Annotated in this window: 48 protein-coding genes (2 of these 48 cut by a window edge); 9 read left to right on the top strand and 39 right to left on the bottom strand. The window is 62.0% G+C overall.

Annotation, left to right across the window (positions count from 1 at the left end; all coding sequences use genetic code 11):
* Positions 1–389 carry the 5' portion of a DUF2165 family protein gene (locus LPJGGPFB_RS20810; protein ID WP_173421815.1) on the bottom strand. It extends 109 nt beyond the left edge of the window, so the window shows 389 of its 498 coding nt (coding positions 1–389); its start codon is at positions 387–389; the stop codon falls past the left edge of the window.
* A gap of 253 nt (positions 390–642) precedes the next feature.
* Here LPJGGPFB_RS20810 and LPJGGPFB_RS20805 point away from each other — a divergent pair, with 253 nt between their 5' ends.
* A complete protein-coding gene (locus LPJGGPFB_RS20805) occupies positions 643–1,026 on the top strand; it encodes an ArsR/SmtB family transcription factor (protein WP_173421814.1) in 384 nt (127 codons plus the stop codon).
* A 1-nt stretch (position 1,027) separates the two neighbouring features.
* Positions 1,028–1,522, top strand: coding sequence for an SRPBCC family protein (locus LPJGGPFB_RS20800; RefSeq protein WP_173421813.1), 495 nt, complete (start codon positions 1,028–1,030; stop codon positions 1,520–1,522).
* Positions 1,523–1,567: 45 nt separating this feature from the next.
* Here the strand turns inward: LPJGGPFB_RS20800 and LPJGGPFB_RS20795 are convergent, their stop codons facing one another.
* From LPJGGPFB_RS20795 to LPJGGPFB_RS20665, 27 genes are all read right to left on the bottom strand, one after another.
* Positions 1,568–3,580 (bottom strand): beta-galactosidase, encoded by a 2,013-nt coding sequence (locus tag LPJGGPFB_RS20795; protein ID WP_173422263.1) that lies wholly within the window; start codon positions 3,578–3,580, stop codon positions 1,568–1,570.
* Positions 3,581–3,707: 127 nt separating this feature from the next.
* A complete protein-coding gene (locus tag LPJGGPFB_RS20790) occupies positions 3,708–4,742 on the bottom strand; it encodes a LacI family DNA-binding transcriptional regulator (RefSeq protein ID WP_173421812.1) in 1,035 nt (344 codons plus the stop codon).
* A gap of 14 nt (positions 4,743–4,756) precedes the next feature.
* Entirely contained in the window at positions 4,757–6,460 is a 1,704-nt protein-coding gene (locus LPJGGPFB_RS20785) for an amylo-alpha-1,6-glucosidase (protein WP_173421811.1), read from the bottom strand.
* A 3-nt stretch (positions 6,461–6,463) separates the two neighbouring features.
* On the bottom strand, positions 6,464–7,276 hold the full coding sequence (locus LPJGGPFB_RS20780) for a carbohydrate ABC transporter permease (RefSeq protein ID WP_173421810.1): 813 nt from the start codon (positions 7,274–7,276) through the stop codon (positions 6,464–6,466).
* Positions 7,269–8,225 (bottom strand): carbohydrate ABC transporter permease, encoded by a 957-nt coding sequence (locus tag LPJGGPFB_RS20775; RefSeq protein ID WP_173421809.1) that lies wholly within the window; start codon positions 8,223–8,225, stop codon positions 7,269–7,271. The genes LPJGGPFB_RS20780 and LPJGGPFB_RS20775 overlap by 8 nt, the downstream gene beginning before the upstream one ends.
* A gap of 19 nt (positions 8,226–8,244) precedes the next feature.
* Complete coding sequence (locus tag LPJGGPFB_RS20770; RefSeq protein WP_173421808.1) at positions 8,245–9,477, bottom strand: ABC transporter substrate-binding protein; 1,233 nt, start codon at positions 9,475–9,477, stop codon at positions 8,245–8,247.
* A 20-nt stretch (positions 9,478–9,497) separates the two neighbouring features.
* The gene (locus tag LPJGGPFB_RS20765; RefSeq protein ID WP_173421807.1) at positions 9,498–10,646 is read right to left on the bottom strand and encodes an ABC transporter ATP-binding protein; all 1,149 of its coding nucleotides are present in this window, start codon (positions 10,644–10,646) and stop codon (positions 9,498–9,500) included.
* A gap of 202 nt (positions 10,647–10,848) precedes the next feature.
* Entirely contained in the window at positions 10,849–13,881 is a 3,033-nt protein-coding gene (locus LPJGGPFB_RS20760; RefSeq protein WP_173421806.1) for an aminotransferase class III-fold pyridoxal phosphate-dependent enzyme, read from the bottom strand.
* A gap of 17 nt (positions 13,882–13,898) precedes the next feature.
* The gene (locus LPJGGPFB_RS20755; RefSeq protein WP_173421805.1) at positions 13,899–14,606 is read right to left on the bottom strand and encodes an SDR family oxidoreductase; all 708 of its coding nucleotides are present in this window, start codon (positions 14,604–14,606) and stop codon (positions 13,899–13,901) included.
* Positions 14,587–16,242, bottom strand: coding sequence for an amino acid ABC transporter permease (locus LPJGGPFB_RS20750; protein ID WP_173421804.1), 1,656 nt, complete (start codon positions 16,240–16,242; stop codon positions 14,587–14,589). The genes LPJGGPFB_RS20755 and LPJGGPFB_RS20750 overlap by 20 nt, the downstream gene beginning before the upstream one ends.
* A 77-nt stretch (positions 16,243–16,319) precedes the next feature.
* On the bottom strand, positions 16,320–17,066 hold the full coding sequence (locus LPJGGPFB_RS20745) for a transporter substrate-binding domain-containing protein (protein ID WP_173421803.1): 747 nt from the start codon (positions 17,064–17,066) through the stop codon (positions 16,320–16,322).
* A gap of 26 nt (positions 17,067–17,092) precedes the next feature.
* Complete coding sequence (locus LPJGGPFB_RS20740) at positions 17,093–18,160, bottom strand: LacI family transcriptional regulator (RefSeq protein ID WP_234902948.1); 1,068 nt, start codon at positions 18,158–18,160, stop codon at positions 17,093–17,095.
* Between the two features lie 337 nt (positions 18,161–18,497).
* Positions 18,498–21,401, bottom strand: coding sequence for a DNA translocase FtsK (locus tag LPJGGPFB_RS20735; protein ID WP_173421802.1), 2,904 nt, complete (start codon positions 21,399–21,401; stop codon positions 18,498–18,500).
* Between the two features lie 350 nt (positions 21,402–21,751).
* On the bottom strand, positions 21,752–22,810 hold the full coding sequence (gene repB / locus LPJGGPFB_RS20730; protein WP_173421801.1) for a plasmid partitioning protein RepB: 1,059 nt from the start codon (positions 22,808–22,810) through the stop codon (positions 21,752–21,754).
* Between the two features lie 5 nt (positions 22,811–22,815).
* Entirely contained in the window at positions 22,816–24,075 is a 1,260-nt protein-coding gene (repA, locus tag LPJGGPFB_RS20725; protein WP_425513746.1) for a plasmid partitioning protein RepA, read from the bottom strand.
* A 271-nt stretch (positions 24,076–24,346) separates the two neighbouring features.
* Entirely contained in the window at positions 24,347–25,786 is a 1,440-nt protein-coding gene (locus LPJGGPFB_RS20720; RefSeq protein WP_173421800.1) for a M20 family metallopeptidase, read from the bottom strand.
* 206 nt (positions 25,787–25,992) lie between these two features.
* Entirely contained in the window at positions 25,993–27,537 is a 1,545-nt protein-coding gene (locus tag LPJGGPFB_RS20715) for an ABC transporter substrate-binding protein (RefSeq protein WP_173421799.1), read from the bottom strand.
* A 51-nt stretch (positions 27,538–27,588) separates the two neighbouring features.
* Entirely contained in the window at positions 27,589–28,446 is an 858-nt protein-coding gene (locus LPJGGPFB_RS20710; protein WP_173421798.1) for a serine hydrolase, read from the bottom strand.
* Position 28,447: 1 nt separating this feature from the next.
* Positions 28,448–30,076, bottom strand: a complete 1,629-nt coding sequence (locus LPJGGPFB_RS20705) for an ABC transporter ATP-binding protein (protein ID WP_173421797.1) — start codon at positions 30,074–30,076, stop codon at positions 28,448–28,450.
* Positions 30,073–30,891 (bottom strand): ABC transporter permease, encoded by an 819-nt coding sequence (locus LPJGGPFB_RS20700; RefSeq protein ID WP_173421796.1) that lies wholly within the window; start codon positions 30,889–30,891, stop codon positions 30,073–30,075. Before LPJGGPFB_RS20700 ends, LPJGGPFB_RS20705 begins: the two co-directional genes overlap by 4 nt.
* Positions 30,888–31,832, bottom strand: coding sequence for an ABC transporter permease (locus tag LPJGGPFB_RS20695; protein WP_173421795.1), 945 nt, complete (start codon positions 31,830–31,832; stop codon positions 30,888–30,890). The genes LPJGGPFB_RS20700 and LPJGGPFB_RS20695 overlap by 4 nt, the downstream gene beginning before the upstream one ends.
* 898 nt (positions 31,833–32,730) lie before the next feature.
* Positions 32,731–33,657 carry a nucleoside hydrolase gene (locus LPJGGPFB_RS20690; RefSeq protein WP_173421794.1) on the bottom strand — a complete coding sequence of 309 codons (927 nt, stop codon included), beginning with the start codon at positions 33,655–33,657 and terminating at the stop codon, positions 32,731–32,733.
* Complete coding sequence (locus LPJGGPFB_RS20685; RefSeq protein ID WP_173421793.1) at positions 33,658–34,632, bottom strand: ABC transporter permease; 975 nt, start codon at positions 34,630–34,632, stop codon at positions 33,658–33,660.
* Between the two features lie 3 nt (positions 34,633–34,635).
* Positions 34,636–35,685, bottom strand: coding sequence for an ABC transporter permease (locus tag LPJGGPFB_RS20680; protein ID WP_234902995.1), 1,050 nt, complete (start codon positions 35,683–35,685; stop codon positions 34,636–34,638).
* Positions 35,686–35,740: 55 nt separating this feature from the next.
* On the bottom strand, positions 35,741–37,282 hold the full coding sequence (locus tag LPJGGPFB_RS20675; protein ID WP_173421791.1) for an ABC transporter ATP-binding protein: 1,542 nt from the start codon (positions 37,280–37,282) through the stop codon (positions 35,741–35,743).
* Between the two features lie 59 nt (positions 37,283–37,341).
* Entirely contained in the window at positions 37,342–38,331 is a 990-nt protein-coding gene (locus LPJGGPFB_RS20670; RefSeq protein ID WP_173421790.1) for a BMP family lipoprotein, read from the bottom strand.
* Positions 38,332–38,637: 306 nt separating this feature from the next.
* Entirely contained in the window at positions 38,638–39,633 is a 996-nt protein-coding gene (locus tag LPJGGPFB_RS20665) for a LacI family DNA-binding transcriptional regulator (protein ID WP_173421789.1), read from the bottom strand.
* Between the two features lie 312 nt (positions 39,634–39,945).
* On the opposite strand from LPJGGPFB_RS20665, the gene LPJGGPFB_RS20660 reads away from it, so the two are divergent.
* Positions 39,946–40,341: a helix-turn-helix domain-containing protein gene (locus tag LPJGGPFB_RS20660; RefSeq protein ID WP_173421788.1), complete on the top strand. Its 396-nt coding sequence runs from the start codon at positions 39,946–39,948 to the stop codon at positions 40,339–40,341.
* 1,395 nt (positions 40,342–41,736) lie between these two features.
* Here the strand turns inward: LPJGGPFB_RS20660 and LPJGGPFB_RS20655 are convergent.
* The 5 genes from LPJGGPFB_RS20655 to LPJGGPFB_RS20635 all read right to left on the bottom strand — a co-directional run bounded on the left by LPJGGPFB_RS20655 (position 41,737) and on the right by LPJGGPFB_RS20635 (position 45,519).
* On the bottom strand, positions 41,737–41,916 hold the full coding sequence (locus tag LPJGGPFB_RS20655) for a hypothetical protein (protein ID WP_173421787.1): 180 nt from the start codon (positions 41,914–41,916) through the stop codon (positions 41,737–41,739).
* Positions 41,917–42,240: 324 nt separating this feature from the next.
* The gene (locus LPJGGPFB_RS20650) at positions 42,241–43,371 is read right to left on the bottom strand and encodes an FAD-dependent oxidoreductase (RefSeq protein ID WP_173421786.1); all 1,131 of its coding nucleotides are present in this window, start codon (positions 43,369–43,371) and stop codon (positions 42,241–42,243) included.
* Positions 43,372–43,429: 58 nt separating this feature from the next.
* Positions 43,430–43,918, bottom strand: coding sequence for a GAF domain-containing protein (locus tag LPJGGPFB_RS20645; protein WP_173421785.1), 489 nt, complete (start codon positions 43,916–43,918; stop codon positions 43,430–43,432).
* A gap of 95 nt (positions 43,919–44,013) precedes the next feature.
* Positions 44,014–44,916 carry a LysR family transcriptional regulator gene (locus LPJGGPFB_RS20640; protein ID WP_173421784.1) on the bottom strand — a complete coding sequence of 301 codons (903 nt, stop codon included), beginning with the start codon at positions 44,914–44,916 and terminating at the stop codon, positions 44,014–44,016.
* Between the two features lie 216 nt (positions 44,917–45,132).
* Positions 45,133–45,519, bottom strand: a complete 387-nt coding sequence (locus tag LPJGGPFB_RS20635) for a BRA0787 family protein (RefSeq protein WP_173421783.1) — start codon at positions 45,517–45,519, stop codon at positions 45,133–45,135.
* Between the two features lie 390 nt (positions 45,520–45,909).
* Between LPJGGPFB_RS20635 and LPJGGPFB_RS20630 the strand changes: the two genes are divergently transcribed.
* Positions 45,910–47,127: an SfnB family sulfur acquisition oxidoreductase gene (locus LPJGGPFB_RS20630; protein WP_173421782.1), complete on the top strand. Its 1,218-nt coding sequence runs from the start codon at positions 45,910–45,912 to the stop codon at positions 47,125–47,127.
* Positions 47,128–47,262: 135 nt separating this feature from the next.
* On the opposite strand, the gene LPJGGPFB_RS20625 is transcribed toward LPJGGPFB_RS20630, so the two are convergent.
* The 3 genes from LPJGGPFB_RS20625 to LPJGGPFB_RS20615 form a co-directional block, all read right to left on the bottom strand.
* Positions 47,263–48,489, bottom strand: coding sequence for an acyl-CoA dehydrogenase family protein (locus LPJGGPFB_RS20625; RefSeq protein WP_173421781.1), 1,227 nt, complete (start codon positions 48,487–48,489; stop codon positions 47,263–47,265).
* A gap of 139 nt (positions 48,490–48,628) precedes the next feature.
* On the bottom strand, positions 48,629–49,087 hold the full coding sequence (locus tag LPJGGPFB_RS20620; protein ID WP_173421780.1) for an RrF2 family transcriptional regulator: 459 nt from the start codon (positions 49,085–49,087) through the stop codon (positions 48,629–48,631).
* A 252-nt stretch (positions 49,088–49,339) separates the two neighbouring features.
* On the bottom strand, positions 49,340–50,383 hold the full coding sequence (locus LPJGGPFB_RS20615) for a substrate-binding domain-containing protein (RefSeq protein WP_173421779.1): 1,044 nt from the start codon (positions 50,381–50,383) through the stop codon (positions 49,340–49,342).
* A gap of 121 nt (positions 50,384–50,504) precedes the next feature.
* On the opposite strand from LPJGGPFB_RS20615, the gene LPJGGPFB_RS33505 reads away from it, so the two are divergent.
* The 5 genes from LPJGGPFB_RS33505 (at position 50,505) to LPJGGPFB_RS20595 (ending at position 55,638) form a co-directional block, all read left to right on the top strand.
* Complete coding sequence (locus tag LPJGGPFB_RS33505) at positions 50,505–50,633, top strand: hypothetical protein (RefSeq protein WP_282438138.1); 129 nt, start codon at positions 50,505–50,507, stop codon at positions 50,631–50,633.
* 101 nt (positions 50,634–50,734) lie between these two features.
* A complete protein-coding gene (locus LPJGGPFB_RS20610; protein ID WP_173421778.1) occupies positions 50,735–52,210 on the top strand; it encodes a sugar ABC transporter ATP-binding protein in 1,476 nt (491 codons plus the stop codon).
* A gap of 4 nt (positions 52,211–52,214) precedes the next feature.
* Positions 52,215–53,237 (top strand): ABC transporter permease, encoded by a 1,023-nt coding sequence (locus LPJGGPFB_RS20605; RefSeq protein WP_234902947.1) that lies wholly within the window; start codon positions 52,215–52,217, stop codon positions 53,235–53,237.
* Positions 53,238–53,269: 32 nt separating this feature from the next.
* Positions 53,270–54,313, top strand: a complete 1,044-nt coding sequence (locus LPJGGPFB_RS20600) for a substrate-binding domain-containing protein (RefSeq protein ID WP_173421776.1) — start codon at positions 53,270–53,272, stop codon at positions 54,311–54,313.
* Positions 54,314–54,384: 71 nt separating this feature from the next.
* Positions 54,385–55,638, top strand: coding sequence for an LVIVD repeat-containing protein (locus LPJGGPFB_RS20595; RefSeq protein WP_173421775.1), 1,254 nt, complete (start codon positions 54,385–54,387; stop codon positions 55,636–55,638).
* Between the two features lie 62 nt (positions 55,639–55,700).
* On the opposite strand, the gene urtE is transcribed toward LPJGGPFB_RS20595, so the two are convergent.
* The 3 genes in view from urtE to urtC are tightly spaced (at most 40 nt apart) and all read right to left on the bottom strand, a layout consistent with a single transcriptional unit that may run on beyond the window.
* On the bottom strand, positions 55,701–56,396 hold the full coding sequence (gene urtE, locus LPJGGPFB_RS20590; protein ID WP_173421774.1) for an urea ABC transporter ATP-binding subunit UrtE: 696 nt from the start codon (positions 56,394–56,396) through the stop codon (positions 55,701–55,703).
* 40 nt (positions 56,397–56,436) lie between these two features.
* Positions 56,437–57,201: an urea ABC transporter ATP-binding protein UrtD gene (gene urtD / locus LPJGGPFB_RS20585; RefSeq protein WP_173421773.1), complete on the bottom strand. Its 765-nt coding sequence runs from the start codon at positions 57,199–57,201 to the stop codon at positions 56,437–56,439.
* A 5-nt stretch (positions 57,202–57,206) separates the two neighbouring features.
* On the bottom strand, positions 57,207–57,671 hold the 3' portion of the coding sequence (gene urtC / locus LPJGGPFB_RS20580) for an urea ABC transporter permease subunit UrtC (RefSeq protein WP_173421772.1). The gene runs 699 nt beyond the window's last position; only the last 465 of its 1,164 coding nucleotides appear in the window; the start codon falls outside the window, past its right edge; the stop codon is at positions 57,207–57,209.

Raw genomic sequence — 57,671 nt, 5'->3', positions numbered from 1 at the left:
CCGAACCATTCACCACCCACCGACATGAAGCCGACCTGCCACACGAGAAAGCCGAGCGTCAGGCCTGATATCGCTACGGTCTTCGCCCGGTTGAACTCGCGCGCGCCACCGTTGAGGTTCGTCGCCAGCCGGTAGGCGCCGAGCCAGCAAAGCAATGCCGTCAGCGCCTCGGCCGCGATGATCGCGACGTAGAACAGGTTGTGCAGTGCCGGGCTGGTGATCGCACGGTACTTGATCGCCGCATCAGGGAAGATCGTATCCATCATCATCACATGCTGGACGAAGGCGAAGTTCGTCGCGTAGTCGGTGATGTTGCCGAAGGCGACGAGCGTCGAAAACAAGGCGATAGCAGCGACGGCTGCGGTTTTGGCAATTCGAATGATTTTCATGTCTGGTACTCCTGTCCACTGCCGGCACACCCGAAATCCGGGCCGAATCCTACCGGCATCAGTCCAGCCATAGCCCGCAGCAGCGCAAAACGGGGCTGCAACATGCCTCTTCCACAACTTGCAGGATGATGCATATGCACCCCGGCGGCAACGCCCGCTGAACACGCAGCGGCCCTTGCCCTTCCCTGTTGTCTTGACTCCAGCTACAGAATGCAACATAACCATTTAGTTCTAAAACTTATCGGTTATGTTGATGACCCCATCTGAACGCCTCGACGCCACCTTTTCCGCTCTCGCCGATCCGACACGGCGCGCCATCCTTGCCCGCCTGGCGCTGGGCGAGGCATCGGTTCTCGAACTTGCCGAACCCTTCGCCATGAGTCAGCCAGCGGTGTCGAAGCACCTGAAGGTGCTGGAGCGCGCCGGGCTGGTTTCGCGCAGCCGCGACGCGCAGCGCCGTCCCTGCCGGATCGAGATCGATCCACTCGCCGAGGCGACCGACTGGCTGGCGGAATATCGCAAGCTTTGGGAAGCGAATTTTGCCCGTCTCGACACACTGCTTGAGGAATTGAAGGCCGATGCCGCGGCTCACGGATCGGCTGGGAACCCTACCGATTTCACCACTAGGGAGGACTGACATGCGTGCAACGTCCAACAAACTCGTCGTCATCGCCCACGGCGACCGGGAAATTCGCATCATCCGCACGTTTGACGCGCCGCGCCGGCTGGTTTTCGACGCCTTCACCAAACCGGCGCTCGTCAAGCGCTGGCTGACTGGCCCGGACGGCTGGTCGCTGCCCGTCTGCGAAATCGACCTGCGACCCGGCGGAACGTTTCGCTATGTCTGGAAGAACACTGAGGGCACAGAGATGGGCATGGGCGGCACCTATCGCGAGATCGATGCGCCGGACCGGATCGTCCATGAGGAACTCTTCGACGAGGATTGGACCGGCGGCCGGACTGAAGTGACGACCCATTTTGTTGAGGATGGCGGGCGCACCACGGTGACGACGGCTGTCGTCTACTCCTCGACGGAGGCGCGCGATGCGGTCCTCAAGTCACCGATGGAGAGCGGCATTGCGATCGGCTACGACCGCCTCGAGGGCATTCTTGCCTCCGAACCAGTGAAATAGTCATGGAATGACCATGGGCGGAGTGATCCGCCCATGGTCCAACTCTCATTCCGTCCAGATCGCGACGTCAACGGGAGCGAGCTTGCGGCCGCCGACATGGAAGGTCGCGCCAGTGCCGGCTGGCACGTCAGCTGCCTCCTTGCCGTAGTTGAAGGCGAAGTTCAGCTTGCCGCGGCGGGTGATGCGCAGATCGCCGAGATCGGCAAGCGCTTCGACCGAAGCCCAGCCCAGCGCATCGTTGATCACCTTCTTGAGCAGGTCACCCTGGGCAGCCGCCGCCATATAACGCGCCTTGTCGTTGCCGACGAGGGCCGGGGCACCATTGCGGTACTCGCCTTCGAAAGTCGCCAGCACCGTCTCGCTGGTGCGCACCGTCTCCCGCCAGATGCCGGACGGATAGGTCTCGTTGCCGTAAAGTACGGTCTCGCCATGGAACTCCGGCAAGGATTCGACGCGAGCGACGCTGATATCGATAAGGGCTGCAAGCGGACCAGGCGGCAAACCCTCAGGGATGTGCATGTCCTCGGTCTTGCTGCCACTACGCGGTCCGAACAACACCTTGGCCTCAGACTTCGCCAGCTTCTCGACAAAGGCCTGGTTGGCGATGACGAGGTCTGGCGCCAGCACCAGCTGGTAGCCGTCGAGATCGGAATGCTGGCCGATGAAATCGACGTCGACGCCGAGGCGCGAGACGGTCGAGTACCAGTCGAGCGCCGTCGCTGCGGCCGAATAAGTCCGCCCCTGCGGCAGGGCGCGGGTTGCCCAGCGCGAGTTGTAGTCGAGCAGGATTGCGACCTTGGCCTTGCCGCGCGCCTCGCCCGTTGGCAGGCGCTTCATCTCTTCCACCACCTGCGCGACTTCGAGATAGCCCTGGTCGGGCTCGCTGTTGGGAAGCAGCAGGCCGGCATGGAACTGCTCCTGCGCAAACGGCACCTGCCGCCAGCGGAAATAGGAGACCATGTCGACACCATGCGCATAGGCAAGCCAGGTCCAAAGCCGAACCATGCCATCGGCCGGCGACTGGTTGTGTGCCGCCCAGTTCACCGGGCCCGGTTGCTGCTCCATCACCCAGACGCGGCCGCGGCCGACGGTACGGTAGAGATCGTGGTTGAAGGCGGGCTGGTCCGGATCGCCGACGCGCAGGTAGCGACCCTTGTCCTCCGGCGAAAGCCGACCGTTCAACAACCCGCCCATCGGGTAGACGTCCCAGGAGGCGATATCGATGTCTTCTCCGACCTTGTAGTGATCGAAGTCGGTGTTGTGCGACATGAAGTTGTGCGTCACCGGGCGGCCCGGCGCATGGCCGCGGATGATGTCGACCTGCGCCTTGTTGAAGCTCTTCACCTGGTCGGACGAGAAGCGGATGAAGTCGACGATATGGGTCGGGCTCGGCTCCTCAACGAGATTGTTCGGCAGCTCGATTTCGTCGAAGCTGTTGTAGTTCATCGCCCAGAAAGCCGTGCCCCAGGCACGGTTCAACTCTTCGGTCGTGCCGTAGCGCTCGGCGAGCCACAGCCGGAAGGCCCGCTCGGCTTCTGAGGAATAGCTGTAGATCGTGTCGTGATCGCCATATTCGTTGTCCGTCTGCCAGGCATGGACGAAGGCGTGTCTGCCGTATCGCTCGGCCATGGCGTCGGTAATCCGGGCTGCCTCGACGCGGTAGACGCGGCTGGAGAAGCAATAGTGACGCCGGGCGCCGAACTTGCGCACGACACCGTTGACGTCGACAGGCAGGATATCGGGGTGCCGGTCGATCAGCCACTTCGGTGGCGCTGCGGTCGGTGTGCCCAGGATGACCTTCAGGCCGGCGCTGCCGAGCACGTCGATCGCGTCATCCAGCCACTCCCAATGAAACTCGCCCGGCCGGGGTTCGATCTTCGCCCAGGCGAATTCACCGATGCGCACCCAGGCAAGCCCGAGTTCGACCATGCGGCGGGCATCGTCTTCCCATTTTTCGCGCGGCCATTGCTCCGGATAGTAGCAGACGCCGAGTTCGAGCATGTCGGTCTCCTGCTTGTCGGCGTTGAAACGGTTCGGTCGCGTCAGGGGCATATGCAAGATCAGGTCCTTCGTCATGCTCTCGGCCGGCTTCACCCGGCATTTCGTCTTCGATGCGGGCGCACTCATGGATATAAACGTTTATATCACCAGGCGCAGGCGTGTGGTCGTCGTGTCGTGTTCGGTCTCAGCGTTTCGAGGTCAGGCGGTCGTCGCAGCGCTCGATCAGCTTGGGCATCAGAAGCGTCTGCAGCGCTTCCGGCGGCTCACCCTCCATCCGGCGCAGGATGTAGGCACCGAGCAGGCTGCTCGGTTCGCTGATCGGCAGGTAGTAGGTGGTGATCGGCGGCGCAAAATACTGGCTGACGTTGAGATCGTCGGTGGCATTGATGACGGCGTCGCGGCCATGCACCAGCCCGCGCTCATGGAAACCGGAGAACGCGCCGAGCGCGGAGGCCTCATTGGCACAGATATAGGCGGTCGGCGGATTGGAAAGATCCGACATCGTCAGCACGTTTTCCCGCCCGAAAGCCGGCGTCAGCCGCCCATGCGCGACCAGAGCCGGATCGAAGGGCAGGCCGGCAACTTCGAGCGCGCGCCTGTAGCTTTCAAACCGGGTGATGCCGTAGCTCAAATCCGACAACGGGTTGAGAAGGGCGATGCGGCGATGGCCGCGCTCCACCAGCCGCGCCATCGAGACGCGGATCATCTGCTCGTTGTCGGCATCGACATAGGCATGCGGCGCGTTGTGAACGCTGGTGCCATAGGTAACGAAGGGAAAGTCCGCCGCCTGCATCGTCCGGATGCGCGGATCGTCGGCGCGCGTGCCGGAGATGATGATGCCGTCGGCCTTCTTCAGCGAGACGATCTGCTTGATGATCGCCTGGCTTTCCTCGAAATTCCTGACAGCATAGAGCGAGACGCGGTAAGGGCTGTCTTCCAGCGCCCAGGAAATGCCGCTCAAGAGCTGGGCGTATTCGACGCCTTCCCACTCGTTCTGCTTCGGCCCCGGCGCCGTCATGATCGCGGCGACCTGATAGGTCTTGCCGGTGCGCAACTGCACGCCATGCATGTTGAGTTCGTAGCCGACCCGCTCTGCGGCCTCGATCACGATCGCGCGCGTTTCCGGGCGAACCTGAGGCGAATGCTTCAAGGCCTTGGACACAGTGGCAATCGACAGCCCCGTTTCCTGCGCAATGGTCTTGATCGTCGGTCTCTGCATGGCGTCTCGGCTCATCACGGGTTGTCGTCGCTGAGCGATGCCGCCAGCAGGAGGTAGACTGCGGATGTCCAGGCGAATGCCCGATCGCGAAGGCCCCTCCCCGACCGCGCATCGAAGTTTTCGGCCATACCGTTTTTGCTGGCCAGTGAACAGAACTTTTCCGCGATTTCGCGGGTCAGCTCAATCTCCCCTTGCCGGCGAAGGCCGTCCCAGAGAAGCAATGTGGTCGGCGCCCAGATCGGGCCACGCCAATAGCCGTCATCTTCGTAGAACGGACTATTGGGGCTTTCCGTCGCCGGCCCCCAAGCGGTGATGAAGCCGCCAGAAACCAGACGTGCGACAAGCTTCTCGCGCATCTCGCTCGGCAGCCGCGCGCCCAGCAGCAGCGGCATGAACTGGATCAGGTTTTCGCCCGGCAAGATCCGGTCCGGCGCGCCCGCAAGCCGCGCGCCAAAAGTCTCGCCGGTCCAGAGCCGTTCGAACAGCAGCGCCTGCAGGGCATCCGCCTTGGCGTTCCATTCGGCGGCGCGCGCCGGATCGCTCTCCAGCAGGGTCGCAAGCGTCTCGCAGGCCAGAATGAGGAACACCGGTAAATCGGGCGAGATGACCGGGCCGCCTTCGGCAAAGAAGGTCGCATTGTCCCAGCCGCTGTCGTTGCCGTGGAAATAGCTCGGCAGCGACGTTGCATCGGCGCGGGCGCAGGTCAGCCAGTAGTCGACTTGCTTGGCGATCGCGTCGCGCAGATAGGCCTTGCGCTCAACGGTCAGGAAATCCGGATGCCTTGCCGCGATCAGCGACACTGCCCAGCCATGCACCGGCGGCTTGGTGAAGGCGAAAAGCACGTCGCGATCGTTGATGTAGTCGGGCAGCAGGCCAGAGGCGTCCTGGTGATCGAAGATCACCGCCAACTGGTCGAAGGCGAGATCCTGGTCGATCGCCGCCACCCCCAGGGCCGAAAACGCGTTGTCCCAGCTCCAGATGTTGATCATGTGGTTCTTGGACATGTAGATCGACGGCCGCGTCAGCTGGCCGCCAACAGGAACGCCATTGGCCCACAGCAGGTAGCTTGCCAGCCGATGCGCCTCGTCCTGGCCTTCAGCACCCTTCGGCACATTGGCATACCACTGTTCGAACTCGACAGTGGCGCCGGCAAGCGCGTCCGTGAAGCTCTGGAGCGGCGCCGTCGGCGGCACGGTGTGAAAGAAATCGACATTGCCCTCGAACGGACCTTTGCCCGTAAACGCGAAGGAGACGTCGGCCGAGTGGTCGCGCTGCCAGGCGCCCGACACGTCGATCGTGCCGGACACGGCACGGGGAATGAACTTGACGTTTTCGACGGCCGCCACCAGGCAATCATCACCGGCAGGGGTGCGGTAGACGTAGTCGTAGCGCGACCCTTCGAGATGAAAGCGCACACCGGCTTTCTCGCCGCTGAGATGCAGCCGCTCGCCTTCGCCGATCGCGAAGGTCAGCGATCCCGCGCCAACGTTGGCAACCAGACGCTCAGGCGAAAGCTCGAAGGTCGCCTCGGCCGGCTTGCCCGCCGCATCGAGGAATTCGACGCGGCAAAGGCGCCCCAGCGACGGCCGTTCGTCGCCACCGGCAACGAAGCGCAGGTAGAGGACGCGAGTGCCATCGCCGCCCGGAACCTTCATCATCGACAGCGTCAGAAACCGGCCCCTCCGGCTGAAGGGGATATGCTCGATATCGAACAGCATCGCTTATCCCTTCACCGACGATCCGACCGCGCCGTCCATGATGTAGCGCTGGGCGACGAAGAAGAGCGCGAGCGGCGGCAGGCAGAGGATCACCGTGATCGCGGCGATCGAGGTGGCGTCAACCTCATGCAGGCCCTTGAACATCGAAAGCCCGAGCGTCAGCGTGTATTTCGACTGGTCGTTGAGGAAGATCAACGGGCCGAGGTAGTCGTTCCAGGCGTTCATGAAGTGGAAGGTGCCGACCAGCACCAGCGCCGGCATCATCAGCGGCAGATGGATGCGCCAGTAGATGTCGAAGGCGTTGGCGCCGTCCATGCGTGCCGCCTCGTCGATCTCCATCGGCACGGTCATGATGTACTGGCGCAGCAGGAAGACGAAGAAGGCATCGGCGAAATAGGCCGGCACGATCAGCGGCTTCAGCGTGTTGATCCAGCCGAGCATGTTGAATTCCATGTAGAGCGGAATCATCTTCACGTCCCACGGGATCATCATGGTGGCGAGCAGCACGATGAACAGCGGATCGCGACCGGGAAAGCGGAAGCGGGCGAAACCATAGGCAACCAGCGAGCTCGAGATCAGCTGCCCGATGGTCGAGAACACGACGACGATGAGCGAGTTGCTCAGATAGGTGCCGAAGGGCTGCTTGTTCCAGGCGGCCGCAAAGTTCTCCCAATGCCATTCCGACGGCCAGAACACCGGCGGGAACTGGTAGAGATCGGCGGTGCTTTTGATCGCCGTCATGAAGGTCCAGTAGAACGGCGCGATGAACAGGGCCGACAACAGGATAAGCGCGGAATAGAGCAGCGTCTTACGCATGGCCTTCTCCATCGTTCTGGCGGACTTCGCCTTCGTAATAGACCCAGGCGGCCGACCAGCGCATGACGCCGAGGCTGAGCGCGAGCACGATGATGAACATCACCCAGGAGCCGGCGGCGGCATAACCCATGTCGAAATACTTGAAGGCGTTGTCGTAGATATACATGGCAAAGAAATAGGTGGAGCCGAGCGGGCCGCCCTTGGTCAGGAGCAGGGCGATGGTCAGCTGCTGGAAAGCGGAAATGATCGAGGTGATGAAGGTGAAGAGCAGCATCGGCCCGAGCATCGGCAAGGTGATGAACAGCATCTGCGCCCAGCCGGGAACGCCCGACACGGTCGCTGCCTCGTAAAGTTCCTTCGGGATGGCTTTGAGGCCGGTCAGGAGGATCAGCATGGTGCCGCCGAGACCCCAGAGGCTGGCGATGATGATCGCGACGATCGCGAGATTCGGATCGCCGAGCCAGTTCGGTCCGTCGATGCCGACGAACGACAGCATGAAGTTCAGAAGGCCGTATTCCTTGCTGTAGATCCAGCTCCAGATCGTCACCAGTGCGACGCCGGAAATGACGCTCGGCAGATAGAAGGCCGTGCGGAAGAAGCCGCTGGCAAAGGTGATGTTGTGCAGCATCAAGGCCAGCAGGAACGACATGACGATGTTGAACGGCACGTAGATCGCCGCGAACTTCACCGTGATCCAGAGGCTCTCCCAGAACTGCGGGTCGTCCATTATCATCGTGCGGTAGTTATCGAGACCGACGAAGGTCCGCTCACCGACGACGGGCCAGTCGTAGAAGCTCATCGTCAGCGAAAAGACCAGCGGTCCGAGCGTAAAGAACAGGAACCCGAGGATCCACGGGGAGATGAACAGATAGGGCGCGGCATGGCGCGCGATGGCGGAGCGCTTGCGCCTTGCCACCTTGGGCTCTGCCCCGGCATAGGTCATATCCATCTCCCCGTACTCCCTTTGCTTACTTGATCAGCCGCTTGGAACGGCTGACGGCATCGTCGAGATGCTGCTTGGCGTTGCCCTGGTCGATCATGGTTGCCTCGATGGCGCGCGCGAGATTGTCCTGCACCTTGCCCCAGTTGGCGTTCTTCAGGAACGCATGGGTTTCGGTGTTCGAGGTCGCGAGAATATCGAAGAACGGCTTGTAGATCGGATCCGCGGTCATGCCCTTCTCTTGCGCAACGCTGGTGCGCACCGGCAGGTCGTTGGTCCGCATGGCAACGGCTTCAGGCGACGAGAAGAACTTGACGAACTCCCAGGCGAGGTCCGGATGGGCTGCATCCTTGGCGATGGAGATCGCCGACACGCCAAGCGCGGAATGGGCGGTCTTGTCGCCGAACTTCGGCAGCGGTGCCACGCCGTACTTGATGCCCGACGCGTCGATACCGGACTTCGACCACATGGCGCTCTGGAACATGGCGATCTTGCCGCCCTTGAACAGCGTGCTGCCCGAGGTGTCGTCACCAAGGTTGAGCGTGATCGCTTCCTGCTTCTTGGCCATGTCACCGAACATGTCGAGGACTTGAGCAGCTGCATCGCTGTTCATGTAGCCGTCGATCTGCTTGCCGTCGTCGGAGATATACTTGGTACCGTTCGACCAGAGGAACTGCTCGAAGTCGTAAGGATCGGGCTTGGCATCGACGGCGAAGCCGTAGACCTTGTTCGGCTCGTCACGAAACTTCGCAGCCTTTGCGCGCAGGTCGTCCCAGGTCCAACCGTCCTTCGGCTCCTCGACGCCGGCCTTGGCGAACATGTCCTTGTTGTAGAAGACGACCTGGGTGGTGAAGCCCGAGGGCATGCCGTAGGTCTTGCCCTCGACGCGGGTGGTGTTCATCAGGCCCTGAGGAAAATCGTCCGGCTTGATCTCGGCAGCGTCCTTGGCGATCAGATCGTCGAGCGGCATCAGCGACGTGTAGTACTGCGGGAAGTTCCACATATACATGACATCAGGCGGGCTACCGGCGCCGAAAGCGGCGATCAGCTTCTGATCGTAACCATCAGCGTAGGGTTCGACCTGAACCTTCACGCCCGGGTGCTTTTCCTCGAACTTCTTGGCGATTGCCTGCTGGATCGCCAGGCTCTCGTCCGTGTCCCAGGTGGCAAAGCGCAAGGTCTCCTCCGCGCGGGCCGTGGCAACGCCGGCCATCGCCAATACCATGAGCGAACCGATGAGCGACTTCGTCTTGTTCTGCATGCTTCTCCTCCTCATTCGGGTCACGCGACCCTTTTGCTTTTTTCCTGATTGATCAGCATCTGCGTCTCGGGATCGAGCGCCCGCGCAATCGCCTTGCCGTCGGCATCGAACAGGTGGCAATGCTCAGGCGGAATGCGCAGATGGATGCGCTCGCGGTTGGCAACCGGATGCGTGCCACGCACGACCGCGGTCATGTCGGAGCCGTTCTCAAGGCCGATGTGCACGTGGCTTTCGGTGCCGAGACGTTCAACCAGACGGACATCGCCAACCAGATGGGCTTCCTCGGGCGAAACCAGTTCGAGCTTGTCCGGCCGAATGCCGATCGTCACCGGCTTGTCCTTGGCGACGACGGTCGAAGACAGCGTTTCGAGCGTCAGGTCCCGCACCAGGCCCCCACCCGAAAGCGTCAACTCCGAGCGGTCCTGGCGAACCACGTTCGCAGTGACGAAATTCATCCTCGGCGAGCCTATGAAGCCGGCAACGAACAGGTTGGCCGGCTGGTAGAACAGTTCGAGCGGCGTGCCAAACTGGCTGACCTTGCCCTTGTCCAGCACGACGACGCGGTCGGACAGCGTCATCGCCTCGACCTGATCGTGGGTGACGTAGATCATCGTGACGCCAAGGCGTTCATGCAGGGCCGCGAGCTCGACGCGCATGGTCACGCGCAGGCCGGCATCGAGGTTCGACAACGGCTCGTCGAGCAGGAACAGTTTCGGCTCGCGCACGATCGCGCGGCCGATGGCGACGCGCTGGCGCTGGCCGCCGGAAAGCTGCCGGGGTTTGCGGTGCAGAAGCTCGGAGATGCGCAGGATATCGGCGGCGTTGTTGACGCGGCGATCGATCTCGTCGCGCTTCATGCCGTTCAGCGCCAGACCGAAGGACAGGTTCTTGCGCACGTTCATATGGGGATAGAGCGCGTAATTCTGGAAGACCATGGCGATATCGCGCTTGGCCGAGCGCAGATCGGTGATATCGCGATCGCCCAGATGGATCGAACCGGAATCGAGCTCCTCAAGACCGGCGATCGACCGCAGGAGCGTACTCTTGCCGCAACCGGATGGCCCGAGAAAGCAGACGAACTCGCCGTCGGCGATATCGAGATTGATGCCCTTCAAGACTTCGAGCGAACCAAAGCCTTTGCGCAGATTTTCAATACGGATAGCTGCCAACGGGCCCTCCCCTGATGGCGAACATTGCGGCAGTCGGCTCGATAGTCACCTGCCGTACGTTCGTGTTAAACGTTTATATGGACGATAAAAACGTTTAACTTCGTTGTAAAGGGAAAAAATTGGCACTCAGGAAATTGCTGTGCACGATAAGAGCGGTCAAATGCGATACGGCCGGTTCATGACCGGCCGTATCGCATTTTGATCAAGGGCTTAGGCGCCCGAGCGTCTCGTCGAGAGCCTCGAGGAAATAATCACAATCCTTGGCGCTGAATGGCGCCGGTGGCTTCACCTTCAGCACGTTGTGATGCGGCCCCTCGCTGCTCAAGAGTATCCGGTGCTTGCGCTTCATTTCGGCAATGATGAAATCAAGCTCGCTTGCCGCCGGCTCCAGCGTCTCGCGGTCACGCACCAGTTCGATGCCGTTGAAGAGACCGTAGCCGCGCACATCGCCGATGATGGCATGGCGCTTGGCCAGCGCCCGGGCGCCCTCCATCAGCCTGATGCCGACGACCTGGCAATGGTGCATCAACCGCTCGTCGCGAATGACGTCCAGCACCGCAAGTCCGATCTCGGCAGAGACCGGATTGCCGCCGAAGGTGTTGAAATACTCCATGCCGTTTGCGAACGAGGCGGCGATCGCCTCGGTGGTGACGACGGCCGCCATCGGGTGCCCATTGCCGATCGGCTTGCCCATGGTGACGATATCCGGGACCACCCCTTGCGTCTGGTGCGCCCACATATGGCTGCCCACGCGGCCGAAGCCGACCTGCACTTCGTCGGCAAGGCACAGGCCGCCGGCGGCGCGCACATGGGCATAGGCTTCGCGCAGATAGCCTTCCGGCAAGGTCAGCTGACCGCCGGTGCCGAGAATGCCCTCGCTGAAGAACAGCGCCGGACGGCGCCCGTTGGCGGCGAGCGCCAGAACCTGATTGCGCACGTCGTCGGCATATTTGCGGCCGGCATCGCTGTCACCGTAGCGATAGCGACCACGATAGAGATCGGGCATTTCGGCAACCTGCACATGGGCCGGACGCCCCTCGCCGCCCCTGCCAGCAAACTTATAGGGGCTGACATCGATCATGCTTGAGAGATGGCCGTGATAGGCGTGATCGACGGTGATGACGTCGCGGTTGCCGGTGTAGGCGCGCGCCAGTCGGAGCGCCAGATCGTTGGCCTCGCTGCCGGAATTCACGAAGAAGCAGACGTTGAGCGGATCGGGAAACAGCGCGGCGAGCCGCCTCGAATATTCAACCAGCGTATCGTGCAGATAACGGGAGTTGGTGTTGAGCTTGCCCATCTGCGCCTGTGCCGCCTTGACCACGCGCGGATGGCAGTGACCGACGTGGCAGACGTTGTTGACCATGTCGAGCCAACGGGTGCCATCCTCGTCGATCAGGTGGGCGCCTTCGCCGCCGACGATCTTCAGCGGTGCGGCGCTATAGGCGATGCTGAGCGAACGACCGATGCGGCGATGGCGCTCGCGCACGAGAAAGTCCTTTTCGCGCGCGACGATGACGGCGGCCGGGACCGGTAGACCAAGCACGACGCTCGGATCGGGGCTTATCTCCCGCCAGACCTGCCATTGATCGCGCACACCGACGCCGAACATGCGCCCCCCAAGCCCGAGATGGTCGGTCACCAGCTGGAAATGCAGATGCGGCGCCCAGTTGCCGTTTTCTTCGGATGCGCCAAGCGCCGCAAAGCTTTCGCCCCTGGCGACAGGCTGGCCGATCGCCAACGTCGCGAGTGTCTCGCGCGACAGATGGCCGTAGAGCGTCCAGAAGATGTCGCCGGTATCAGTGATATGTTCCAAAAGCACAGTCGGGCCGAAACCGAAGGCGACGGCATCGTCGTGAAGGAAGGCGACCTTGCCGGCGAATGGTGCATGCACCGGCTCACCCGCCGGTGCGAAGAGGTCGACGCCGAGATGGATCGAACGGCGTTCATCGGAAATCGCCGTTTCATAGGCGTCGCCCCGATAGATCCCGCGATCCTCGCCATAGACGCCGATGCCGAAATCGGCATTCTGCTCGCGGATAAAGGCCGCGATCCGCGCTTCAGCCGCCTGGGCATCCAATACCGCCCATTGCTCAGCCTCGGAACTGGAGGCGGAGAAATCGAAGACGGCGACTTGCGGCTTTGCGACGGCCGGCTTGACGATGGCCGAGAAATCGTGGGCATTCCGCTCCAGCCAGGCCATGACGTCAGCCGCATGCGCCACCGGCGCAAAGCCGCAGGCGTCACGGATGCGGGCAATAGCGACAGCGCGGTTCTCGCGTTCCAGGCGCTGCAGCTCGCGCCAGACGTCGTCCTGGCTGACAAGCAGGTAGGTGTTCTCAGGATTGTCGCGGATCTGCTTGGCCGCCATGCACATGCTGACGGCGTAGCGTGTGCGAACGAGGTCGAAGATCAGTCCTGCTTCGGTCTCGCTGATTGCATTTACTCTGTGATAGGCGCCGGTGAGTGCGCCGATCGTGCCGACCGCATCCCTGGCGCCGATCAGCGAATAGGCTGCAGCGACGGCAATCTCAACCACGCGCCAGGTCTCGACCATATCGCCGAAATCGAGCAGTCCGCTGACCCGCCCCTCGTTGTCCAGCAGCACGTTATAGTCGTTGGCGTCGTTGTGAATGACCTGCCGCGGGCAGGCCTGGAGGCTTGGAAGGACGAATGCAGCGAACCGTTCGAGGATCGCGCGCACCGCAGCTTGCTTGTCGGCGCCATCGATCAGGTCCACATGCTGCAGATGCATGTCGGCACGGCCGATATCCCAGGCATAGACGCGCTTCGTGCCAGCGTGGACAAAACTCTCAAGGCTTCGGTCGAGCCGGCCGAGCAGATCCCCAAGCGTCTCTGCGCTGGCCAAACCGCGTGACGCGGATTTCGCCCAGATATCGCCTGGGAGCCAGGTGAGCAGCCGAGCGGTACGCTCGCCGCGCACGACGACATTCACCGTCGACACTCCATTGCGGACCAGAACCGGCCGCGAGACAGACAGATCAGGCGCCGTTGTCGCGAGGTGGCCGAGCACCGCAACCTGCATGCCGAGGTCGTCGGCATCATCAGGTGCATGCAGCTTCAGCAGATACTGCTCGCCGTCTTGCGCGCGGACGCGGTAGTTGAGGTCGTGCTCGCCGGGAAGCGGTGAGACATCCCCTTCAATACCGTAGGCCTCGACGAGCAATGCGCGGATCGCCGCCAGTTCCTGCTCTGCCTTCAAATCATTCTGTGTCATGCCTGCTGCTCGTCCCGTCACCATGAAATCCGTCGTCCGTCGTAGCCGCGGAAGCTGCCGCTATCGGCCATGTCCGCTCCATCGATCATTGTCTTCAAGCCGGCTGCACTCGTCGCCACAGGCACCTGTGCCTCATCGCCGCCCATGTCGGTCTTCACCCAGCCGGGATGCAGCGACAGGACGGTGATGCCATCCTTGCGAAGATCCTGTGCCAGCTTCACCGTCGCCATATTCAAGGCCGCTTTCGAGCAGCGGTAGGCATAGTCACCGTCATCATCGTCGAGCGTGCCTTCGGCAAGCGACCCGGCGCGGCTGGAGATGTTGGCGACAACCCGGCTTTCTCCCGCCAGAAGGTTTGCCCGCAGGGCCTGCACCAGCAGCAAGGGAGCGAGCGCGTTGATGCGCATCACCTCGACGAAGTCGCCTCCGTCGAGCGTCGAAAGCCCACCCGTATCGCCGCGGATACCGGCATTGTTGATCAGGACGTCGATCGCCACGCCTTCGAGTGTCCTGCCGAGGGCCGTAATCGAGGCGGGGTCGGAGACGTCGAGCGACTGGGTTTCTATACCGCCGTCGACAGACGCCGACCCACGGACGCAGGCAATGACGCGCCAACCGTCGGCCTCATAAAGTGTCGCCAGTTCGCGGCCGAGGCCACGCGAGGCGCCGGTGATCAGGACCGTCCGGCGCTCCCGCTCCCCCAAGCTATCGATGCTTGATGTCATATTTTCTCTCGACCATGTTCACGAGGCTCGCCGCGGCAAGCGTCAGGAAGATGTAGAAGATCGCCGCGGAGTTATAGGGCGCGAACGGCAGGAAGCTCGCCGACTGGAACTCGCGCATGCGCTGGGTGATATCGCGGATCGACAGGATCGACAGCAGCGAAGTGTCCTTGAGGATGGCGATCAGCTCGTTGCCGAGCGGCGGAATGATGATCCGGAATGCCTGCGGCAGGATGACAAGCCGCGCCGTCTGCCAGCGATTAAGGCCGATGCTGCGCGCCGCCTCGACCTGGCCAACCGGAATGGCGTTGATGCCGGAGCGGAAGATTTCGGCGAGATAGGCGGAATAGGCAAGCGCCATGGCGACGATGCCGCGCACCAGGTTGGGCGGATCGAGCACGCCCTGCGTGGCGTCCTTCAACGCGCCGCTCAGCGGTAGGCCGACATAGAGCACGATCACCAGCATCGGAATGCCGCGAATGGTATCGACGATGAATTCCGAGCCAATCGCCAGCGGATGGCGCTGGTGCAGATAGCCGCCGAAGGTCAAAAGCCCGAGGATGATCGCAAGCACGGCGATGGTGATGCCGGTCGCGCGGTCGCGATCGTTCAGCGCCTCGGTTTTCCAAAGCACCGGGAGATCGGCGGGCGCAGTGGCGGCAGGCAACAAGGCGGCACTGACGCCCTCGTTCTTCGCGATCGAGGCAAGCGCCTCTGTCGGGCCGACGAAGGTGCGCACCGGCGTCTCCGTCTGCGGCGCGCCCTCATACTGCCCGAAGCGCACGGCGCTGATCAGACCCGCCGGCGTGTTGGTGACGATGCCGACCTTGCCTTGAAGCGTGCCGGCGAGCACGTAGGTGTCGCGCGGCTGCAGCAGGAACCATCCGGCCACAAGCGCGAGGACCAGTGTGGCCACGGCGAAGTAGAGACTGGTGCGCACCGTCGAGTGCAATTGCAGGAGGCCGACCCAGACGAGGCCCAGCACCGCGGCCAGAATATAGGCGGCAATCGCCGCGCGGATGGTGGTCGCCACGCCGGCGGCAAAGGCGATATGGGCGAAGAAGAACACGAAGATCAGGCCGGCGCCGTTGACGACGCCGAGGATCCAGCGCCCCACCCGCCGCAACGGGCTGTCGACCGGTTCGTCGGCACGCGCGCCCGCGAAAAACAGTCCAAGGCCGAGAAGGGTCAAAAGCAGGTAGGCTGGAAACAGCCAGGCCTCGACGCCTCGCACCCACAAATCGGCCGCCTCCGTCAGTTGGCGTGGCGTCACCCCCTTGACGATCAGCTCCGATTTGAAGGCATCGACGCCGTTTGCCACCACCGAGGCGATGAAGGGATGAATGTTATGCCCGAGGAGTAGGACACCTGCTGCCGCAACATTCAGTACGGCCGCGGCTACCGCCCATTTCGGGCGGCTTGCCTTCGCCCGCGAAAACAGGAGGACGCAAAGCCCCGCCGAGAAGGCAACGGCCAGAGCGAGAAAGCCGGGCACGAACGCCGACGAACCGTTCTCGACGCCAAGAATGGCGCGAAGCGACCGCTGGTAGTCTCCGGAGGACACGAAGAGATAGATGATGAAAGGCAGCGCGGTCAGGATGATGAGATTGCTCGGACGCACGCTTCTCAGGAACGACATTCATTCCTCCGGGGTATCGAATGGAACAGGCTGTGATCCCGGAGCACCTATGGCGCTCCGGGGACATTGCGGACGGTTTACTTCAGGCCCCAGTACTTGTTGACCAGCTGGTCGAGCGTGCCGTCGTCCTTGATCATCTTCAGGCCTTCGTTGAAGGCGGCAATGTTCTCGTCGCCCTTGCGGAAGACGAGACCGAGCGGATCGGATTCAAGATCCTTGATCGCCACCACCAGTTCGCCGGCAAATTCGCGCTCGTAGGCCGCTGCATTGGCACCATTGATGACGACGCCGTCGACGTCCTTGTTCTTGAGCGCGATGATCGCGGCACTGAACGTGTCATAGGCGGCGACGTTCTCCTTGCCGACGACACTCTCGGCAACCTGCGCATCGGTGGTGTTCGCCTGGGCAGACAGCTTCCTGCCGGCGTCCTTGAAGCGTTCGAGCGTGATGTCCTGGTCTTCGACACGCATCAGCACCGCCTGGCTGTTGACGATGTAGGGATCGGAGAAATCCATCGCCTTCTTGCGTTCCTCGGTGATCGAGACGCCCGATGCGACCAGGTCGAAATTGCCCTGATCGAGGGCCGCGAAGATGCCGTCCCAGCCGGTGGTGATGAACTCGGCCTGGCAGTTGATCTTGGCGCAGACCGCATTGACCACATCGACGTCAAAGCCGACGATCTGGCCGGTTGCGGGATCGACGCTTTCCATCGGCGGCGAGGTCGTGTCGGACCCCACCTTGAGCAATTTGCCGCCGAGATCGGCGGCGTGGGACACGCTTGTAGAAAAGGCTGCAAAGGTCAGCGCAATGATCAGTTTTTTCATGGTTCTCCTCCTTGGATGATAAAAGCTCAGACCAGCCTGCCGCCGAGATTGTCCGGCTGTCGTTCGATCAGGGTTGGCCTGAAGACCTGCCTGAGCGCCTTCGGGTCCTCACCCTCCATGCGTTTCAGCAGGAACTGTCCGAGGGTCCGTCCGAGGACCTCGATCGGTTGGTAGAATGTGGTGATCGGTGGGGTGAAATAGGCGCTGACGTTGATGTCATCATAGGCGATGACATCGACATCGACGCCCACCTGCCTTCCTAGGCTGCCGAGCCCCGAAAGCACGCCGAGCGTCGTCGATTCGTTGATGCAGACAAAGGCGGTCGGCGGCTCGGCCGCCTGCAGCAGGTCGATCACGCTCTGCCGCCCGAAATGAGTGGAAAGGTCACCTTCGACAATCAGATCGGCAGACGCGGCAATCCCCGCCTCGCGGAAGGCGCGAGCGAAGCCGTCCAATCTGTCCATCGCATAGGAGAACCGGCGTTCTGGATTGACGAGCGCGATGCGGCGATGACCGCCGGCGATGAGCCGCGCGGTCGCAGCATGGGCCGCCCATTCGTTGTCGATATCGACATGGGCGTAGTCCAGATCCTTGCGGCAACGCCCCATCGAGACGAATGGGAAATGATGATCGACCAGCAGATCGATGCGCGGGTCGTCGGCAAGAATGCCCGAAAAAATCAAGCCGTCGGCAAGCCCCTGATCGACGATGCGGCGAGCGGCTTCAGCACCGTCGGCAGCATCGCGGATGACGTGCACGGACATGCGGTAGTCAGTACCATCAAGTGCCTGACTGACGCCGCTTAAGATCTGCGTATATTCGACACCGTCCCACTCGTAGTCGCGCGCGGCTGTCACCGGCATCAGCACCGCCGCCTGAAAGCTCTTTCCGGTGCGAAGCGCCATGCCCCGCGCGTTCGCCTGATAACCAACGTCGCGCGCCGCCTTGAAGATAAGGTCGCGGGTCACGGGCGCAACGACAGGAGATTCCCTGAGCGCTTTTGAGATGGTTGCTATGGAATAGCCGGTGATCTCGGCCAGCGTCTTGATGGTTGGCGCCGGTGCCCGCCGGGTTTTATGCATATGCGCTGCCATGCACCCTCCCAGGCCCTTGGCTCACTCTTCACATATGCGTAACAGCCAATAAAAACGTTTTCAAGAAAAATAAAAACGTTTTTATTTTGACATGGGGAGAAGTTCTACCGCGCAAGAACGTTCGGTCACAGGGACCGACCATAGACCTGCGCACCAGCGCGAGCGGGACTGTGATTGGTGACGAACAGTGGGGGCAGGCCGCGCGGCGCGCGCCCTGGAACCGCCCCCTCAACCTGATCGTTGGCGCGGCACAACAAATTCGGCGCGCATGAAAAAGGCCGCGCAGCACTCGCTTCGCGGCCTCTTATTGAACAATACCCTGGCTACATGCGCATTCTCAATCCATGTCGTCGCCGTCAGGCGCAACCGCATGGTCGCGATTTCCGTGGATGATCTCGCGCTTGCCGACATGGTTGGCAGCGCCCACCAAGCCTTCCTTCTCCATGCGCTCGACGAGCGATGCGGCACGGTTGTAGCCTATCCCCAGACGCCGCTGGATGTAGGAGGTCGAGCACTTCTTGTCGCGCAGCACCACCTTGACGGCCTGGTCATAGAGTTCGTTACCGTCCTCTGAGGCCATGGCAGTCTTGTCGAAGACAGCACCCTGCTCTTCCGCGGGCTCTTCTTCCTCCTCGTCCGCGGTGACGGTTTCGAGGTATTCAGGCCGGCCTTGAGTCTTCAGGTGGGCGACGACATGTTCCACTTCCTGGTCCGAAACGAACGGACCATGGACACGGGCAATCCGCCCGCCACCCTGCATGTGCAGCATGTCGCCCTGGCCGAGCAGTTGTTCGGCGCCCTGTTCGCCAAGGATGGTGCGGCTGTCGATCTTGGAGGTCACCTGGAAGGAGATGCGGGTCGGGAAATTGGCCTTGATCGTGCCGGTGATGACATCGACCGAAGGCCGCTGCGTCGCCATGATCAGATGGATACCGGCAGCACGCGCCATCTGCGCCAGCCGCTGGATCGCCCCTTCGATCTCCTTGCCGGCGACCATCATCAGGTCGGCCATCTCGTCGACGATGACGACGATATAGGGCATCGGCGCCAGATCCATTTCCTGCTGCTCGAACAGCGCCTCGCCGGTGCCCTTCTCGAAGCCGGCCGGGACCGTGCACATCACCGGCTCGCCCTTTTCGCGGGCAGCGGCGGCGCGCTGGTTGTAGCCGTCGATGTTGCGAACGCCGAGGCGCGACATCTTGCGATAGCGGTCCTCCATCTCGCGCACCGCCCATTTCAGCGCCATGACGGCCTTCTTCGGATCGGTGACGACGGGCGTCAGCAGGTGCGGGATACCGTCATAAACGGAGAGTTCCAGCATCTTCGGATCGACCATGATCAGGCGGCATTCTTCCGGCTTCAACCGGTAGAGCAGCGACAGGATCATCGTGTTGATTGCCACCGACTTGCCCGAGCCGGTGGTGCCGGCGACGAGCAGATGCGGCATCTTGGCGAGTTCGGCGATGACAGGTTCGCCACCGATCGTCTTGCCGAGGCACAGCGCCAGCTTGCAGTTGGTCTTGCGGAAATCGACGGATTCGATCAGCTCGCGGAAATAGACGGTTTCGCGGGTCGCATTCGGCAGTTCGATGCCGATGACGTTACGGCCGGGGACCACGGCGACACGGGCCGACAGTGCCGACATCGAGCGGGCGATGTCATCGGCAAGGTTGATCACGCGCGATGACTTGACGCCGGGTGCCGGCTCGAATTCGTAGAGCGTGACGACGGGCCCCGGGCGGACGTGAATGATCTCGCCGCGCACGCCGAAATCTTCGAGAACGCTTTCGAGAAGTCCGGCATTCTGCTCGAGCTGTTCCTGCGACATGAAGAAGCCTCGCCCTTCCGGCGGCTCTTGCAACAGATCCTGCGACGGGAACTCATAGCCGTCGGCCTGAGAGAAACGCTCGGTGACGCCGATCGGCGGCAGCATCGAAGGTGCGCGCGAGACCTGCGCAGGCATGGTGATCGCCGCCTTGGAGACAGTCGTAACCGTACGAACCGGCTCTTCTTCGGGCATCAGTGTGGTGATTTCGGCCGGTTCGATGACGACAGGCGGAACCGATGCGATTTCAGACGGCACGATCACGGGTGCTGGCGCATCGCGAACAGGTTCGACCGAGATCGGTTCTACCTGCGCCATCTCCACAGCAGCAGGCATCGATGGGGTAACGGCCGCAGGACGGCATTCGACGACGCGGAAAAGCGACGTGATCGCCGTTGGCGGCATACGCCTGATTTCAACGGCCTTGATGGGGGCCGCGTTCGAAGCCGGTACCGACACGAAGGGAGCGGGCGCAAAGGAGACCGGCGCTGCGGTCTCGACGAAAGGCTTCGGCTGCGCAGTTGCCGCGTCGGCCGGTTCGTCATCCCCGGTGGACGGACCAAATTCGAAGAAGGCGAAGTCAGACAGGAATGACATGCGCGTGTCGGTCGGGCGCTCTGTCGTGGGGTCTGCAGGTTCGGCGATCGCCAGCGGCTCGACGGTTATCGACGGTAGCGTAATCGCCACAGGCGCTTCGTCGACGGTCGGGGCCGGCTGAGTCGCAACATCAGCAATGGCAACTGCATTGGCGGCCTCTGCCTTGGATGCAGACGACCAATGCGGAATCTGGCTCGTGAGCACGCGCAGCAGCTCGGACGGGCTGTAGGATGGCAGAGCCGGCTCCGGCGCGGGCACGGGCGCAGCGAAGATCACTGGCGCTTCGGCCGGCACAGCAACCTCGACGGTCACCACCTCGTTGGCCATCGGCGCGACCTCGACTGCCGCAATCTCGGCAACGACCGTTTCAACCGGCGCGCAATTTTCTTCGGCTATCGCTTCGCTCTCGCTGTCCGAAGGCGCGCGGCGCTTGGTAAACTCCCGTTCCGGCGTGCGGGTGAAACGGACATTCGGCGCCAGGAAGAAGTGGCTCTCCCACGTCGAATCGCCGTAGTGGCCGGCGATCTCCGACAGGGTCGGCAGCGGCTCGTCGGTCGACGTCGTCACCTGGGCGGGCGCGTAGGCCGTGCCCTGACCATAGAGACGGGCCGCGCGGCCGACATGTGCCGTCGGATCGGATTGCAGGTTGGCGGGTCTGCGAGGCGCGGCAGGCGCCTCGTACAGCTGGTAGGGATCGACGGGTTCCACGTCATGGGTGGGCATATCGCTCAACGCACCGTCCTGCGGATCGTCATAGTAATCCGCCTGGTTTGCATCATGCAAAGCTGCCTGAGAGAAGTTTGTCCTGGGAATACGCATGGGTCCTGGAAGAGCTAGAGACATCGCCGAGGGGCCTGCTAAGCGATAGAAAATGAAGGTTAACAAGTCCCTTCCAACGGTCGCTCGAAAGACGTCCGGCGCGCCGCTCAACCCGGCAAAACAGCCGCTGAAACGCTCGCAATCCCCATCCCGCTCAAGGGCATCGCGCCATTCTGTCGCTGGCGGCATGGGGTCGAAAATATTTCTTCCGGATCCCCATTCTGGGACGCTCCGGCATGGCGGGGCGAGCCTCTTCAGTCGGAGCCAGAGGCCACGACGAATCGGGCCGGCGTGACGAGGTCACGCCGGCCCGAGAATGACCACCGAAAGTGTGCGACAATCCCGAGCGATCAGCTCCGGCGCGCCGCCAGGAAGGCCGCGTGATGCTTGGCCAGTAGCGCAATCGCCTCGTCGACAAAGTCCGGGCTGACATCCGGCGAAAACTCGATCCGGGCGCTCTTTTCGTCCCGCTTCAGCTTGGCAAAGGCCCGGCCGTTTTCGTCCTTGAGCACCTCCGGCTTGGCCGGATCCTGCCTGTCGGCGCGCGACAGCCGCGCGAAGACGAGCTGAAAGCGCCGGTCGCTGTCGGCTTCGAGGAACCGCCTCAGGCTTATCTCTTCCTCAGCCTTCTGCCGTGCCGGCTCGCTCTCGAGCAGAGCCCCGATCGCCATCCAGCGCTCGCGGCCGACCTTGGGCGCCGGACCAATCGCCCGGGCGATTGGCAGCGGAACGCTTTCGGCAACCTGGATCAGCCGCGACAGCTCACTCTTCTGGACGGCAAGCGCGTCGCCGATGACCTTGCGGTCGAAACCACGTTCGGAAAGGGCAGACGCGAACAGCGCCCGCTCGATGAACGACAGGTTGCGGCGCTCGGCGTTTTCCTTGCCTTGCGCCAGCACGAGTTCGTCATCCGTCAAGGGTCGAACGATCGCCTTGACCTTGATGCCGAGGCTGCGGACGGCGTTTAGTCGGCGATGACCATAGGCGGTTTGATAGCGGCCGTGTTTTTCGGGATGCGGGCGCACCAGGATCGGCGACTGCTGGCCGTTCTCGCGAATGCTGTCGCCGAGCGCCAGGAAGTCGGGGTCATCCAGCTCGCCGTCCGTCAGGCGGTCGCCGACGAAGGAGGCGTCGACCAGATCGGGATCGAGCTCCACGACCCGTTCGCCCTGATGCAGCGCCTCGCGCAGCGACCGGGCCTCCTCGGCCTCACGCGTGATGCTGCCAAGCGAAAGCCCCATGGCCTTGATGGCGCCCGATGCCGCCCGAGGAGTTTCGACAGGCGGAGATACGGCTTTCGGGCCTGCCGTCTCGGCAGGCGTAGCCAAATTCTGCTCGGCTGCAGGCGCGGCCGGGGCTACGTTTCCGGAAAAAAGGGCACGCAGTTCGTTCTTGCGGTTGCCAGCCATGTCTCTTAGCGCCCCCAGGCCGCATGAATGAGAGCTTCGATCTCGCCGTTGACGGCATTCAAGGATTCGATCGCGCGGTCGTAGGTGGCGCGCGTGAAATTTTCCCGGCCCACTTCGTAGAGCGTCTGCTTGGTGAGGCCCGCGTCGGAGACGGCAGTCGACTTGACCATCGCCGAAGTCAGGACGCGGTCGCCAAACAGCGAGCGCATGAAACCGACGATCTGCGCCTGCGGACCATCGTTCGGTTCGAAGCGGGTGACGAGATAGCGAAGGAAGTCGAAATTGAGTTCGCCCCCCGCCTCGCGCACGACGCTGAGCAAATCCGAGGTCATGTAGAGGAACTGGTTCATCGACGCGACGTCGAGCATCTGCGGATGCACGGTGACCAGCACCGATGTCGAGGCGCAAAGCGCCGACAGCGTGAGATAGCCGAGCTGCGGCGGGCAGTCGATGACGACGACGTCGTAATCGTCGGCAACGCTTGCCAGTGCCGCCTGAACCCGCGCGAAGAACAACGGGCCGGCCTCCGAGCCATTGTGGCGGGCGCTCAGCGCCTGCGGAGTCGTATGCTCGAATTCCTGCAGTTCCAGATTGCCGGGCACCAGATCGAGCCCGTCGAAATAGGTCGGGCGGATGATGTCCTTCAGCGGCCGTGCTTCGGCGTCGTAGCGGATTGCGCCATAGAGCGTGTCGTTGCCGGTGAGGTCCAGTTCCGGCTGGTAGCCGAACAGGGCCGAAAGCGACGCCTGCGGGTCAAGGTCGACGGCGAGAACCCGGTGGCCGGTCATGGCGAGGTATTGCGCGATGTGGACGGACGAAGTGGTCTTGCCGGAGCCGCCCTTGAAGTTGGTGACGGAAATGACCTGCAAGTGTTCGCCGCGCTCTCGGTCGCGCCATTTCAGGTAGCTGCGCGCTTTGGCGGCATTGCCCTTGGCAAGCGCCTGCTCAGCGAGGTGCCGCCGGAGCGCGTTGATATCGGAGAGCGAATAGGAACGACGGCCGCCGGTGCCGGTATCGGGCTGCGGCCCCTCGCCTGCGAGCGACAGTTGTCGCAGGTAGCCGTCGGAGACGCCGATCAGCTTGGCGGCCTCGCCGGAGGTGAAGCTGCGAAGGGTCTTCATCGCAGTTGGCGGGAACAGCCGCTCCCGCATCGCCTTCAGCTGTTCGGAAAGGGCACGGGCATCCGCGGCGATTGCTTCATCCGCCGGCTGCCTGGCATGGGAAAGATCCGTTTCGGGTCGCGTTTGTGTTACCGTCATATCCATTCCCGCCGTGCTCCTCGCGTGCCTTCCCGCGTGGTCACGCAGGGGAGGCACTAACAGAGATTTAATTCAGATACGCCTAAATGGCACATATTCACAATTTTCCGTAACAGTGATGCCGGAGACAATGATTCGCGTCAAGGCGTCGGGCCGAATTCGAACGTCCCGGCGCACACAATCCTCTGTTGTTACGAGATGACGGAAACACGAAAGCCGCCTGCCCAAGGGCGGCGGCTTCATTTGAACATCGCGCGATGGCAATATTGTCAGATAATCAGAGCTTGGGACCGATATGATCCGGGATCGGGCACTGGTAGGGGGTGCCCTCGGTCTTTTCCCGCCACTCGGCCTTCGCGCGTGCCAGCAGGTCCTGATCGAGGATGAGATCAAGGCCAGTCGTTGCCAGCGACTTGGCGGCGTGCGCGAAAGCCTTGTGCGCAGCCGGGCTCTTGCCCTGCGCTACCACCTGCCAGGTGTGCGGGGCGGTGCCGATCGCCCAGGCTGGCGCCCAGCATTGCGCCGTCGGCGTCACCCAGCTGACATCGCCGACATCGGTCGAACCGGCGCGAAAATGCGACTGGCCCTCGAAATCGCGAAGACCGAGATGGAGACCACTTGATCCATCCATGCGGCTGTTGGCAAAGACGTCGCCCTTGATCTGGTAAAGCCGGATGCTGCTGGCGATCGCCTCCGGCGTCATCGTCCTCTGGATCTCGCGGGCAAACTCGACGTCGCCCTGGTCGAAGGGAACCGGGCCGAGTGCCACCATGTTCTGATGGATAGCCGTTTCCAGCGTGATGTTCGGCAACAGATTGGTGGCGGCGCGATCGAAGACAATCTCGACCTCCGTCTCCGTCATCATCGCAGCGCCCCTGGCGACCTTGTCGATCCGGGCAGCCAGCGCCAGCGCTTCGGGCATTTGCGGTGCTCGCACGAGATAGAGCGCTTCGGCGCGCGCCTGGACGACATTGGCGGCTGTGCCGCCGGCATCGGTGATCGCGTAGTGCACGCGGCAATCCTGCGGCATGTGCTCGCGCAGGAAGTTGACGCCGATGTTCATCAGTTCCAGCGCGTCGAGCGCGCTGCGCCCAAGATGGGCGCCGTTCGAGGCATGCGCCGCGATCCCCTTGAAACGATAGTAGATTTCGAGGACGGCGAGATTGTTGGTCGAGCGCACGCCGTTGAAAGGTGCCGGATGCCAGGTGAGCGCGGTATCGACATCGGCAAAGGCGCCGGCACGCGCCATGAAGGTCTTGCCCGAGCCGCCCTCTTCGCCAGGGCAGCCATAGTAGCGGACCGTTCCCGGCAGATTGTTTTCGCGGAGATAGCGGGCAAGCGCGACTGCGGCGAGCAGTGACCCGGTACCGAGCAGGTTGTGGCCGCAGCCATGTCCCGTGCCGCCGTTTACGAGCGGCTTCGCCTCGGCGAGACCGGCGACCTGGCTCAACCCCGCAAGCGCGTCGAACTCGCCGAGAAGGGCGATCACCGGGCCGCCCTCGCCGGCCTCGCCGATGAAGGCGGTTTCGATGTCGGCCGTTCCCCTAGAGATGCGAAATCCATGCTTCTCCAGCATGGCGATCTGCGTTGCCGCAGACTTGTGCTCACGAAAGCTCAACTCGGCATGATCCCAGATCGCATCGCTCATCGCTGCGAATTCGGGCTTCAACTCCTCGACGATCTCGGAAAGAGCGGCGACGACGGATGGCTGGGGCATAGGTATTCCTCTTGCAGACAGCATAGGGGCCGGCCGCATTGGTATTTCTGTCTTCAGATGGAAGGTGGCGGCACGGATGCCGCCACTGAGAACAGGATCGGATCAGGCGCCGACTTAGAGCGTTTGCGATTTGGAGAAACGCTCTAAGTCTCTGTCTTTACGCATTTCCTGACGGAAAACCGCTCCGCACTTTTCCTGGAAATGCTCTAGTCGTCGAGCGTGACTTCCCAGAGCCGGGTGTTCGACTGCCAGACGGGCTCGCCGTGCAGCTTCTTCGTCGCCCCCCAGATATCGACCATGTCGTACATGAAGATCCCGGGGACTTCCTCGAGCATCAGCTTGTGGAACTCGTCGAAGATCGCCTGGCGCTTGGCCTGATCGGCCTCGACATAGGCCGCCTTCATCAGCTCGATCGCCTTCGGATTATCCCACATCAACGAGGCGTTCTTGTCCTTGTTGCCGACGTAGAAGGAATACATCAGCGCTGGGTCGAGACGCGGCGCGACCGACTGCGAGATGACCTGATAGTTGCCCGAGCGGCGACGGTCGACCTGCGTCGCATAGTCGAGCACCTCGATCTGCACGTTGAGGCCGACCTGCTGCATCATCGCCTGGGCGACGACCGCCGCCGGGAAGCTCGGCACGTTGCCGCGCTTGTTGGCAATGATGGTGATCGGCTCGCCATTGTAGCCGGCGTCGGCCAGGTCCTTCTTGGCCTTTTCCAGGTCCATCGGGATCTTGGTCTTCTGGACATCGGAATAGAAGATCGAGTCCGCCGAAACCATCGAGCCATTGGCCTCTCCGGTGCCGTTCGACACCGCCGCAACCAGCTGGTCAAGGTCGAGCGCTTCGGCCATGGCCCGGCGCACGGCGACATTGCTCAGCACCTTGTCGCGGGTCTGGAAATACAGAAGGTTCTTGCCGTTGTTGCGCTTGACGATGAGCTGCATCGTCTCGCTGTCCTTGAACTCGGAGATCAGGTCGGCGGAGACTTCGGCGGTATCGAGCGCGCCCGACAACAGGCCGGTCTTCACCGTCGAGGCATCGGGGATGACCATGAATTTGATACCGTCGACCAGCGGCCGCTTGGAGCCGACCATGCCATCCGGCTTGCCGTCATTGGCTGGCGAAACATAGGCTTCGTTCTTTTCGAGACGGACATATTCGCCCTTCTTCCACTCGGCCCACTTGAATGGCCCGGTGCCAACGGGCGCAACGAAAGCGCCGTTAGCGCCAACGGAGTCCTTGGCGATGATGCCGGTGTAGCCGCACTCGGGACGCGCCATCAGGCCGAGGAAGACTGCCGAGGGCTTTTCGATCGTCATCGTGACTGTGGACGGATCGACGGCGGTGACGGCCGAAACCTTGATGGTCTTGCTGCCGTCGAAATCGCCGGCGCAGGTCCACTTGGTGTCTGCGGCCATGTAGCGGTTCCAGTTCCAAACGACGTCGTCGGCCGTGACCGCGTTGCCGTTGTGGAACTTCACGTCTTCGCGCAGCTTGAACGTATAGGTCAGGCCATCCGGCGACACCTCGAAGCTCTTGGCGACGAGCGGCTTGACCTCGCCGTTCTCGGCATAGCCGACGAGACCCTCGACGATATGGAAGATCACGGAATCGGTATTGCCGTCGCGATTGACGCCCGGCACGTTGCTGCGGATATCGGAGCTCTGCGCGACGACGAGGTCACGCGCTTCGGCAAAGCCGACCGCACTCATCAGGATCGTGCCGGCAAGGAAGATGTTTTTCATGGTTCCACTCTTCTCCAGTTGTTTCTTGTTGGTTTGTTGCGGTTGCTCGGCTCAGAACGCGTCCCAGCAGGCCTTGGACAACAGGCCGATGGTTTCGAGCGCGATGGTGTAGCCGGGCGTGCCGTCCGCCATCACCGGCGGCACGGCGTCGGTGAAGACGGCGATGGCGTAGAGCGGCCGGCCATCGCGATAGACGATGCCCGTATCCATGCGTCCGCGCTTGCCGCGGCCGGACTTGCTGGCGGCGACAACCTCGAAAGGCAGCCGCGAGCGGATGCCATAGCGCAGGACCTGGTTCTTCAACGTCTGCAGCGCAAAGCGGCAGAGCTCGACGGATGTGCCCAAACGAGCAGCGGCCGCCTCATCGTTCTCGCCGGCGAGGATCGCCTCGAGCAGCAGGATCTGGTCGCTGGCGGTCGTCGTCGTGACTTCACCCAGCGAATGGTCAGGCTTCAGACCAAGCGGCGGGATCAGGAAGCGATGGTGGGTGCCGGCCATGCCGATCGCCTTGCAGTAGCTGTCGACCTCTTCCAGCGTCAGCCGCTCCAGCACCATCTTGGTGCAGACGTTGTCGCTCAGGACCATCATGCCGACGATGGCGTCGCGCAGCGAAATGACGATACCAGGCGTCATGTAGCGGAACATGCCGCTCGCGACCTCGTGCTTCAGCCGCTCCTCGTAGGTGATGGGCGCGTCGAGATCGAGCCGACCCTCGTGCGCCGCCTTCAGCGCCGCCATCATGATCGAGGTCTTGCGGGTGCTCGCCGACGGCGTCTCTTCGTTTTCGCCGCGTCCGATCGTCTCGCCGGTCTGCAGATTGCGGACGAGGAAACGGGTGATGAACGGCTGGGCGTCGGCAATCGCATGAAGCTGTTCGGAGATCGTGGCGGGTTTGATCGCGACAGTCATGTCAGGCCTCCAGGCGCCATTTGAGGGTGACGCCACCCGTCTGGTTGAGATCGAGCGCCGGGATCGCCGACAGCAGCTTGCGCGTATAGGCCTCCTGCGGCTGGTCGAAGATCCGGTCGCGATCGCCCTGTTCGACGATGCGGCCGTCCTGCATGACGATCACCCGGTCGGCGACCTGCTCGACGACGCCGAGATCGTGGCTGATGAACAGGCAGGAAAAGCCGTAGCGCTTCTGCAGGTCGGAGAAGAGTTCAAGCACCTGCGCCCGCACCGTCACATCAAGAGCCGAGACCGGTTCGTCGGCGATCAGGAACTTCGGCCGGCGGGCAATCGCCCTGGCAATGGCAACGCGCTGGCGCTGGCCGCCGGAAAGCTCATGCGGATAGCGATTGGCGAAATCACCGCCAAGACCGACCTCGTCGAGTGTTTCGAGCGCCCGTTTGCGCTTGGCCGCCCCGTCCAGGTCGGGCACCAGTCGCAGCGCCTCCTCGACCAGTGCCTGAATGGTCATGCGCGGGTCGAGCGAGGAATAGGGGTCCTGGAACACCATCTGGCAGTTCAGCCGGTAGTCGCGCCAATCGGCGCTGCGTTCGCGACCCTGGAACAGGATTTCGCCTTCGGCCTGCTGGACGAGGCCGGCGATGGTGCGCCCGAGCGTGGTCTTGCCCGAACCCGAGCCGCCGACAAGGGCGACGACCTCGCCGACATGGATATCGACGCTGACGCCGTGCAGGGCGCGCTTCGGCGCCTGCTTGCGGAAGAGACCCTTGCGGCCGGGATATTCGACGACGATGTTGCGCGCCGACACCATTGGCGTGCGGGACATATCGAGCTTGCGCGGCGCGGCGCGAAACGGCAGCGAGGATAGCAGCTTGCGGGTGTAGGGATGTTCCGGGGCGCTGAGGATATCCTCCGTCGTACCCTGCTCGACGATCACGCCCTTTTCCATGACAACGAAACGGTTGGTGTAGCGTGCTACCATCGGCAGATCGTGGCTGATCAGGAGGACGGCCGTGCCTTCCGCCTTGGTGAGTTCGACCATCAGTTCCATGACGTCACGCTGCACCACGGCATCGAGCGCCGTCGTCGGCTCGTCGGCAATCAGCAAGGCCGGTTTCAGGAGCATGACCGAGGCCAGCATGATGCGCTGGCGCATACCGCCGGAAAACTCGTGCGGATAGGCGGCAAGCGCCCGTTCCGGTTCGCTGAGGCCAACGCGCTTGAGCATGTCGAGGATATCAGCCCGACGTTCGTCGGCGCTCTTCTTCGTATGCAGGATCAGACCTTCTTCGAGTTGCCGGCCGATGGTCATCGACGGGTTGAGCGAAGTCATCGGCTCCTGGAACACGACGCCGATCTCGCCGCCGCGCAAGCGCCGGAGGTCGCGATCCTTCAGGGACAGGACATCACGTCCGCGGTAGCTGATCGTGCCGCCGACATGGCGCACGGCCGGCGGCATCAGGCCGATGATGGCGCGCGTGGCGAGCGTCTTGCCGGAACCGGATTCACCGACGATGCCGACGATTTCACCCGCACCGACGTCGAAGCTGACGTTCTTCACCACCTGGTTGCCGTTATGGGCGACGGCCAGCGACAGGTCGCGAACGCTGAGAAGGGAACTGCCGGTCATTTCAGGCCTCGCATGCGGGGGTCGAGCTTGTCGCGGAGCGCGTCGCCGAGAAGGTTGATGCCGAGCAATGTCAGCGCGATGCAGAGGCCGGGGAAGAAACCGAGCCAGACGGCCTGCTCGATGAACGGGCGGCCGGCGGCCAGCATGTTGCCCCAGGTCGGTGCCGGTGGCGGTACGCCGAGGCCGAGGAACGACAGCGCGCTTTCCGACAGGATCGCCCAACCGAACATCGAGGTCGCAAGCACGGTGATCGGTGCCAGGCAATTCGGCAGGATATGGCGCAGCATGGTGTAGATCTCGCTATTGCCCATGATGCGCGAGGCCTCGATGAACTCGCGTTCGCGCAGCGACAGAACAGCGCCGCGCACGACCCGCGCCATCGACGGCGTATAGGCGATGCCGAGCGCAAAGATGATGCCGTACTGGTTGGCACCGAAGACCGCGAGCAGCCCGAGCGCCAGAAGGATGCCCGGGAAGGCGAGCAGCGCATTGTTGACGGCCATGATCACACCATCGACCCAGCCGCGGGCGTAGCCGCTGATCAGACCGATCAACGTGCCGCAGACGACCGCGAAGGCAACCGTCAGGCAGCCGATCCAGACGCTGGCGCGGGCGCCGATCATCAGCCGGCTGGCGACGTCGCGGCCGAACTCATCGGTGCCGAGCCAATGGGCGGCACCGGGGGCGGCCAGGCGCGAGGTGAAGCCGAGCGCCGAGGGATCGTAGGGCGTCCAGAACACGCCGATCAGTGCGGTGATGACGAGTGCGGCAATCAGGCCGCCGCCGATGACGCCGTTGAACGTGAACTTTCTCATTCTGCCACCACCCGCGGATCGAAGAGAGGATAGAGAAGGTCGACCACCAGGTTGACGACGACATAGGAGAAGGCGACGAGCAGCAGGCAGCCCTGGATCACCGGGTAATCGCGCTGGAAGATGCTGTCGACCATCAGACGACCAAGGCCCGGGATCGTGAAAACCGTCTCGATGACGGCGATGCCGCCGAGCAGATTGCCCAGAATCAGGCCGATCATCGTCCAGGTCGGGCCGAAGGCATTCTTGAAGGCGTGCTTCCAGAGCACGGCACTTTCCGACAGGCCCTTGGCACGGGCGTGGGTGATGTAATCGAGGCGAAGAACTTCAAGCGTCGAGGCGCGCGCCATGCGGATGATCACGCCCATTTCATGGATGACCAGCGTCATCACCGGCAGGACGAGGTAGAGAAGACCGGCTTTCCAGTTTTCCGAGATCGGCACGTAGCCGAGCACCGGCAACCAGCCGAGCTTCAGCCCGAAGGCAAGCAGCAAAAGCAGGCCGAGCCAGAAGGTCGGGATCGACAGGAGCACGGTGGCTGTTCCGACCAGAGCCAGGTCGGTCAGGCTGTTTTGCCGCCAGGCGGCGATGACGCCGGCGGGAACCGCGATCAGGCTCGCCAGCAACACGGCGATGACGACGATCTCGGCGCTGACCATGAAGCGGCTCAGCACCAGGTGCAGGACCGGTTCGTCGGTGACGATCGAGCGGCCGAAGTCGCCGGACAGGATATTGCCGGCCCAGATGACGAACTGCTCGGGAATGCTGCGGTCGAGGCCGAGCACACTGCGCATTTCGGCAATCTGCTGCGGCTCGGCCATATCGCCGAGCATCAGCGCTGCCGGATCGCCGGGAATGAGACGGATGAGCGTGAAGACGGCGACCGAGACGATGACGATCGTCGGTATCGCCATCACGAGGCGGTTGAGTATGAACTTGATCATGGGTTCCCCGTACTGAGAACGGCCTGGCGCAACATCGCGATTCGGCGGCCTTCCTGCCGGCTTTTCTTGAAACAACTATGATCGAATGGAAAAAACTGCGCAATATTATGAGGAATCGTCATAGCTCTATGACGAAGGGATGACACCCCGACTGGATGTGCCCTTGACCAATAGCGCCAGGCCCAACTCCATGAGCTGAAGGTGCCTTTAGAAAGTCATTTCACGAGAACCGCATAAAAACAGGCATCTAGCGGATCAGAACCTGCTTGCGAGCAAGCGGGGGTTGGCTGGCGATTTGAGACGTCAGTTTGGGTGTCGTGGTGTGCCCCGGAGGCTGTGGGCTTTGAACCGTAGGCATCAACGTCGCTCGCGGCTGGGCTTCCAGAGTCGAAGGTTGCCGCCGGACCACACATCCGGCCCGTTATGGGTTCGTTTCGACGAAGTCTCTTTGAAAGATCGGCTCATCACGACCGCTTTCATGTCTCGAAGGCGGCTTGGGCGACACCCTCGGTGTCGTGGCTTTTGTTACGCTTTGGCAGATCGTTGAGATGCTGGAAACTTGGTTCATCTGTCATTTCCGCCCCCATGGTCTCTCGATCGATACACCTCATCCTCCAATAGGCGATCACCATCAAAGACAACCCTTCATCGCACATGCTCCGGGTATCCCCGGCGGCAATCACGCGCGCGGCAGGCCGCTATGATGGGTAACCAAGCCCTCAAAACCTCGGTTTGGTGGTTTGGTTGAGCGGATTCCCGGCTAGCAGTTCCAGTGCTGAGATCTCTCTCGCTTGCGGTCCAGAACGTTCGCTGAGACCCTTAAAGAAAAGGGCCGATTTGTGGTCGGCCCTCTGAACTCTTTCATATTGTTTTCGTTACCCACTGCCGCCCGGCGGCCTTAAGCAGCTTGTGCTTCCACCCGGGCATAACGCTCTTCAAGGAGTGCAAACAGCCGGTCGTGATCCACCTCCGTCATCACCAGGCAGTTTGGTGCGCGGCCAGCGAGCTCCCGCGGGGTGACGCTGACGACACTCTGTCCGATCGCGAGCGGCGAGTTGCAATCAACCTCCACGAAACCTTCGACGCCGGAAAAGATCTCCGGCTCGATGAGATAGGCAATGACGCAGGGATCGTGCAGGCAAGGATCGCCAGCGCCGTAGGCGGTTAGCATGTCGGCGATGGTGCCGCTGATCTTGCCGAGACGTTTCAGGCGTTCTGTGCGCTCTTTGGTGATGATCGCCTTGTGGGTGACGTCGAGTCCGAACATGACCATTGGGATGCCGGAAGCCACCACCGCCTGCGCCGCATGCGGGTCAAAGTAGAAATTGAACTCCGCACGTTCCTTAATGTTGCCCGGGCAGAAGGCGGCACCGCCCATGAAGACGATGCGCTTGATCATCGGCGCGATGCCGGGATCGATCGAAAGGGCGACGGCGATATTGGTCATGGGGCCGAGCACAGCGAGAGTCACCTCCCCCGGCGCGGCTCGTACCTGATCGATGATGAATTGGACAGCGGTACGTTCGGCGGGTGCCGAAGTCGGCCTCGGCAGGCCAATGTCGCCCAAGCCGTCAGCGCCATGGACGGTAACACCGGCGCGGTCGGGATAAAGCAGCGGGCGGCCGCAGCCTTGGAGGACGTGGATATCCGTCCGGTTAGCGAGTTCGCAGATCAGCCGTGCATTGGCCTCGGTCTTTTCGAGCGGGATGTTACCTGCGACTGCGGTGATGCCGAGTATCTCGACCTCGCTCGACCCGAAGGCGAGCATGAGAGCCGCGGCATCGTCAACGCCAGGATCACAATCAATGATAATACGTTCGGTCATTCAACGATCTTTCGTGTAAGGGATACCACCGGCTTTGGGTGGGATTGCGCGGCCCATGAAACCGGCGAGAAGAACTACGGTGAGCAGGTACGGGAGAGACTGGACGATCTGCGTCGAGAGCGCCGCCCCCAGTCCGAAATCGAACGCTTGGAAGCGGATCGAGAGAGCTTCAAGGAAGCCGAAAAGAAGGCAGGCGAAGAGGACGGGAACAGGACGCCATTTGGCGAAGATCAATGCCGCCAGCGCCATGTATCCCTTGCCAGCAGACATTTCCCGGACGAACCCTGCCGACTGCGCGACCGACAGATAGGCTCCGGCAATACCGCAGAGAACAGCGCCGCAGAGCAATGCCCGATAACGGAGCCAATCGACGGAGATACCGGCGGTATCAACCGCAGCCGGGTTTTCCCCGACGGCGCGCAGGCGCAGTCCGAACCGTGTTTGCTGGAATACCCACCACGTGATCGGCACCGCCGCAAAGGCGACGTAAAGCAGGATGTTGTAGCCGGAAATCAGGTCGGCATAGATCGGTCCGATTACCGGAACCGACCGCATCTCCTCAACGAAGGGAAGCACCACCGTCGGGAAGCGCGCCTCCGGCTGGAGTTGCGGGGTTCTGCCGCCCATTGCGAACCAGCCAACGGCCAGAAGCACCGTGAGACCTGACGATATGAAGTTGATCGCCACCCCGGAAATGATCTGGTTTCCCTGGTGCGTCACGGAGGCGAAGCCGTGGATGAGGCTGAGGAGAACGGCCACAAGTATCGCGAAGAACAATCCGACCCAGGCGGAATCGAACTGATAGGCAGCGGCTGCCGCAGCGAAGGCGGCAAACAGCATCTTGCCCTCAAGGCCGATGTCCCACAGTCCAGACCGTTCGGAAAAGAGACCCGCCAACCCGCAGAGGATGAGCGGTACCGACAAGCGGAGGGTCGAGCTGAGCAGAAGAATGACTGTAGATAGGAACTCTTGCATGGCTCAGACCTCCGGTTTCGAGACGCGGAAGAGATCGACCAGCGAATAGACTGATTTCCGGAACATCAGGCTGAGCGCGCCTGCGAAGAGGATGACCAATCCCTGGATGAGCATAATCAGTTCGCGTGTAATGTTCGGCATCCAGAAGGAGATTTCCGCTCCGCCCTGATAGAGGACGCCAAAGAGAACGGACGCAATTGCGATCCCGACAGGATGGCCACGCCCCATGAGGGCGACCGCAACTCCGACCAGTCCAATACCGGCCGGGAAATCGAGCTGGAGCTTGCCCAGATCACCCATAAGAATGTTGACGCCAGCCAGACCCGCAAGAGCGCCAGAGATCAGCATGCAAACGATGGTGATCTTGACGTAGCTGATCCCGGCATTGCGTGCGGCGGCGGGGTTGGCCCCTGTCGACCTGATTTCGAAACCGAGCTTTGTCTTCCAGATGAGGACCCAGACGAAGACCGCGGCAGCGATGGCGAGGAACAGGCTGACGTTCAGTGGTGCCGTCCCAATGTTGACCGGTAGGATTTCTCCCAGCTTCGGCACGAGACCACCCTTATCGAAAAGGCGGGTCTGCGGGGCCATGCTGCCCGGTTCCTTGATCAGGTTTACCAGCACATAGATCATAATGGACGAGGCAATGAAGTTGAACATGATCGTCGTGATGACGAGATGGCTGCCCCGCTTGGCCTGGAGATAGGCCGGAATGAAAGCCCAGGCTGCGCCAAACAGCATGCCTGCCGCGGCGGCCGGTACCAGCGTGACGTACCAAGGGACGAAGCGGTCGAGCGACAGGCAGACGAGTGCGATACCAAGGCCGCCGAGATAAGCCTGCCCCTCCGCGCCGATCGTGAACAGACCGGCGTGAGACGCAACTGCCACTGCCAGCCCTGTGAACAGAAAGCTGGTGGCGAAGTAGAGGGTGAAGCCTATTCCCTCGCCTGATCCCAGCGAACCGCTGATCAGATAGCCCACCGCTTCAAGCGGATTCTGACCGACGAAAAGGACCACCAGTCCTGAAATCAGCAGGGCGACGGCAACGTTCATGAGTGGCAGGACCGCGAAATCGACGATCCGCCTTATATTGAGAAAGCTGGCCACCTTAGCCTCTCCCTTGATCTTGTTCCGCAATGCCAGCCATGAGCAGGCCGAGCTCGCGCTCGGATGCGTCCGGGCTCGCCTCCCCCACGATCGCCCCATCGAACATGACGAGGATGCGGTCGGAGAGCGCTCTGATCTCGTCAAGTTCGACCGAGACGAGAAGGATTGCCTTGTTCTGGTCGCGCAGTTCGATCAGCCTTCGATGGATGAATTCAATGGCCCCGATGTCGACGCCGCGCGTTGGCTGGCCGACGAGCAGTACGGCCGGATCGTGTTCGATCTCGCGCGCCAACACGATCTTTTGCTGGTTCCCGCCCGAGAAGAGCGAAGTGCGCAGATCGGCGTTCGGCGGCCGGATGTCGTAGTCGGAAATGTACGCCTGGGCATATTGCTGAAGCTTCGAGCGCTTCAGCATCGGGCTTGTTCCGAATTCCGGACGCCGATGATAACCGAGGCTGGCATTTTCTCGCAGCGGGAACGACAGGATGAGGCCGATTGCGTGCCTGTCTTCAGGCACATGGGCCACGCCCGCCTCTCGACGCTTGAACGGGTCGGCGGCAATCTCCGCGTCGTTCAGAAGAACTGTACCGGATTCCGGAACGCAGTTTCCGGCCAGCGCTTCGAGAAGTTCCGTTTGGCCGTTACCGGCCACACCTGCGATACCAACGATTTCTCCAGCGCGAACAGAGAAAGAAACGTCTTTGACCATACGCACACCGCGCTGGTCGCGAACGTTCAGGCCTCTGATATCGAAAACGACCTCTCCTGGCTTCGATGGTGACTTGTCGACGCGCAACAGAACACGTCGGCCGACCATGAGTTCTGCAAGGCTCTCCTTCGTCATCGAGGAGGTCGGGGCGGTCGCGATCAACTCGCCACGCCGCATGACCGAGACCGTATCTGTCGCGTCCATGATCTCACGCAGCTTGTGGGTGATCAGGATAACGCTCTTACCTTCGTCCCGAAGACGCCGAAGGATGCGGAACAGGTGGTCGGCCTCGCTTGGCGTCAAAACACCGGTCGGCTCATCAAGAATGAGAATTCGCGCCTGGCGATAGAGAGCCTTGAGGATTTCGACGCGCTGCTGAACCCCGACCGGCAGGTTTTCAGTGATTGCCTCGAGGTCGACCTGCAGTTCGTATTCCTTGGCAAGACGTTGCAGTTCGAGACGTGCCTTACGCCGACTGGAGGGAAGGAAAGCCCCCTCTTCTGCACCGAGGATGATGTTTTCCAGAACGGTGAAATTCTCGACCAACTTGAAATGCTGGTGAACCATGCCGATGCCGTGAGCGATCGCTGCGCGACTATCAGGAATTCCGACCTCTCTGCCGTCGACCCGGATAGCGCCGGTGTCGGCTTGATAGAAGCCGTAAAGAATCGACATCAGGGTCGATTTTCCAGCACCGTTCTCACCAACGATGCCGTGAATGCTGCCCGCCTTGACTGCGAGGTTCACATCCTTGTTCGCAACAACCGAACCGAAACTCTTGTTGATGCCGGTAAGCTCCAACACGTTCTTCGCGGAGCTGATTTCTGCTTGCATGGCCTCCTCCAGGTAAGGCTCCGATTGGGCGAGCGCTACTGCGCCCGCCCCACGGTCACTTATAGGGGGCACTTGTCGTCCGACATGTAGTCGTGGACTTCGAGAGTACCTGCGGAGATCTCTTGCTTCGCCTTCGCGGCGGCCGCCTCGACTTCCGGGCTGATCAGGCTGCGATTGTTTTCGTCGAGTGCCCAGTCGACGCCATTTTCAGCCAGGCCCAGCGATTGCACGCCGCCGGTGAATCTGCCTTCCTTCGCATCCTTCAAGGCGTTGTAGACGGCAACGTCGACGCGTTTGACCATGGAGGTCAGCATGACGCCCGGATGCATGTAGTTCTGGTTGGAGTCGACACCGATCGCGAACTTGCCGGTGTCAGCTACTTTCTGCAGGACGCCGATGCCCGTGCCGCCAGCCGCGGCGAAGATCACGTCCGCTCCCTGGCCCATCTGGGAGGCAGCAATCTCGCCTCCCTTGACCGGGTCATTGAAGGCGGAATTCGTCGTGCCCGTCATGTTACGTATGATGTTCGTCGCGCCGCCCGCAGCCGCGCCCTGCGCATAACCGCATCCGAACTTGCGGATGATCGGGATATCCATGCCACCGATGAAGCCAACGGCCTTGCTCTTTGACGAAAGCGCGGCAATCAAGCCAACGACGTAGGAGCCCTGCTCTTCCTTGAAGGTCACGGACCGGACATTGGGAAGATCGACCACGTCATCGAGCATAACGAAGTCGATATCGGGGAATTCCTTGGCGACCTTGGCCAGTTGATCCTTGTAACCGAAGTTCGTAACGATCACGGGGCTGAAGCCACGGCTTGCGAAGTTGCGGATGCCCTGCTCCGCCTGGGAGTCAGCCTGTGCCTCAAAATCGCGATACTCAGATCCGGTGTCCGCCTTGAACTTTTCAGCGCCGGTGTAAGCCATTTCGTTGAACGACTTATCGAACTTGCCGCTCGTTCCGTAGACGATCGCCGGATTGAAGTCGGCCGCCGTCGCGCTGGCAGCCATGGCCATCAGTGCAACCGTTGCCATCAGATATTTCCGCATTGTCATTCCCCTCCCTGGATACCGGAACGCCCGCTCCGGCTCGACCGGTTTAATGTCTATACAAATGCCAATCCAAATTTCCGTTGTCAATCATGAATCGGCCATTTTCGCGTTAGTTAAACGTGTACCTAAGCGCAGGTAAACGTGTAACTGTGCAGAAACGGCTTCGTCAAGCGTCATCATAGGGATCGCTAAAAAACGTGATCGAGGACCAAACCCGGCGCAGCTTTGGCCCGTGCGAATGAGTAGCGGATGGGCTTCTTATGCGCTCAATAGGCAGACCGACGCCCCGCCGCCGGTTTCATGCTAGGTCGTGGTGCGACTAACGACCGTCGGGGTAATGGTGACTGCCGTGAGGGTGCGATCGGCGTCATCGAGGAAGTCGATGAGGGCATCGGTCGCGACGCGGCCCGAATGAGCAATGCGCCTGTCAACTGTGGAAAGTGGGTGCTCCAGCAGTGGGGAGAGGTAGATGTTGTCGAAGCCGATGACGGCACAGTCTTCCGGCACGCGCTTGCCGCGCTCCCGCAGGGCCACCATCGCCCCGATCGCCAGCATGTCATTCATGCAGCAGATCGCCGAAAACGACGTGTGATCGAGCAAGTCCAGCGTCGCCTGGTGGCCGAACCGGTGCTGAAACTCCTTGCACCGTATTAGATCCGGATCGAAAGCGATGCCCGCCTCGCTAAGGGCATCCTTGTATCCCGAAAGACGGATCTGGGTGTTCGACCGATGCGGCGCGCCACTTAGGAACGCGATACGGGTATGTCCCTTTTCAATGAGATGCCTCGTCGCCTGATATGCGCCGCTTCGATAATCCGTATCGACGATACCGACGAGTTGCGCCAGGGGACCGATCTCCCGGTCCATACACACGACGGGAATACGCAAGGCGTCGAGAAGCTCCGTGTCGGGAACGACGTCGCTGGCTGCGAGCAGTATCCCGTCCACGCGATGACCGCCGAAGGAGGTCAGATGCGCCGTCTCAATCTCGGCTATCCCCTCAGAGTTGCAGACGAGCGTCGTATAGCCGCGCAGACGGGCGGCATCGTCGCAAGACCTCACCAATTCTGTGAAATAAGGATTGAGGATATCGGGCACGATAATGCCGATGACATGGGACTTCCGCGTGACGAGCGAGCGCGCCAGGGAGTTCGGCGTGTAGTTCAGTTCACGTGCGAGCGACAGAACCTTCTGGCGCGTCTCATCGCCGATCACCGAATCCTTTCGATTCAGGACCTTCGAAACCGTAGCAGTGGAGACCCCGGCTCTCCTCGCTATGTCCTTAATTGTGGCTGCCACGCGTTCTCACCGCCTAATGCCGATGCTGCTACCGACACATTTATTCTTCCTCGTCTAGCGTGCAAACAGCGTGAATGTCCACCTGCCTGTCGACCGCAAATTAGGAGCTGCGGCACCGATCGATGCCCAATGAGCTACTTTCAGCGCCCTTTTTGTAAGCTGCACTGGGAAACCACGTCGGTGCCCGCCACTGCTGAAAATGGGTCTTCGTGCGCGTTAAAACTGACAACCGTCAGTTCTGGGAGTAGACACAGGGACCTTCGAACCTCATTTTCCGCCCCCGCTCGCGACTTTGCACCGAAGGAGACCATCATGCCTAATCCCAAGGCCCCAAACGAAATCGACGTGACCGTCGGCCGCAACGTCCGGCAGATCCGAAACATGCTCGGCATGTCGCAGGAAACGCTGGGCGAGAAGCTCGGGCTGACATTTCAGCAGGTTCAGAAATACGAGAAGGGCATCAACCGAATCTCGGCAAGCAAGCTGGTCGCCATGTCCCAGGCGCTCGATTGTAGCATTGCACAGCTCTTCGCTGACGTGGATGCGAGCACCAACACAGTACCCGTTCCGACGGTCAGCGTAGCGGCTCTCAAGTTGGCGGGCCAGTTCGACAAGATCGCTTCTGCCTCCCAGCGTGACGCCGTAGCCAAGCTGGTCACATCACTGGCACGTCTCGACGCAACGCAATCCCCGCTAACAGACGAATGATAGCCACCACCCCGTCGGTTATCTGAGGCGACGAAGCCTCCGAGATCGTTGTGTCGTCGGCAGTTCGCCTGAAGGCGCAAGGGACAGGAATGGCAATCCACTAAGATTTGCCGGTAGCTCACTAGAGAATTCCACTAACACTAGTGACGATCGCTAGGGAGTTCCGCTGGACTACCCAACCGTTGAAGCGCCAGAATGTCGTGCCCATCGAGGGTCGTGCTCTGGCCATCATGAGCCCTGGACGGAAATCCCGCGCGGCTCAACGTGGAGGCCGCTGTCTCCGTATTTGCTTGTCCTACTCTCGAATTGCTCACCAACGGTGCTGGAATGCCGGAGCGCCGATCCAGCCCCTGATGGAGGCAGCGGGTCAAACCGGTGTTCGTATGAGGCGCGCGAATTGGGAACGCCGCAACTGCTAACGTGCACCCCCTCACAAACTAAATCGTAACAAGAACTACTCTAACTACGGAGCCTAGGGGGACTAAAATGGCGGATCAGATGTGGAAGACAGTTGCGGAGCTCTTAGATGGGGAATGTTTCGCGTGAGATAAAGATGGTTCTTGGCGGTCTCATAGCGATCGAACACTACCCGTCTCCGCCCACTGCAGATGTTTCCAGCTATCTCGAAGAAGTTCTCCGTCTTGGTCAACATTCGAGGGCCTCTACCACCAATCACGTCACCTTTAGCATCCTAGCCGAAATGGTTGGCCGGACTACGCTGCTCGGAGCGTTGCGGCCGAAGTCAATGCAACGAAGGCCGTTGGCTCTTTCGCCGGGTCTCGCGGCCAGCTTCGAAGATGCATTTTCCATCCGAAGGCGAACGGGGGGAAAAGATGAGTTCATTGGCGCTCGTCACGTCCTTGTCGCGATTGCTACTGCTCGGCATCCCGCCATCACCCGAGAGGTTGGGATGGCAATGGGGTCGATTGGCTCCGTCGACGTTGCGCCGTTGGTTATGGCCTACGCCAGAATAGTTCTTGCAGCACCTGAAGCGAACGAAAGCCTGCCTGCGTGGGCACAAATATTCAGGGAGCGGGGCTTCCAAGCGGCCGCATCGTTGCTCTCCGTCCAGGCGTCCGGCAACCTCGTGGGACTAGTGCCGCGTTCGGATGGTGCTGCCGGGTCGCCGCCGCCTGATGACGCGACAGCCACGCAAAACTTGACCCAAGGTCAAACCGTCGGGGTAGCCCTCTTCGAGCATCAACCCGACGCTATTCCACCGACCATCGCAGCGACCGGCTCGAGCGCAGCGGTTCTCGCATTTGTCAAATGTGCCGGAAGCAGGCGAGCACGGGTCAACACACCGCGACGGGGGATGGGGAGGCGCAGACGGCGGGGCGCCATGCCCTGCCGAAACGCCCGTCGACCTGCAAGGCCCTTTGCTGCGCGCCTCGGTCACCAGCGCATATTGAATCCGATCTTGAGGTTGGGAAAAAGGTGGCCGCCGCGTGGACGCGTGGCGCTGACGGCCGACACGATAGCGAAGGTGAGCAAGACCAGCACCATGCCGGTCGCCACAAGGCGCATGGCAATGGCAACCGGTTGCCGCTTCTTCTGCGTTGCCTGCACCTTCATCCGCGACCCTATCCTTCGGTGTCACCTTCATGCGCAGCCAGACGAAATCTCTGGCGTCACCGTCCGCTGGACGCAGAGCGCCAAGAGCGTCGGTCCGCATCGACGAGGGGGCCTGCAAACTCGGTTGGCCCCGCTAGGCGCTTGGCTGTTCAAGCCGCCTCGAGAATCATGCTTAAGGTATGACGCAACGTCCGGCTCAAGCGATATTTTGCGCTGTCGCGCATTGGCGCATGGCCAACGTCAGCGCCGTGCCGGGACGCTGAACAGGGCACACTTATTCTGGGTACCGATCGCCAATATCCGGAAGTTTGCGCCCGCGGGCAATCAAAGCAGATGAAGGTGTTCGGCAAGCTCACGGGCAGCCGCGCCGCCTGCCCGGTTTGCACCGATGGTGGACGCAGACGGGCCATAGCCGACAAGATGAATTCTCGGGTCCTTCGCCACCTGTGTCGCAAGCCGGCCGGTCATCAGGATGCCGCCATCGGCATTGCGCAGTTGAAGCGGTGCCAGGTGATCGAGCGCGCTTCGAAAGCCGGTGCTCCAAAGAATGACGTCGAAGGCCTGCTCGCGGCCGTCCGGCCAGCGCACACCATGCTCGGTTAGCTCGGCAAACATCGGCTGACGATCAAGCGCACCGCGTGCGCGGGCGGCCAGGATCGCCGGCGTCACCGGAATACCGGTGACGGAAACGACCGAGCCCGGTGGCAGACCGCGGCGGACACGGTCCTCGACCATGGCGACAGCCGCGCGCCCGACCTCGGGCGTGAAAGGTGCGTCACGGAAGGCCGGTTCCTCGCGCGTGACCCATGTGGTCGACGTCACCTGCGATATTTCATCCAAAAGCTGGATCGCCGAGATGCCGCCGCCGACGACCAGCACGCGCTGGCCGGCGAACGCATCGGCAGTCTGATAGTCCTTCGTGTGCAGTTGTCGACCCTTGAACAAATCCGATCCCGGATAGCGCGGAATGTAGGGGGATTCCCAGGTTCCGGTGGCGTTGATGATGCCGCGTGCGGCATAGACGCCGGCGTCGGTCTCGACCCTGAAACGTTCGCCCCTGTCGCAAACGACCTTGACGGCGACCGGCCGGCGGACCGGAAGGTCGAATGCCTTCTCGTAGGCGCCGTAATACTGCGGAACCGCAACGGCGGCGTGAACCTCACCCTTGCTGGTGTCGACAGCATCGGCAAACTTCATGCCGGGCAGATCGTGAATACCGTTGACGGTGCTGAGCGTCAGCGACGGCCAGCGGAACTGCCAGGCGCCGCCCGGCTGCGGCGATCGGTCGACCACGACGTATTGCATCTGCGGTGACAGCCCGAGCCGGCTCAAATGGTAGGCCGAAGACAGGCCCGCCTGACCGGCGCCAATGACGACGATGTCGATCTTGCGGGCGACGCGGGCATGCGCCTCTGCCTCGTCGGTCGGCGCAACGGTATCCTGGATATCTGTCATCGCGCAGTCAGGCCCGAGAACCGACCAACCCTTGAAAAACCATTCACAGCAATCGCCTTCAGCCGATCGCCGCCGCAAAGATCGCGGCTAGTTGTTCGATGCCGGCCTGGTCGTCCCGGTCGAAGCGCGCAGGCTCTGGGCTGTCGAGGTCGATTACGCCGATCACCCGGCCATCGCGCCTGACAGGAACCACGAGTTCGGAGCGCGATGCCGCATCGCAGGCGATATGGCCCGGGAATGCGTGCACGTCTTCCACGAGGATCGATCGCCCTTCCTTCACCACCGTGCCGCAGACGCCGCGGCCGACGGGAATGCGCACGCAGGCGGGCTTGCCCTGGAACGGCCCGAGGACCAGTTCGTCATCGGTGTCGAGGAAGTAGAAGCCGGCCCAATTGAGATCGGGCATCGTCTGGAACATCAGCGCCGAGGTGTTGGCGGCGTTGGCGATCATGTTGGGCTCACCGTGCAGCAGGGCTTCGAGTTGCTGCGCCAGTTCCCGGTAGAATTCGCTCTTGTTGCCTGTGTCGATTACGGCAGCCTGGAACATGATCTATCACTCTCTCAAAGCATGGACCGGCAATGTAGTGTCGCAAGCAAGGTTTGCCAATTGCGGCGCATGCGCGCCGCCGACCTCGCATGCACCTACGGCTCCTGCGAAGCGGCAATTTGCCTTTTCAGGCAATCGATCATCGCCTGCGCCGCAATCGACAGCGGCACGCCGGCGGCGGTCGCGACGCCGAAATCCTGCGTCAGGTGCGGCGAAAAGCTTCTGATCTCGATCGGCAGGTGCCGATGCAGGTTGGCGAAAAAGCTGCTGATGATTGCCACCCCGAGATCGTGAGCGGCATAGGCGCAGGCCGAGCTGTTGCTGTGCGTCTCGATCCTGACCTTCTGCGGCACGCCGGCCTTTCGAAAGATTTCGTCGAGCATGACCCGGGTCGGCCGGCGACGACCGATCAAGATCAGCGGGATACCCCTCAGCTCCTTCGGGGTGACATGGTCGAGTGCCGTCAGCGGATGGTTCTTCGCCATGACGCAGACGCTGACGCCGCCCGCCACCGGCTGCATTTCGAGGCTGGCGCTCAATTGCCCCTCGTAGCGCAGGAAGCCGAAATCGATGACGCGCTGCTCCACCAGGCGGGCAATTGCCACCGTCGTATCGAAGAAGGTTTCGACGCGAACACCCGGAAAGTCCTTGGCGTAGTCGGCCAGCATTGCGGGGGCGAAGCTTTCCGACATGCTATTCGGCAGCCCGATGCGCACGACCTCGGGGCCGACGGCGCCGCTGCGAAGATCCTGGGCGAGATTGGTGAAACGATCGATCCCGAGCAGGATATGCTCGGCGTCCTCGGACAGCTTCAGCGCCTCCGGCGTCGGGATCAGCCGGCCCTTGTCGCGCGCAAACAAGGTCAGCGACAGATCCTCCTCCAGTTGCTGAAGCAGGCGGCTGACACCGGACTGGCTGAGCCCCATGGTCTTTGCCGCCGCAATCGTGGAACCGGTGGCAAGCAACGTGCGCAGCACTTCCAATTGTCGAAAATTCATGCCGACCCCACCATCCCCGTCGCCGTCTTCGCTTTTGTGTTTACGAAAAGGCGGAGAAACTAGGAAGCAGATTTCGGCGGCATCGGTTTTCCGGCGGACGCAGCGGTTCGCCGAGACGCCGCCGAGCGGGTCTGCTGTTCTGTCGAGGAGGATAAGGATCGATACGAATGCCGAAGAGCGCTGCCGCTCTCCGGCCTGTTTGGAATGCTCCGGCGATCAGACGTCGACGTGCAGAGATGGCTTGAAACGTTCGGCAAAGACCTCGATCGAGCCGCGGCCATAGCGACGCAACTGCCGCTTGGTCAGAACGGACATGACGCGCGCCGCCGTCGAAAACGTCATTTCATCGAGCGGACCGTCACCACTCCAGGGTTTGGTCAGACCGTCGGTGACGATGCCGATCATGTTTGCCGGCATGATGTCGGTGCAAGGTTTCATCCGGTCGAAAACGTGCCTGATCGGCAGCACCTTGCCTTCGAACGAAACCACGGGTTCAGGCATCCCCTCGCCCCAATCATCATAGGCCTCAAGGGCATCTCTGAAGAGATTTTGCAGGATGATGGAGGCGTGCCCTTCGTGAAGAGCGGGCAGCAAATTCGTCATTTGTGTCTCCTTCAGTGGTTAAGGCCGGGAAACGCGAATGGCCAATACTGTCAGCATGTATTTGTCATCGTGCCGTGTGGCCGGTACTTTGACGACCACACAATCGGTAGACTGCGGGCCATGGCGAAATGCAAAAGTGCGGCAATGGTTCCGAGCAACCGCCGATTTTTTCGGCTTTTCTCGCGGGGCGGCATTCGGATGAAACGCACTCCGCAAGGATCGGCAGCCATTTCGTGCCTCTTGTTCCGCTACCGGCTTGAAAATGCCGACCATTCGTCAAAGCATGAGGAACGAAAAACTAATATCGATATATTCCATAGAATAGACGATCTTACCTGACGACGCCAGATAATTCACAGATATGCGCCACTATCGACATGGAGCAATCACATGGGGACGATCTCGCAGCTTTCCGAGAAAACAAAGCTCTCGGCACACCGGATCACAAGCGAGGAAGAGGCGCTGGAGATCGCCCGGGACCTCGCGGGCGAATTTGCCAAACGCTCAAACGAGCGGGATACCGACCGGATCCTGCCCTTCGAGGAACTCGACACCCTCGCTCAATCAGGGCTGCTCGCCATCACCGTGCCATCCGACTATGACGGCATCGACGTTTCCAATGCGGTACTGGCTGAAATCATCGCCATCCTGTCGGCGGCCGACAGTTCGATCGGCCAGATCCCGCAGAATCATTTCTATATTCTCGAGGCGCTGCGCACCGACGGCACGGAGGAACAGAAGAAGTTCTTCTTCGGTCGCGCGCTCGCCGGCGACCGCTTCGGCAACGCGCTTTCCGAGAAGGACACGAAGACCGTCGGCGACTATGCGACCCGCCTGACGCCTGACGGTCTCGGACACCGCCTCAATGGCCGCAAGTTCTATTCGACCGGGGTGCTCTTCGCCGAATGGGTCGTCGTGTTCGCGCTCGATCCGGACGAGAAACTCACGATGTCCTTCGTGCCGCGCGGTGCGGAAGGACTGCAGGTGATCGACGACTGGGACGGTTTCGGCCAGCGCACCACGGGCAGCGGCACCACGGTGCTGCAGAACGTCTACGTGACGGCCGACGCCGTCGTGCGTCATCACCGCGGCTTCGAGCGGCCGACGACGATCGGTTCGGTCGGCCAGATCATCCATGCCGGCATCGATCTCGGCATCGCGCGCGCCGCCTTTGCCGAAACGCTCGACTTCGTGCGCAACCGCGCTCGCCCCTGGATGGACAGCGGCGTCGAGCGGGCGGCGGACGACCCGTTGACGATCGCCCGCATCGGACAGCTCGCGATCCGCCTCGAGGCGGCGACCGCCATTGTCGAGCGCGCCGGCAAGAAGGTCGATATCGCCCAGATCAACGGCACCGAGGAAAGCGTCATCGAGGCAACGTTGGCTGTCGCCGCCGCTAAGGTCCTGACGACGGAAATCGCACTCGAAGCCAGCAACACCTTGTTCGAGCTCGCAGGGACGTCGTCGACCCGCATAGGCCTCAATCTCGACCGGCACTGGCGCAATGCCCGCACCCACACGCTGCACGATCCCGTGCGCTGGAAATATCACGTCGTCGGCAACTACCACCTGAACGGCGTGACGCCGCCGAAGAACGGTGCGCTCTGACACCGCAACGGGACGACACCATTGCTTTGAGATCCGCCAATCCTAGGCCAAACGAAAAGGACCGCCCGGAAAGCCCGGGCGGTCCTTTTCGTTTGGCAAAGTGCGATGTTTGCATTCCGGCCGCACTGCTTTCGATCAACTATAGAGACTGACCTGCGGGATACGGTCGTTCAGCGTAAAGTCGCCAACCTCGCGTGCCTTGTAGAAGACCGGGTCGTGCAGGGTGTGGGTGCGGACGTTGCGCCAATATCGGTCGAAACCATAATGGGCCGCGGTGGCGCGCGCACCCATCAATTCGAAGACCTTCGCAGTCACATCGAGCGCAACATGGGTGGCATTGACTTTGGCGGCATAGGCTTCGATCGCGGCGTCCCCACGTTCACGCTCGGTCACGGACCTGCCCTTCGACAGCGCGGCTTCGACTGCACTGGCCGCCACATCAGCCAGAGCCACGGACGCCTTCAAAGCGGCCTGCAATTCGCCGACACGTTCGAGAATGTAGGGGTCCTCGCTGGCGCGTGACACACCTGACGTGATCCAGGGGCGCGTCGTCGTTCTGATGTAATCGAGTGCCGCAGCCAGCGCCCCTTCTGCCGTGCCGAGATAGAAGTTGACGAAGACCAGCTGGATCAGCGGCGTGTTGAACGTCGCTTGCACCTGAGGCGGATCGAACGGTTCGGCAAGCGGCAGAATGAAATCGCGCTCGTAAACCGGAAAATCGCGGAACTCGACGCTGCCGCTATCGGAAAGCCGCTGGCCGATATTGTCCCAGTCGTCATGGGCGACATACCCAGGACGATCCGTCGGCACGACGAAATTGGCGATCTTGCCCTCGAGCGTCGCGTTGACGTTGATGCGATCGGAAACATGCGCGCCGGTCGAGAACGTCTTGCGGCCGTTGAGCACATAATGGCCGCCGCGCCGTTCGAGCACAAGCCCGGGATCCCGCGGGTTGACGGCAGCACCCCAGTAGAGTTGCCGCTCGACGGTCTCGGCGCCGAGCACCCAGGCCTGCCTCGCATCGGCAGCCGCCCAGTAGACATACTGGCTGTTGACATAGTGATAGCCGAGCAGCTGGCCGATAGAGCTTTCGCCACGCGAGATGATCCGGACAAGACGCAACCCATCAAGCCAGCTCAAGCCAGCTCCGCCGATTTCTGGAGCGTGCAGTGCCGACAGCAGCCCGGCTTGGCGTAGCGCTTCGATTTCGTCGCGCGGCGGCAAACCCAGGCGGTCAAGCTCGGCGCCACGCTGCGCAAACTGGCCCGAAAGCTCGGTCGCCTTCGCAAACAGATGCTGGCGCTTTTCTTCCTGTTCAGTATTGGCCGGTTCGGGTTCCCGGAGGAAATGCACGTTGCTCATTCGCCTCTCTCCATTGATTGAAGCGAAATAGTGCATTTATTCTATAGACAATGACAGCAAATGATTTTCAACTCAGGACGACGAACCGGAAAGTCCTACCCTTGACGACCTTTGCGACGACCGCTGACCTCGACAAGGATCAGCCGACTTCCGCGTCCCTGAGCGCGACGATCTCGTTGCCATTGTCGTTGGCGGCAAACTGTTCAAGCGTCATGTTGTCGAGGATAGACGCCACCGCATCGCGCACGTCGCTCATCGATTTGCGCACGTGACAGTTGACCGGGTCGGAACAGTCGTCACAGGCTTCGAACGCGGTGCGGCTCGCACAACGGATCGGTGCCAGCGGACCGTCCAGCGTACGGATCACCTGGCCGATGCGGATATCGGACGCCGGCCTCGAAAGCGAATAGCCGCCGCCAGGGCCCTTTTTCGAGCGCAGGATTCCGGCATTACGCAGCTCGAGCAGGATCGCGTCGAGGAACTTCTTCGGTATATTGTTGCGGGTGGCGATTTCAGTGATGAAGGCGGTCTCGCCAGGCTCCAGTTGAGCCAGGTCGACAAGAGCCTTCAGCCCGTATTTACCCTTCTTGGTCAACATTGCACTTCGCTTTCCTGAACGCAAAGGCCGCCACAAGTCCGTTCCGCACCGACGTTGGTATCACCGGAGGCAACAGGTTGTGACGGCCGCACTGTTTCACTTAAGATGCCATACACCCAAACCGGGTCACTCTCAAGAAATTACGTAAGTTTCTGCATAGATTTTGTGAATTTTATTGTCGAATTCAAGGCAGCTCAGCAAAGATTTGCTCCAAGGCCAGCTGTTTCTTCAAGAGCCGCAGATGCAAGGCCGTCAAAAAAGCTTCGCGGGGATCCAATCGGCGGTAACTGCGTCAATGGCGCTGAAAGCGGGAACTTTCGCCGCCAGATCCTCGATCGTCTTTACGCCAGCCTGACGCAACGCTTCCTGGGTTAACAGGGCCGGCTTGACCAGGATCTGTTTCGGCACATCTTGACCGGCGATCTTGAGGGCGACGGCACGGATCGAGACGGCGCCGACAACGGCCGGGTTGGTGGCAACCGTCGCCACCCAGGGGCTACCGTCTTCGACGATCTCCTGGATATCGGCGGTCGAAACATCGGCCGAATAGATCTTCAATTTGTCGGCGATGCCAAGATCGGCGGCGGCGAGCTTCACGCCGCGGGCGAATTCGTCGTAGGGCGCGAAGACGACGGATATATCCGGGTTGGCGGTGAAGGCGGCCTTCGCCTGATCCGCCGTGCTCGTTGCCGTGGTGTCGCTGACATTGCCGAAGCGGGCTTTCTCGACCACATCGGGATTGTCGGCCTTGAACTTGTCCCAGACCTCGTTGCGGCGATCGAGCGGCGCGAAGCCGGCGACATAGACGTACCCGGCCTTGAAGCTTGTGCCGTTATCCTTGACCGCCTGCTCCAGGGCCAGTCGCGCCAGCTCATGATCGCTCTGCTCCACCTGCGGAACGGAAGGATTGTTCAGATTGACGTCGAAAGCCACCACTTTCACGCCGGCATCGACCGCCTGCTGCACGACATCGCCGAGCGATTCCGGCAGCCCGTGATCGACGACGATACCCTGAACGCCGAGATTGATCGCCTGCTGCACCTGCTCGCGCTGCTCCGCCGCATTCTGCTTACCGGGGAACACACGCAGGTCGATGCCCAGCGCCTTGGCCTGCGCCTCGGCGCCAGCCTGATAGGCCTGGAAGAAATCACCCGAAGAGATGTAGGAGATGAGCGCCACCTTCACCCCGCCCTTGTCGAAGGGCGCCGGCGCGCCCTCCAGCCCGGCGGCCGAAGCACCGCCCGCAAACCCCAAAGCCATAAGCGCGGTCGTCGCGCGTTTCAAACCGTACCGCATTGTCGATCTCCTGTTGATCTCAACCCTTGCGGCTGACCATCAGCCGTCGATGCCATGGTATAATCTACAATTTTTATGTACAATAAAGACATTCCAATCCCGGAGGCGGCGGAGGAACGCCTTGCTCACAACCGCCGGTCTGGCGGCAGAAGTTGCGCGGCGGGCCGCCGAAGATGAAATGGCTGAGGAACGCCTTCGGATGAATATTCCGATTATTGCGCAAGCCAGGGATATTTTTGCGATATATTAGCGGATGTTTGGCACCGACTTTCATTCGTTGCGCTGTCTTTCTCTACCGAAAATGCATATTTTTCGACCTTGATTGCCGCGCAGTGACGAATTGGTTTAGCAATGCCCCTCCTCCGCATCGACGGACTTGCCCACGCTTTCGGGCCAACGAAAGCGCTTGCCGGAGCCTCTCTTGAGATCCGCTCCGGCGAAATCGTCGCTCTCATGGGTGCAAACGGCGCCGGCAAATCGACCCTCGTCAACGTGCTCGCGGGAACGCTGGCAGCCGACCACGGAACGATGACGCTCGCGGGCCGACCTTATGCTCCCCGTTCACCGGCCGAGGCAACGGATGCCGGCGTGGTCACCGTCCACCAGTCGACCGAGCGCGTCGGAGCGCCGGGGCTATCCGTCGCCGACGCACTGCTGCTGCATGCGTATGCCGACGGTTCGGCCCCCTTCTTCCTCAGCCGTTCCGCTGTTCGCCGCAAGGCCGCGGCCATGCTTGAGAACGCCGGGTTCGCACTGCCGCTGGACCGGGACTTTGCCGAGCTGACGGCAGCCGATCGTCAGCTCGTCGCCATTGCCCGCGCCCTGTCGCGCCAAGCGTCTCTGCTGATCTTGGATGAGCCGACAGCGAGCATTTCGGGACGAGAGTCCGAGCGGCTCTACACGATCCTCAGGCGCCTCCGTGACGACGGCCTGGCGATCCTGTTCATCTCGCACCGCATTGCCGACCTCAATGCCCTTGCCGACCGCGCCGTCGTCATGCGCGGCGGCACGGTTGTTGGAGAATTCGCCCGACCCATCGACTTCGATCGCGCCGTCGAGACGATGATTGGCCGACCCTTGCGCGCCGCCCGGCCGGATGCGCGTTCCTTTCAGGGCGCGCCGGTGCTGGAGTTGGCCGGTGTCCAGCTCGTGGCCGGCAGCACTCCGTTCGACCTCAAACTTCATCCCGGCGAAGTGGTCGCCGTCACAGGTGTGCTCGGCGCCGGCAAGAGCCGTTTGCTTCAAACGATCTTCGGCATGCGCCACCTTGCCGCCGGCACGATGCGGCTCGATGGCAAAGCCTATATTCCGGCCACACCCGCCGATGCGATCAAGGCGGGTATCTTCATGGCCGGCGAAGATCGCCACCGCTCCTCGCTGATGCCGGCCGATTGGCCCGGTAGCAATCTGGCGCCGACGATCAGCCTGCCTCATCTGCCGAAGTGGTATCCGCTCGGCTTCCTGCTAGGTTCGCGCGAAAGGTATGAGGCGCAACGCGCCATCGACACACTCGGCATCAAGGCAAGTGGCCCCGAAGCGCCGATGACTTCGCTTTCCGGCGGCAATCAGCAAAAGGTGATCCTCGGCCGCTGGAATGCCGAACCGAGCCGCGTGCTTTTGCTCGACGAGCCGTTCCAGGGCGTCGATGTCGGCGCCCGTCACGACATCATCACCGCGATCCGCGCCAACACCGAACGCGCCACCCTGATCGCCACCTCGGACCCGGAAGAGGCGCTGGAAGTCGCCGACCGGATTCTGATCATCGACCATCACACATTGACGCCGGCCCATCATGCGGAGCTTCCGGCTGAAGCAATCGAGGCCTGAGCGGATGACGATCATCAACAGCGAAAACCAAAGCCCGCTCAGCGAGCGTATCAGCGCCGCCGTCCGCGCCAGCGCCGTGTTCATCTTGCTCATCGTCATGGTCACCGGCTTCGCGCTCGCGCAGCCCGCCTATATCAACGTCACCAACCTGATGAGCATCCTGCAGGCCGTGTCCGTCGTCGCCATCCTCGGTGCCGGCGTTACGATCACCCTTGCCGTCGGCGGCTTCGACCTGTCGATCGGGGCCGTCGCCGCATCGAGTGTCATGGCCGCCAGCTATTCGATGATCGTCTGGGGCCTCGGCGTCTACGAAACGGTGCCGCTGGTGCTCCTGTTCGGCGCGCTCGTCGGCCTCGTCAACGCCTTCCTGATCGTGCGCCTGCGCGTACCCGACCTGCTGGCGACACTGGCGATGATGTTTCTCCTGACCGGCCTGCAACTGATCCCGACAGCCGGGCGCTCGATTTCGGCCGGGCTGATCCTTCCCGACGGCTCCACGGCAACGGGTGCCTACGATCCGGCATTCCTGCTGATCGGACGCTCTAGCTTCTTCGGCGTCGTGCCCGCCCCCGTCGTCATCATGGCGCTTGTCGCCATCGTCCTGTTCGTGCTGACGGAGCGCACCAGGCTCGGCCGCCTGCTGTTTGCCACCGGCGGCAACGAGCTGGCAACCCGGCTTGCCGGTGCCTCGGTGCCTCGCCTGAAGACGCTGGCCTATGTGCTTTCGGGCACGCTCGCCTCGCTCGGCGGCATCATCGTCGCGGCCCGGGTCGGTCGCGGCGACGTCTCGTCAGGCGCCTCGTTGCTGATGGATTCAGTGGCCGCCGCGCTGATCGGCTTTGCCGTCCTCGGCCTGCGCTGTCCCAACGTCTTCGGCACCATTGTCGGCGCCGTCTTCGTCGGGCTCCTGCTCAACGGCCTGACCATGCTGAACGCCCCCTATTACACCCAGGACTTCGTCAAGGGTGCCGTGCTCGTCGGCGCGCTCGCGCTTACCTACGGCCTCGGCCGCAGCCAGGCGCGCTGACCATCCCTTCAAACAGAGTGAGGATATTGACCATGAAACATCTGACGCGCACGCTTCTCGGTGGCCTCGTTGCCGCTTCGCTGGTGGCGAGCACCGCCTTTTCCGCCGGAATCGACGGCGCGCCTGCGCCGTTCGACAAGGGTGACGTCGACATTGCCGTCGTCAGCTTCCTCGGCGGCGGCGACTGGCTGCAGGCCTTCGAGGCCGGCGTCAAGCGCCAGGCGGACGCGCTGCACGTCAACCTGACGGTCTCGCAGGCACGCAACGACAACGACACCCAGCGCAGCCTCATCGAGCAGGCGATCAACCTCGGCGTCGATGGCATCATCATCAACAATGGCCGTCCGGAGGTGCTTAAGGACGTGGCGCAGAAAGCGCTCGACGCCGGCATCAAGGTCGTCGCCTATGACGTCAACCTCGACAACCCTCAGATCCCGCAGATCGAGCAGAGCGACAAGGACATGGCCCGCCTGGTTCTGGAGCAGGCCGTCAAGGACAAGGGTGACGGCTTCGTCGGTGGCGCCGTCTATGTCGCCGGCTTCGCGCCGCTCGACCGTCGCTACGCGGTCTGGAAAGACTTCGTCGCCAAGCACAACCTGACGGAAAAGGCCAACTGGGGCGTCGTCAACGACACGGTTCCGGCTTCCGTCGCCGACCAGACAAAGGCCGTGCTGACCGCAAACCCGGATATTTCCGTCATTTTCACCCCCTGGGACGAGTTCGCCAAGGGCGTGAAGCTCGCGATCGACGAACTGGGTGTTGCCAGCAAGGTGAAGATCTACGGCGTCGACATCTCGACCGCAGATATCCAGCTGATGAACGAGCCCGACAGCGCCTGGCAGGCAACGGCTGCCACCAACGCCGCCGTCGTCGGCGAAGTCTCGGTGCGCGCCGTTTCGCTTGCGATTGCCGGCCAGTTCCCCGGGACCTCGGTGCTACTGCAGCCGACCCTCGTCACCCATGACGATCTTGCCAAGGGCGAGATCAAGACGGTCGAGGACCTGCAGGAGAAATTTCCGGCCTTCCGCAAGAGCGATGCCGCGACCGCCGAGTGGATCCCCTCGGCCACCAACTGATCGCGAATGACAGAGAGGCGCCGCGCCCATCTGCGCGGCGCTTTTTTCCAAAGACTGAGACAGGAAAGACCATGAGCAGCATCGACCTTCCCACGCCCGATTTCACAAACAACATGAAACTGATCGGCCATTCGCCGATCGGCGGACGCGGCGACGGTCTGCAACTGATGGTGCATCGGGGCTTTGCCTATGTCGCCCATCCCTGGTCGCAAGGGTTTTCGATCGTCGACGTGCGCGACCCGAAAAAGCCGGGTGCGGTCACCTACGTGCCGGCACCGGCCAACACCTGGAACATCCACCTGCAGACCCATGATGACCTGCTCCTGGTCATCAATGCACTCGACCTGTTCGCCGATGTCGAGACCTTCGCGGATGAAAAGACCTACTACACAAAGTCCGTCGGAGACACGGTCGCGGGCAGCGGCCGCAAGCGCGCCTGGAGCGCCGGTATGTCGGTCTTCGACATTTCCGTTCCCGACCGCCCGCGCAAGATCGGCGAACTCACGATCGATGGCGTCGGCTTCCATCGCCTCTGGTATGTCGGCGGCCGCTACGCCTATGCCTCGGCGCTGTTCGACGGCTTTACCGACTACATCTTCGTCACCATCGACATGGCAGATCCGACCCGGCCCGAAATTGTCGGCCGCTGGTGGCTGCCGGGCATGAACAAGGCGGCCGGAGAAGTGTCGACGGCGCCGGATGGCAAGCGCTATGCGCTGCACCATGCGCTGGTTTCCGGCGACACGGCCTATGCCTGCTGGCGCGATGGCGGCCTGACGCTCCTCGACATCAAGGATCATGCCAACCCGAAGCTGATCGCCCATCGCAACTGGTCGCCGCCCTTTGGCGGCGGAACGCACTCGCCGTTGCCGCTGCCGGGCCGCGACCTGCTCGTCGTTGCCGACGAGGCTGTGCTCGATCACGAAGAAGACGGCCGCAAGCACACCTGGATCTTCGATATCCGCGAACCCACGAACCCGGTCAGCATCTCGACGTTCCCAATCCCCGCGGAGGCCGACTACGTCGCCAAGGGCGGACATTTCGGCCCGCACAACCTGCACGAAAACCGCCCGGGCTCCTTCGTCTCGGAAACGCTGATTTTCGCCACATGGCAGAATGCCGGCATCCGCGCCTTCGACATCACCGACCCCTACCGCCCGCGCGAGACGGGAGCGCTGGTTCCGGCCGGCCCGAGCGAAATGACCGACCGGCGTGCCGGGCGCCCGCGCGTCATCCAGTCGGCCGACATCTTCGTCGATGCCGCCGGAATCATCTATGCCACCGACTACAATGCCGGGCTCGCGATCATCGAATATGGCGACTAAGGCATTCCCAGAATACGTGCGAAACGATTTTCCATCAGGAGATGGGCCAGAGAGCGTTTCCGCTAGACCGTGAGGTGGCGCCGGGCCTCGACTGTGTCCAGCGTCTCCGGCGGCCCAGCATGCACCACGGCGCCGCGGTCCATGATGTAGACATGGTCCGCCAGTTCGCGGCAGAAATCGAGATACTGCTCGACCAGCAGGATCGCCATGCCCGTCGAATCCCGGAGATAGCGGATCGCCCGGCCGATATCCTTGATGATCGAGGGCTGGATCCCCTCGGTCGGCTCGTCGAGCACCAGGATGCGCGGACGGGTGACGAGCGCCCGGCCGATCGCCAGTTGCTGCTGCTGACCGCCCGAGAGATCGCCGCCGCGCCGCCCCAGCATCGAGCGGAGCACGGGGAACAGGTTGAAGACGTCCTCCGGTATCGAACGGTCCGCGCGCTTCACCGGCGCATAACCGGTTTCCAGGTTTTCCTTGACGGTCAGCAGCGGAAAGATCTCGCGGCCCTGCGGCACGTAACCGATGCCCTCCTTGGCACGGCGATAGGGCGCCATACCGCCGAGCGCCACCCCATTGAAGGCGATCGCCCCGGCGCTGACCGGATGTTGTCCGGTGATGGCCCGAAGCAAGCTCGACTTGCCGACACCATTGCGACCGAGAACGCAGGTGATCTTGCCCATAGGCGCCTCGATCGAGACGTTGCGCAGCGCCTGTGCGGCACCATAGTGGAGATTGACGTTTTCGACGCTCAGCATGGAGGCGTCCTTTCCCTTCGCGCTTATCGTGGAGCCGCGGTCAGCGGCCGAGATAGTTTTCGATGACCTTCGGATCGCTGCTGACGAAATCGATCGAACCTTCTGCGAGCACCGAGCCTTCGGCGAGGCATGTGACCTTGACGCCAAGCTCGCGGATGAAGCCCATGTCGTGCTCGACGACGACGACCGAGCGGGTCCTGGCGATTTCCTTCAGCAGGATCGCCGTTTCGGCTGTCTCGGCATCGGTCATTCCGGCCACGGGCTCATCGACCAAAAGCAACTCCGGCTCCTGCGCCAGGAGCATGCCGATCTCCAGCCATTGCTTCTGTCCATGTGACAGGTTGGCGGCAAGATCGTCACGGCGCGCGCTGAGCCGAACGGTCGACAGGATCTCCTCGATCCTCGCCTTGTCGTCCGCCGTCAGGCGATAGAAAAGCGTCGGAAAGACGCCGCGACGGCGATTGAGCGCCAGTTCCAGATTGTCCCAGATGGTGTGGCTCTCAAACACCGTCGGCTTCTGGAACTTGCGGCCGATGCCGAGATTGGCAATCTCGGCTTCGTCCCGTTGGGTGAGATCGATGTCGCCCTTGAAGAAGACTTGCCCCTCATCCGGGCGCGTCTTGCCGGTAATGATGTCCATCATCGTCGTCTTGCCGGCACCGTTCGGGCCGATGATGGCACGCAGTTCGCCCGGCTCGATCACGAAGGAGAGCGAATTCAGCGCCTTGAAGCCGTCGAAGGAGACGGAGACGCCGTCGAGATAGAGGAGGCTTTTCGGCTTTGTCTGATTGATCGTCTGGATCATCGCGATCACTCCGCTGCCATCGGTTCTGCGACGAGGTTGTCGCGCGCATTCTCTGCATCCGCCGCCCGGCGGTGCGCCTTGCGACGGGCGAGATAGGCGCTCACCGTGCCGACCACGCCCTTCGGCAGGAAGAGCGTGACGAAGACAAAGAGCCCGCCGAGCGCAAACAGCCAGAACTCCGGAAAGGCGGCAGTGAAGATGCTCTTGCCGCCATTGACGAGGATCGCGCCGACGATCGGCCCGATCAGCGTGCCGCGCCCGCCGACCGCCGTCCAGATGACGACCTCGATGGAGTTGCCGGGCTCGAACTCGCCGGGATTGATGATCCCGACCTGTGGCACGTAAAGCGCGCCGGCAATGCCCGCCATCATCGCCGAGACGGTGAAGGCGAAGAGCTTGATATGCTCGACGCGGTAGCCGAGGAACCGCGTGCGGCTTTCGGCATCGCGGACGGCGACCAGCACCTTGCC

The organism is Ensifer adhaerens (genome assembly GCF_013283195.1).
Lineage (GTDB): Bacteria > Pseudomonadota > Alphaproteobacteria > Rhizobiales > Rhizobiaceae > Ensifer > Ensifer adhaerens_G.
This window is presented reverse-complemented; position numbering and strand designations above follow the sequence as displayed.

Coding starts and splice junctions, on each gene's coding strand:
- LPJGGPFB_RS20715 (WP_173421799.1), bottom strand. CDS start 27,537: ATGAAAAACATCTTCCTTGCCGGCACGATCCTGATGAGTGCGGTCGGC.
- LPJGGPFB_RS20780 (WP_173421810.1), bottom strand. CDS start 7,276: ATGCGTAAGACGCTGCTCTATTCCGCGCTTATCCTGTTGTCGGCCCTG.
- LPJGGPFB_RS20695 (WP_173421795.1), bottom strand. CDS start 31,832: ATGATCAAGTTCATACTCAACCGCCTCGTGATGGCGATACCGACGATC.
- LPJGGPFB_RS20645 (WP_173421785.1), bottom strand. CDS start 43,918: ATGTTCCAGGCTGCCGTAATCGACACAGGCAACAAGAGCGAATTCTAC.
- LPJGGPFB_RS20660 (WP_173421788.1), top strand. CDS start 39,946: ATGCCTAATCCCAAGGCCCCAAACGAAATCGACGTGACCGTCGGCCGC.
- LPJGGPFB_RS20655 (WP_173421787.1), bottom strand. CDS start 41,916: ATGAAGGTGCAGGCAACGCAGAAGAAGCGGCAACCGGTTGCCATTGCC.
- LPJGGPFB_RS20675 (WP_173421791.1), bottom strand. CDS start 37,282: ATGCAAGCAGAAATCAGCTCCGCGAAGAACGTGTTGGAGCTTACCGGC.
- LPJGGPFB_RS20620 (WP_173421780.1), bottom strand. CDS start 49,087: ATGTTGACCAAGAAGGGTAAATACGGGCTGAAGGCTCTTGTCGACCTG.
- LPJGGPFB_RS20805 (WP_173421814.1), top strand. CDS start 643: ATGACCCCATCTGAACGCCTCGACGCCACCTTTTCCGCTCTCGCCGAT.
- LPJGGPFB_RS20740 (WP_234902948.1), bottom strand. CDS start 18,160: ATGGCAGCGCATATGCATAAAACCCGGCGGGCACCGGCGCCAACCATC.
- urtD (WP_173421773.1), bottom strand. CDS start 57,201: ATGATCCAGACGATCAATCAGACAAAGCCGAAAAGCCTCCTCTATCTC.
- LPJGGPFB_RS20705 (WP_173421797.1), bottom strand. CDS start 30,076: ATGACCGGCAGTTCCCTTCTCAGCGTTCGCGACCTGTCGCTGGCCGTC.
- LPJGGPFB_RS20785 (WP_173421811.1), bottom strand. CDS start 6,460: ATGCTGTTCGATATCGAGCATATCCCCTTCAGCCGGAGGGGCCGGTTT.
- LPJGGPFB_RS20635 (WP_173421783.1), bottom strand. CDS start 45,519: ATGACGAATTTGCTGCCCGCTCTTCACGAAGGGCACGCCTCCATCATC.
- LPJGGPFB_RS20605 (WP_234902947.1), top strand. CDS start 52,215: ATGACGATCATCAACAGCGAAAACCAAAGCCCGCTCAGCGAGCGTATC.
- LPJGGPFB_RS20760 (WP_173421806.1), bottom strand. CDS start 13,881: ATGACACAGAATGATTTGAAGGCAGAGCAGGAACTGGCGGCGATCCGC.
- LPJGGPFB_RS20630 (WP_173421782.1), top strand. CDS start 45,910: ATGGGGACGATCTCGCAGCTTTCCGAGAAAACAAAGCTCTCGGCACAC.
- LPJGGPFB_RS20615 (WP_173421779.1), bottom strand. CDS start 50,383: ATGCGGTACGGTTTGAAACGCGCGACGACCGCGCTTATGGCTTTGGGG.
- LPJGGPFB_RS20650 (WP_173421786.1), bottom strand. CDS start 43,371: ATGACAGATATCCAGGATACCGTTGCGCCGACCGACGAGGCAGAGGCG.
- LPJGGPFB_RS20750 (WP_173421804.1), bottom strand. CDS start 16,242: ATGTCGTTCCTGAGAAGCGTGCGTCCGAGCAATCTCATCATCCTGACC.
- LPJGGPFB_RS20720 (WP_173421800.1), bottom strand. CDS start 25,786: ATGCCCCAGCCATCCGTCGTCGCCGCTCTTTCCGAGATCGTCGAGGAG.
- LPJGGPFB_RS20600 (WP_173421776.1), top strand. CDS start 53,270: ATGAAACATCTGACGCGCACGCTTCTCGGTGGCCTCGTTGCCGCTTCG.
- LPJGGPFB_RS20710 (WP_173421798.1), bottom strand. CDS start 28,446: ATGACTGTCGCGATCAAACCCGCCACGATCTCCGAACAGCTTCATGCG.
- LPJGGPFB_RS20640 (WP_173421784.1), bottom strand. CDS start 44,916: ATGAATTTTCGACAATTGGAAGTGCTGCGCACGTTGCTTGCCACCGGT.
- repA (WP_425513746.1), bottom strand. CDS start 24,075: ATGGATATGACGGTAACACAAACGCGACCCGAAACGGATCTTTCCCAT.
- LPJGGPFB_RS20685 (WP_173421793.1), bottom strand. CDS start 34,632: ATGCAAGAGTTCCTATCTACAGTCATTCTTCTGCTCAGCTCGACCCTC.
- LPJGGPFB_RS20735 (WP_173421802.1), bottom strand. CDS start 21,401: ATGCGTATTCCCAGGACAAACTTCTCTCAGGCAGCTTTGCATGATGCA.
- LPJGGPFB_RS20690 (WP_173421794.1), bottom strand. CDS start 33,657: ATGACCGAACGTATTATCATTGATTGTGATCCTGGCGTTGACGATGCC.
- LPJGGPFB_RS20745 (WP_173421803.1), bottom strand. CDS start 17,066: ATGAAAAAACTGATCATTGCGCTGACCTTTGCAGCCTTTTCTACAAGC.
- LPJGGPFB_RS20670 (WP_173421790.1), bottom strand. CDS start 38,331: ATGCGGAAATATCTGATGGCAACGGTTGCACTGATGGCCATGGCTGCC.
- LPJGGPFB_RS20755 (WP_173421805.1), bottom strand. CDS start 14,606: ATGACATCAAGCATCGATAGCTTGGGGGAGCGGGAGCGCCGGACGGTC.
- LPJGGPFB_RS20595 (WP_173421775.1), top strand. CDS start 54,385: ATGAGCAGCATCGACCTTCCCACGCCCGATTTCACAAACAACATGAAA.
- LPJGGPFB_RS20610 (WP_173421778.1), top strand. CDS start 50,735: ATGCCCCTCCTCCGCATCGACGGACTTGCCCACGCTTTCGGGCCAACG.
- LPJGGPFB_RS20700 (WP_173421796.1), bottom strand. CDS start 30,891: ATGAGAAAGTTCACGTTCAACGGCGTCATCGGCGGCGGCCTGATTGCC.
- LPJGGPFB_RS20790 (WP_173421812.1), bottom strand. CDS start 4,742: ATGCAGAGACCGACGATCAAGACCATTGCGCAGGAAACGGGGCTGTCG.
- LPJGGPFB_RS20680 (WP_234902995.1), bottom strand. CDS start 35,685: ATGAACGTTGCCGTCGCCCTGCTGATTTCAGGACTGGTGGTCCTTTTC.
- LPJGGPFB_RS20775 (WP_173421809.1), bottom strand. CDS start 8,225: ATGGATATGACCTATGCCGGGGCAGAGCCCAAGGTGGCAAGGCGCAAG.
- urtE (WP_173421774.1), bottom strand. CDS start 56,396: ATGCTGAGCGTCGAAAACGTCAATCTCCACTATGGTGCCGCACAGGCG.
- LPJGGPFB_RS20625 (WP_173421781.1), bottom strand. CDS start 48,489: ATGAGCAACGTGCATTTCCTCCGGGAACCCGAACCGGCCAATACTGAA.
- LPJGGPFB_RS20770 (WP_173421808.1), bottom strand. CDS start 9,477: ATGCAGAACAAGACGAAGTCGCTCATCGGTTCGCTCATGGTATTGGCG.
- repB (WP_173421801.1), bottom strand. CDS start 22,810: ATGGCTGGCAACCGCAAGAACGAACTGCGTGCCCTTTTTTCCGGAAAC.
- LPJGGPFB_RS20800 (WP_173421813.1), top strand. CDS start 1,028: ATGCGTGCAACGTCCAACAAACTCGTCGTCATCGCCCACGGCGACCGG.